Genomic DNA, 57,671 nt, shown 5'->3' with positions numbered 1-57,671 from the left:
AAGAATTGTTGAGCTGGAAAAATCTAGACTTCAATGACCTTCATTTTTCCTCTCAACCACAATCTATCAGGATAAAGGCGATCAGCCTCGAAAGTCTTTATGCCAAATTGATCATTGCAGAAGACGGTACTTTGAATCTTTCCACCCTGAAACGCGCCACTGATGCTGATGATAGTCAGCCTGAAACACCTGTAGCTAAGGAAGAAAAACAGACCGGTCAGATAGAAATAGACAATATCATGATCAAAGGCGGTAAGATCGACTTCCTGGACCAGAAGATAAAACCAACCTATGCCGCCTCCCTTGCAGAGATAAACGGCTCGGTGACTGGCCTTTCATCGCTGGAGCAGGCCCTGGCTGACGTGAAAATAACCGGTAAGCTCAATCAGCACGCACCTCTTAAAATCAGTGGTAAAATGAACCCAATAAAAGAAAAATTGTATGCTGATCTCAGTATAGATTTTCACGATATTGACCTGAGCCCCACCTCTCCTTATACCGGCAAATTCATCGGCTATAAGACGGATAAAGGGAAATTGACACTTAATCTGCACTATGTTGTTGATGATAAGAAGATTGAGGCCAAAAATCACGCTTTTCTTGATCAGTTTACTCTGGGGGAAACGGTCGACAGTCCGGACGCGATCAGTCTGCCGATCAATCTGGCCATTGCGCTGCTCAAAAATCGGAAAGGAGAAATAAACCTAGATATTCCGGTACAGGGCGATCTCAATGATCCGGAGTTCAGTATTGGCGGGATCGTTTTCAAGGTAATTTTTAATTTGATTGCCAAGGCGGCAACTTCACCCTTTGCCCTTCTTGGCGCCCTGATCCCTGATGGCGAGGACTTACAGTTCGTGGCCTTTCGTCCCGGCCTGGCAGAGCTGACGGAAGACGCCCGAGCAAATCTATCAAAAATGGCCGAGGTTATGTATGAACGGCCCAGCCTGCGGATGGACATTGTCGGCAAAGTCGATCCGCAGAAAGATAGGGAGGCATTGACACAAATGCGTTTCGATCAGCTTCTGGAGGTACAGAAAATGCAGGACCAGGACGTTAAAGAAGATGCCCTGCCTGAAAGCATCAAGATTAGTGATGAGGAATATCCGTATTATCTTACCAAAGCCTTTGAAGCTCTACAGCTTAAAAAGATTAAAGAGGACAAAGAAATAGGCTTTATTGGCACAATAAAGAAAAAGAGGCAGCTCAAAAAACAGGTCAAACTGGTACAGTCCGGAACTGACAAGTCCAATGAGGAACGACTGTCGCTTATTGGCATGATGAAACAGAGATTACGAGAGCAGATTCGGGTCAGCGACGATGATCTGCGGCTTCTTGCAATCGAAAGGACGAATCAGACTCTTGATTTTTTGGTTGAAAACGGGCCAGTCGAATCGGAGAGGCTGTTCGTCATCGAACCGCAAATACCGCCGGCAGACAGTACAAACGGTGATCAGGCAAAGATGCAGGTGGAGATGGTGATCAAGTAAGGGGGATAAACTACGACTTCGAAAAGTAAAAGGCATAGCCATTATAGAAACCTTAAGAATGTGATCCTCTCCCAAAATTTCGTTGAAATCGCAGATTCTCCTTGTATCCCACCGGGCATCAGGATTTTTCTGGGCATATCTTGAGGGTGTGAGCAGGGTTGCAAAGATCTGGTTTTCTTTTAAAAACTCAAGAAAGTCGCCATATCATACCTTTTCATGATAGTCTGATTTTAATCTTTTTTTCCCCCGGTTTTCAAAAAACTCAATGGTTTTTTAAAATCTGCATGGGCTTTCTGAAAGGCTTTTGCCAAAAGAAACACCATGCAATCCGGAATATTATTGGGTAATTTTGTTATCTTAAGCTCCTTCGTATACGAACTATATAGGATAGCAATTTAGTTTTGCCAATTCGATTCGCCTTTTCCTCCGGATACCCCCGCCAGAGCCTGAATTGTCTTGCACAAACCAAATTGTAGTGGTAATCTTACTAATTTTAGTGAAGACTTGTTTTTGAAAAAAAATTGAGGTCGGGGTAAAAGATTGAAGGATTTTTTAAAAAAGAGTTTCATTTGCTGGATTTTTATTGGCGCTCTTTGCCTTATGGGCTGTAGTGAGCCTGCAAAGGAAAAGGCTCCTCGGTTTTTGATCAAAACACCATTAATGACCATTACCAGTTCAGAATTTTTGGAAGAACTTGATCTGAAAAGAGCTGCATATCCATATAATATTCATGAAAATCCAGCAGAATATAATGAAATGGTGATTCATCTTGTTAGAATGCTTTCCGAAGAGATTATTCTTCTCAGTGCTGCTGCTGAGAAGAGTGTTATAGTTACGGATCAGGAAGTCGAGTTTGCCGAGGAAGAATTTAAAAAGGATTATCCCGATGACAGTTTTGATCAGATATTGTTAAAAAATGCCATATCATACTCTTTTTGGAAAAAACGGTTCAGGAAAAATATGATCATGGATAAACTCATTAATCAGGAACTTAAAAAAAAGATCGAAATTACATCCCTGGATATTGTGGAATTTTACAAAAAGTATCGTATTGCTGATGCTCAGGATCCTGATAATAAAGCGTTGGTTTTAAAAAAAATCGAGAATGAGCAAGAGCTGGTATCTCGTCTTCGCATGCAAAAGACCCAAGACAAATACGATGAATGGATACAACAGCTCGGGAAGGATTATCCCGTTGAAATCAATAAGGACAAACTAAAAACTTTTTTACTTGATATTGAAAAAAGCGAGGGAAGTGAGAATGCCACGAATAAGAGTAGGTAAAATTAATTGGATTGTTTTTTCTTTGATTATAATAAATTTTAGCTTTTGCCGGTCGATATCAGCAGATGTTATCGACAGGATTGTTGCCATTGTGGATAGTGATATTATCACTTTGGTTCAGCTGAGTAAAGAATCCGCTCCATATATGAAAAATATCGAGTCTTCCGGGTATCCGGATGAAAAGAAAAAAGAGATGATTCAGGCCATTAATAAAAAGATACTCACTGCATTGATTGACCAGTCATTAACCCGGCAGGAAGCAGAGAAGTATCAGATCAATGTATCTGATACTGAGATCAATAATGCAGTAGAAAATGTAAAGAAAGCCAAGTCACTGAGTCAGGAAGAACTTGAGAAAGCTCTGGGTCAAGAGGGGCTCGCATTAACGGAATATCGCGAAAATGTTAAAAGGCAGATATTACAAGCCAAGTTGATTAACTATTCGGTAAAGTCAAAAGTGATTATAACTGAATCTGATATAAAAAAACGATATGAATCCAATGCTGAAAAATATTCCGGCAAAAAGAAGTATCACTTAAGAAATATCCTTATGGATAATGAGGGCGAGATCAAGGAAATTAAAAAGAAACTGGATAAAAAGAAGGAATTTGTCGCTCTTGCAAGAGAGTATTCAATAGCATCCAATGCTCCAGATGGCGGTGATCTCGGAACATTTGACATTAATAATTTTTCTGAAAGTATTAAAAATAGTATATCAAAATTGAGCAAAGGGGATTATACAAATGTGATCTCGACGGCACAGGGATTTCAGATTTTTTACATAGAAGACATTGTTCTGGAAGGTGCCAAAACATTAGAGCAGGCCTATGACGAAATTCATGAAATTTTATACCGTGAGCAGGTTGATAAAAAATTTGAAACCTGGCTTGAATCATTAAAGAAAAAGGCGCATATAAAAATAATGCTTTGATTTGGCTTTAGCCTTATTAAACGGGGAAGATTATGCACAATGAACGGATAAAAATTTTAAATGCCAGTTTAAAAAGACTGTTACGGCGCGGGGCCACCAAACAGTTAGTGAATATTATTAACAAAACCCATATGGCAGATCTTTCCATTTCTTTTAAAGATCTGTCTGCTGATAACCGTCAAAAACTGTTCATACTCATGGATGATCCGGAACAGATCGGCCTTCTTTTTTCCCTTCTGGATGAGACTCTTTTCCTGGAGTTTGTAAAAAATGTAGAATTTAATAAGCTCGTGGATATATTTGATCACATGCCGTCTGATGATGCTGTCTCTCTGTTAACCCTTCTGGATGAAGAGCTTTCAGATCAAATCCTTTCAAAGATGCAGAAAGAGGAGTCAGATAATATCGAGCAGTTGATGAGCTACGGCGAAGATACTGCCGGCAGCCTCATGGTTACTGATTTTATCGCACTGGAAGAGGATGTGGGTGCCAAACAGGCTATTGAAACATTACAGAACAAGTATTTAGATGTTGAAATGCCGTTTTATATTTATGTGGTTGATGAATATGGAAAACTGGTCGGGGTCAGTTCGTTAAGGCAGTTGGTTGTTGTACATCCGGAAAAACCATTAAAAGAGTTTATGGCAAAAGATCTTGTCACGGTAAAACCCTATACGGACAGGGAAGAAGTGGCAAGGCTGGTTGCAAGGTATGATTACCTGGCTGTCCCTGTTGTGGATGATGACAACAAGATTGTAGGGATTGTAACCGTTGATGATGTTATTGACATTCTCCATGAAGCTGCCACGGAAGATATGTTGAAAATGGCAGGAGTGGGGGAAGAATACATTGAAACCCAGACAGTATTAAGAGGAACACGAATTCGTCTGCCCTGGTTGTTTGCCAGTTTTCTGGGGGGTGTAGCCGCTTTTTTCATTATAGGTGGATTTGAAGAAAGCCTTGCAAAATTTACAAGTCTGGCTGCGTTTATTCCCGTTATTATGGGGATGGGGGGAAATATCGGCACCCAGAGTTCCACCATCGTAGTCCGGGGTATTGCCACAGGGAGAATTAATCTTCAGGATTTTTACAAAGTTGTTTCAAAAGAACTTGCAATAGGGTTGATTCTGGGTGTCACATATGGTCTTTTCATTGGACTTATCGCGAGATTTATTTTTGCTGAAGAGCTGTTTGCTTTGCCGTTGGCAGTTGCCGTTGGTCTTGCTATCCTGTCTTCCATGTCCCTTGCAGCGCTTGTGGGCTCCATGGTTCCGCTTATTTTTGAGAGACTCAATATTGATCCTGCCGTTGCAACAGGACCTATTGTCACCACTTCCATCGATATTGTCAGTGTGTATTGCTATTTTATGATAGCCACTCTTCTTTTAGGTATTTAGAGCTGCTGCATATGCCTGGTTTTACTACAGATGCCATATTGTTGAGAAAGATTGAATATGGTGATCATGATTTTATCATCAGCTTTCTAACTGAATCCAAAGGGAAAATATCGGTAATTGCTAAAAATGCGAAAAAGAGCATTAAACGGTTTTCAGGGGCACTTGACCTTTTTTCTGTTAATTACATCCACTGCACTTTTCCTAAAAAAAAAAAAGACGGTCTGATCATTCTTTCCCAGGCTGATTTTGAAAACGGATTTGTAAACATCCGGTATGATGTATTTAAAACAGCCTATGCCAGTTTTTGGGTTGAGTTGATTCATTTTTGGCTGGAGGAAGATAAAGTTCAGTCCGGCTTGTATGACCTGCTGTTATTTTCTCTTGATGCGTTAAATGCAGGGATCCTATCCAAAGAAGTGTTAAGCCTTCTTTTTCAGATTAGATTTATGAGCCTGTCCGGATTTTCTCCTAATATTGAAAATTGTGATATATGTAAAACACCTGTTGATCTTATTGAACAAAAAAGTATCCGGTTTGATTTTAAAGAAGGTCGGATCATTTGCCAAAATTGTGTTAAAAGAAGATCGAAATATGGTATGACGGTTTCAAAGGGCACTTTAAAGCAGCTTGTTTGGATAAATAACAGTGATATCAGCAGGGCGGATAGAATGAAATTTTCAAATTTTGCCATAAAAGAGGGAGAAATGCTATTGGAAGCCTTTATCCCGTTTCATATGGGGAGGGATTTTAAAAGTCTGCAATTTCTTAAACGGTTAAGACAGGAAAAATGAATTTAGAAAAAAAGCTTGAGTATCATCAAATTTATACTTCAGTTCCCTGCAGGGTGGATTTCGGGGGCACGCTGGATATCAGTACATTGTTCCTGCCGTTAAATTTTCTGTCCCCATCAAGTTTTAATATAGCCCTGGATTTAAGAACGGTTGTTGGTCTTTCCCCCTGGCAAAAAGGATATATCAAGGTGTCGTCAAAGGGATTTGAAAGTGCTGTTTTTAAAAAAGATGATCCTCCATTTAATCATCCCATGGGACTGATGTTTGCTGTGGCAAAGTACTTTGATGCCCATGGCGTTCATATCCACATCGAATCCGCTTCACCACCCAGAAGTGCCCTGGGGGGATCTTCTTCTGCAGCAGTAGCGCTTGTGTCAGCATTCTGTAAAGTACTTGATAAACCAATAGATTCCGAACAGATTGCCTGGCTTGCCCATTATATGGAAGCCAGTGTGGCAGGGGTTCCCTGTGGTATGCAGGATCAGCTTGCAGCCGCTTTCGGAGGGGTAAATCAATGGTTTTGGAAAATGGGAAAAATTTCTCCTGAATTTGAACGGATGCCTGTCTTTGAACATGAAGACGACATTAAGGCCTTTAATTCAAATATACTCGTTGTGTACTGCGGAATTCCTCATGTATCAAAAGATATTAATAAACAATGGGTTGACTCTTTTGTTTGCGGTGAAACAAGGTCTGTTTTTGAAAAAATTGCAGATTTAACAAAAAAATTTTCAAAGGCTGTAAAAAACCAAAATTTCAGGCAGGCAGCCGATTTGATGAACCGGGAAACAAAATTAAGACTTGAAATGACACCTGATGTGCTTGACATTACCGGGAAAAAGTTGTTTGAAAAGGCTGTGGATTGTGATTGCGGTGCAAGATTTACTGGTGCAGGCGGCGGCGGCTGTCTTTGGGCAATCGGAGAGGCGCAAGATATTGAAATCTTAAAACCCTTCTGGCAAGACATCCTCGGGACTGTTAAGGATGCAAGAATTCTTGACACAAAGATTGAGAATAAAGGTATTATTATACGTTAACCATAACTTTTTATTGAAAAAGTGGAGCAAAATGAATTTTCAAGATGTAATTTTAAACCTAAACAATTTCTGGGCTCAGCGGGGTTGTGTTCTCATACAATCCTATGACATGGAAGTGGGGGCAGGAACCTTTCATCCCACCACTCTTTTAAAGGCTCTTGGACCTGAACCATGGAAGGTTGCCTATGTACAGCCCTCAAGGCGACCGACGGATGGCCGCTATGGTGAAAATCCCAACCGGCTTCAGCATTATTACCAATACCAGGTGATCTTAAAACCATCTCCGGCTGATGTTCAGCAATTATACCTGGACTCCATGAAAATCCTTGGTGTTGATCCCCTTGAACATGATATCCGTTTTGTTGAAGATGACTGGGAGTCTCCGACCCTAGGCGCTTCAGGACTTGGATGGGAGGTCTGGCTGGACGGCATGGAAGTCACCCAGTTTACTTATTTTCAGATGACAGGAAGTGTAGAAGTCAACCCTGTGCCTGTTGAATTGACCTATGGTCTGGAACGTATCTGCATGTATCTGCAGGGTGTGGATAATGTATTTGATCTCAAATGGAATGATGAGATCACTTACAGGGATGTCTACCACAGCCAGGAAGTGGAACAATCCACCTATAATTTTGAAATTGCCGATGTGGATCTTTTATTTGATCTGTTTAAAAAATACGAAGCGGAAGCCCACCGAATCATTAAAAAAGGACTGGTTATCCCTACCTATGAATACTGTTTAAAGTGTTCCCATACCTTTAATCTCCTGGATGCACGCGGTGCCATCAGTGTAACGGAAAGAACAGGGTATATTAAACGTATCAGGAATATTGCAAGGGAGTGTTCCAGGGCATATATCACACAAAGAGAAGAAATGGGTCATCCGTTATTGAAGAATGGAGGGATAAATTAAAATGAACACACTTTTAATTGAAATTGGCAGTGAAGAGATCCCGGCCGGTTATATTATTCCTGCTTTGGATGCCTTTAAAGAGAAGATCATTTCAGCATTGGATAAATCAAGAATTGACCACGGCAAGGCCCATACGCTGGGTACGCCCAGGCGTCTTGCATTAATGATTGAAAATGTAGCGGATATGCAGAATGCGAAAACATCAACCCTTACAGGCCCCCCTGAAAGGGTCGGGTTTGATGAAAATGGCAACCCAACCATTGCGGCAGAAAAATTTGCCTCCAAAGCAGGGGTAGCTGTCGATCAACTCAAAGTTGAAGAGACACCAAAGGGAAGATATCTGGCTGCGGTTATAGAAGAAAAATGCGAGTCCTCGGTGTCCATTCTTGAAAGTATTCTTGAAAAAGAAATTCTATCCATTCCGTTTCCCAAACGAATGCGGTGGGGAGGTCTGTCCATCAGTTTTGCCCGTCCCATTATTTCTCTGGTGGGACTTTTGGGGGAAAAAATTCTTGATTTCAAAGTGGGGAACATAAAATCTTCTTCTTATATTCTGGGACATCAGTTCATGCATCCCGGAAAACAGAAGATTGAATCAGCAGATAAATATGTAGAGATTGCTGAAGCAGCCGGAGTCATTCCGGATATTGAGAAAAGAAAGGCCATGCTGACAAAGGCCATTGAAAGCTGCGCTAAAGAGCATCACTCAAAGATCCTTAAAGATGATGAACTGATCAATATTGTGACAAACCTTGTGGAATCACCGTTCCCTGTTGTGGGTAAATTTGATGATGAGTTCCTTGAAGTGCCGGATGAGGTTTTGATCACAGCCATGAGAGAACACCAGAAATATTTTGCTCTGGTAGATGAAAAGGGTAATTTAAAACCGTTGTTCATAGCGGTTAACAATACCAGGGCAAAGAATATGGCGCTTGTGGCAAGAGGTCATGAAAAAGTGTTGAGGGCCCGTTTGTCTGATGCAAAATTTTTCTATGAAGTGGATCTTCAGTCTTCATTGGATGAGTTTGCCCAGAAGCTTAAAAATGTAACCTTTCAGGAAAAACTGGGGACGGTTTATGATAAAATTTTGCGGATTCGAAGTCTTGTTGAATATCTTGCAGAAGAATCCCCCTATGACGATAAAAAGACCTTGAAACTGAAAGTTACAAGGGCGGCTCAAATCTGCAAATCAGATCTTGTCAGCCAGGTGGTTATTGAATTCACAAAACTTCAGGGCATTATCGGCAGGGCCTATGCACTAAAATCAGAAGAGAAAGAAGATGTTGCCTTTGCCATTGAGCAGCACTACAGACCTGTCTATTCCGGTGGCAAACTGCCTGAAAACCCTACTGCCTGTCTTCTATCCATTGCAGATAAGATGGATACCATTTGCGGATGTTTTTCAGTCGGATTGATTCCAACCGGCGGTGCAGATCCCTATGCACTGCGACGGCAGGGAATTGGTATCATTCAGATAATGCTGGCAGAAAATCTGGTTTTTTCTTTAACATCCATGATTGATAAAGGGATTGAAATATTTGTTGATGATGCGGCTAAAAAAGAAGAGATATCTTTGAAAATCATAGAATTTTTTAAAAATAGAATGGTCAATATTTTAACCGATGCGGGCTTTTCAAAAGAAGCTGTTAATTCGGCTTTCTGGGCATCATTTGATAATATTCCGGATGTTGTTTTAAGGGTTAAAGCACTGGATTCTTTAAGAAAAGAACCGGATTTTGAACCACTTTCGATTACGTTTAAACGGGTTGAAAATATTATTAAAAAAGCAAAAGTAAAAGAAGGACTGTCTGTGGATGAAAGTCTTTTTGAAGACCGTTGTGAAAAAGAATTATTTAGTTCTGTCAATAAGGCCCGTCAAATTGTAGAAGGTTTGATTCAAGAAGGAAATTATGGTAAAGCACTCTCGCATATTGCCACTTTAAGATCCAAAGTGGACACTTTTTTTGAGGATGTTATGGTGATGGCTGAGGATACAAAATTAAGACAGAACAGGATCGCTTTGTTGTCATCTGTATCAGGATTGTTTAAGAATATTGCAGATTTTTCTATGATATAGAACATGCAATTTTACCGTGGAGGAAAGATGTATGGCAGGATATGATCCTGAAAAGGATAAAAAATTAAAAGAATGGAAAAATGAAGCGACAGGACTTCTCATTTCGATCCATCAGTATGGAGACGGAGAACCAAAAGTCCAGCTGGGACCCAGGATTCTTAAAAAGAAAGACGGGACTGACAGAGCACCTTCAAAAGCCGGTCGGCTTTCCATTGAAGACATTACATGGATGTATGATATCATTGATGAGGTAAAGGATGAATTATCCGACATGGTCGGACCTGGATAGTGAATCCATAGTACCTCCTCTGGGGGCACGGCGCGCACCTGATATCGGTTCTGTGGCTGTGATGGTGAGTTGCCAGCCTGATATTAATCTCATAAAATTAGATACCATAAATCCAAAGGTTTTGCCGTTTTTTACAAGTACCCTTATGATACCTGACGGGTGTGATAAGGGTACTTGCGTTGCCGGACCCTTTATCGGTGCTCCGTACGGTGCAATGCTGTTAGAGTCATTAATTGCCAGAGGGGCAAGTAAGATTATTGTCCTTGGCTGGTGCGGGGCTGTGACGGATCAGTTAGAGGTAGGAGATATTATTCTTCCCTGTGAGGCGATTGTGGATGAGGGAACATCCTGCAATTATAAAGTTCTGGACGCAGATATCCCTATCTCAATCCCCGATTTGAATTTAACGGATCAATTGGCAGATCATTTAACGGATAATGGAATTGGGTTTCAAAAAACGACTATCTGGACCACAGATGCCATTTACAGGGAGACGGAAAACAAAGTGGCGCATTTCAGGAAATTTGGAGCCCAGGCGGTTGAAATGGAATGTTCAGCCCTTTTTTCCGTTGCTGATTATCGAAATGTCCGGATTGCAGGACTCCTTGTCGTGTCTGACAGCGTCGCATCAAAAGACTGGGACCCCGGATTCAGGAAAGAATGCTTTAAACTGGCACGGCAGAATGCATGTGCCTCTGTGATGGCCTTTGCTAAAAAATTGTGTGAAAATGAATGACCAAAATACAGATCAGATAAAAAAAGAAGCCAGAAGACTTCAAAAGGAATTGACAGGGCACAGCTATCAATATCATGTTCTGGATGATCCTGTGATCTCAGATGTTGAGTATGACATGATGCTCAAACGGCTCATTGAAATAGAAGAAGAATTTCCCCAATTTTCAACTCCGGATTCGCCGACAAAAAGAGTGGGAGCACCGCCTTTAACTGGTTTTCATCAAGCCGTTCATTCAATTCCCATGCTAAGTCTTGATAATGCTTTCAGTGATCATGATGTTCTGGATTTTCACAAGAGAATCGTTAAAAATTTAAATAGTGAAGATATTTTATATACAGTTGAACCCAAGCTGGATGGCGTTGCCGTTGAATTAAAGTATGAAAACGGAACCCTTGTACAGGCAACTACGCGTGGAGATGGCATCACTGGCGAAGTGATCACCCAAAATGTCAGAACCATCAGGTCTGTTCCGTTAAAATTACATGAGGGTAAAACGAGAGCGATTTCCCTGCTTGAAGTCAGGGGAGAGATCATCATCAAACGGACTGATTTCGATCGCTTGAACAAAGTCCGTCTTGAAAACGGAGAAAATATTTTTGCCAACCCAAGAAATGCTGCAGCCGGCTCTTTACGCCAATTGGATTCTAAAATAACAGCATCCCGTCCTCTGGATATATTTGTCTATGGCACAGGCCTTGTACAGGGGATTTCTTTTCAAAGCCAGTCATTGACGCTCGATACACTCAAAGATTTTGGTTTCTCAGTGAATTCGCATATAAAGTCAGGGCTGACCATAGACGGGGTTTTAAAATCTTATAAAGAACTTGAAGCATTGAGGGATAGCCTTGCTTATGAAATTGACGGCATGGTGATCAAGGTTGATGATATTTCCTTTCAGCAGCAATTGGGTGAAAAAATTAAAAGCCCGAGATGGGCCATTGCCTATAAATTTCCGGCCATGCAGAAGACCACAACCATAAAGGATATTATTGTTCAGGTCGGGCGGACAGGAACGCTCACCCCTGTTGCCATACTGAAAGGTGTCAATATTGGCGGAGCCATGGTCTCAAGGGCAACCTTGCACAATGAAGATGAAATAAAAAGAAAAGATATCCGGATTGGTGATAAGGCGCTGGTGATGAGAGCAGGGGATGTCATACCAAAGGTGGTGAAAATCATTGAATCGGAAAGAAAGGGGGATGAAGTCCCTTTTGAAATGCCGGTTCATTGTCCGGTCTGCAAAAGTAAAATTGAAAAAATTAAACTGGATAAGTCCCATATCAATAAGTGTGTCAATGTGTCCTGCCAGGCCCAGTTAAAAGAGAGGATCAAACATTTTGTTTCAAAAAAAGCGTTTGACATAGACGGGTTCGGAAAGAAGATCGTTGTTCAATTGGTGGATGAAGGTATGCTGAAATCGTTTGCAGATGTTTTTTCCCTGGAAAAAGAGAAACTTGCCAGTCTTGATCGAATGGCTCAAAAATCTGCAGCCAACCTTACCCAGTCAATAGAAAAATCAAAAAAGATTTCTTTAAGACGCTTTATTTATGCACTGGGGATTGATCATACAGGAGAAAATGCAGCCAAACTGATTTCAGAAAGATTTCCCACGCTTAAGGATATCATGGAAACATCTGAAGAAGCGTTGCAAGAAATCAATGGCATCGGTCCGGAAACAGCATCAGCAGTTTGCCAATTCTTTTCTAACTTTGAAAACAAGGCGATTATCGAAGATATCACCCATTCAGGCGTCATCATCACCAATGATCAACCTGTCATTGCTGGATTCTACGATAACCCGTTCAACAATAAACGAATTGTGCTGACCGGCACATTGCAGACCATGCCTCGCAGCGAGGCCCAAAAACAGCTTGAAAGGCTTGGTGCCAGTGTTACGTCAAGCATCAGTTCGAAAACCGATGTTCTCATTGCTGGAGAAAAGGCAGGATCCAAGCTTGAAAAAGCTCAAATCCTTGGGGTGGAAATAATGAATGAAAATCGATTTGCAACCTTGCTTAAAAAACTTGTATAGGGAAAAATATTGCTGGAGAAAAAGATGAATACAAAAGAATGGGAGAAAATTCCCAATGTGGATATGAATTGTTTTGGATGTGGCTCTGAAAATCATCACGGACTTAAGATGACCTTTGAAACCAATGGGGAAAAACTTCGATCCATTGTCATAGTGCCGGACCATTTAAGAGGGTGGAGCAATATTGTACACGGCGGGGTGTTGTCTACCATATGTGATGAGATTATGGGGTGGGCTGCCATTTATCTTTCAAAACGGTTTATCCTGACAAAAACCATGAAAACTTCTTTTTTAATGCCGGTTACCATTGGCTCAAGGCTTGAAATTTATGGATATATTAAAGAGAAGATCGATGAAAGAAATGCCATCATGGCTGGAGAAATTTACAATGAAAAAGGCCGGCTGTGTACAACGAGTATCGGTGAATTTGCTCTTTTTACATCGGATGATTTTAAAAAGCTTAATATCATACCCGATGATTTTCTTGATAAAATGATAGGTGTGTTTGACAAGCGTTAAATGGAAAGCAATGAATATGATCGGGGTCGGACAATATCTATAAGTGCAAGGGAAGCCTCTTGTTATCAATTTCAATGGTTGTTTTCGTATACGTCAGCTTATTAATAATTTTTCCATCTTTAAAGTGAATCACATCCACGCCTTTCCTGATTTCAGGTTTGTCTTCAAAACCCGATTCAGTCGAAGGCCATTCAAGAACCCATCGATAGAGAACCTTTTGGTGCTGTTCATCAATAAAGGTTTCCTCTTCCAGAAATCTGAAGTCACCATGATTGTCAAACCAGGGCTCCCAGGCTTTTCTAAGCGCTTTTATGCCCTTAATATAAGCACCGGTCCAGTTTTCAAAAAAGATATCATCATGGAAAAGTGTCATTACCTTATCAAGGTCATGCTTTTCCCAGGCAAGATTCCATTCTTTTAACAACGTTTTTATCTCTTTTTGTGAAAGTTTCATTGTCCTCCCCCCCCATAATATCTTAACAGATTGACTTTTTGTCCATTCCAGGGTCATCATCATAGGGTTATTATCGTATGATTAATTTAAATAATCAATCATTATCAAAGCCGAGTTTTAATCCAAACCCAATAAAAATCATACCGGAAAGTTTCTGTAATAAGATTCCCGCTATTTTGTTGTTTCTTAATGTATTTGTCATTAATGCAGCAGTCAATGATAGAAAAAGACACCAAATCGTTCCGGTTACAAGGAAAGTCCCCCCCAGAATAAGAAAAGGTATTGGCCCGTTTACATGATCTGGATTAATAAACTGAGGTAAGAAAGAGAGAAAAAACAACCCTACCTTAGGGTTCAAAATATTCGTGAGTACCCCTTGCCTGTAAGTTTTGGCAAGATTCCTAACCGTATACTCAGAATGAGAGATTTCAAATGCTCTGTTTTTTTCCAAAAGTGTTTTTATGCCAAGATAAATCAGATAGAGTGCTCCGGCCCATTTAACCAGCATAAAAACAAAAGCAGAGCTTGATAAAATCAGGGACAGTCCAAATGCTGCGCAAAGGACATGGACAATACAACCGGACATAATCCCGGCAACTGATACCAGCCCTGCATTTTTCCCCTGGGAAACGCTTCTGGTCAGTATATACATGGTATCAGTACCCGGCGTCAGGTTGAGAATAATTGCGGCAATAATAAATCCCAAGTAATTTTCAATCCCAAACATTGTCAGCGTAATCCTTATGGTGATTTAGTCAAATAATGCATTAATAAAGAGTTTTGAATCAAAATCCTGAAGATCTTCAATTTTTTCTCCCACACCAATATATTTTATCGGCAATTTCATAGTGCTTGCAATAGCGGCAACAATACCACCTTTGGCAGTTCCGTCAAGTTTTGTCAAAGCAATCTGGGTAAGTCCAACGGCTTCATTAAACAGGTTTGCCTGGGAAATTGCATTTTGTCCGGTTGTTGCATCTAAAACCATTAATACCTCGTGGGGAGCACCAGGAAACTTTTTATTAATAGAGCGCTTTATTTTTTTAAGCTCTTCCATTAGATTCTTTTGTGTATGAAGCCTGCCGGCCGTATCAATTAATACAACATCAATATCCCTGGCCAGAGAGGCTTCAACAGAATCATAGGCAACGGCTGCCGGATCAGCGCCTTCTTTATGTTTGACAATAGATGCGTTGGATCGATTTGCCCAGATCTCGACTTGTTCAATTGCGGCCGCCCTGAATGTATCTGCTGCGGCAATGAGCACTTTTTCCCCCTGGGATGTGAACTTCATGGCAAGTTTCCCCAATGTGGTGGTTTTGCCGGTTCCATTGACGCCAACCACCATTATAACATGGGGTTTTGTTGTTTTTTTTTTTTTTGCGGTATCACTATTTTTCGGGAAGAGCCCGATCAATTCTTCTTTTAACACCTGTTTGAGTTCATCTGCATTGGAAAGCTTTTTGGCCGTTTTCTTTATTCTTTCCATCATTTCCATGGTTACATCAACTCCAAGATCTGATGTAACCAACAGCTCTTCCAACTCTTCAAAAAGCGCGTCATCAATCGCCTTGCCGGAAACAAAAAGGTCATTAATATCAGTGGTTAATACCTGCCTTGTCTTTGACAGCCCACTTTTCAGCTTTGAAAAGATTCCGGGTCCCTGTTCTTTTTTTTCAGGACTCTTTTTTTTAAATATATTAAACCCCAATTTTACTTGCTCCTTGAATTCTATTTTATTGTATGATCTTTACCATTTTTCTTGAATCAGAATCAAGGATTGTGAGTGAAAATCTGAACGAAATATTGACTCAAGCCATAATGTATCATAGATATCCCTATTGATTTTAATTGCTGAGGAATATGTATGATACAAAAAATTAAAAAACAATGGTTTTTACTCGGGCTAGTTCTCGTTTTTGTGGCGGTCATCTTGGACCCGTCAAACAGTCTGGTAAAAATCGGGATTGGTCTAAAGGATAACCACGGCCCGGAAATTATAATATTTTTGATCTTTATTATTTCAGGTCTTTTGATAGAAAGTGATCAGATAAGAGCGGGAATTAAAGATATTAAATCAACACTTTTATCATTGTCAGTTATTGTTGTTTTTTCGCCCATCGCAGCTGGCCTGCTTTGTCTTCTCCCCCTTGAAACCGGGGTGGTCATTGGACTTTTTATCGTGGCCGTAATGCCCACAACGTTGTCTTCCGGAATTGTGATGACAGGCGCCGCAGGCGGAAATATGGCCCATGCACTTTTTGTGACGATTTTATCGAATTTTATCGGTATCTTTTCCATTCCTGTAGTACTTTCGGCCCTTTTGTCGTTGCAAAACATGGAAAAAGAACTGGGGATCGATCAGGGTGCCATCATCACTAAATTGATCCTGCTTGTTCTTTTCCCTTTGCTGATCGGGATAGTGGTAAAGGCTAAGGTTTTTAAAGAAAATCATTTGGGAAAATTCAAGTTGCAGATCATTAATCAATGGATGATTATCGGTATTGTTTTTATTTCCCTTGCAGGGGCAAAGCAGGTGCTTTTGGGAGAAGGGACGGCTTTTTTTTATATAGTGGTTCTTGTCAGTGTTTTCCACTTAATGCTTTTGGGATTTTCTTTTTTATTGGTGAAACTTTTTGGTGTAGAAAAAGGTCGCAGGGAAAGTGTTATTTTTATGGGCTCGCAGAAGACCCTGGCCTTATCCGCCATGATCCAGGTGACTTATTTCAGTGAATTTGGGATTGCTTTACTTGTTTGTGTCATTCATCATATTGTTCATTTAATGATGGATGGATATTTGAGTACAAAAATGAACGCTGGCCTTTCAGCCGAAAATCAATAATGAGGCTTTACTTTCTATCCATCTGTGGTTAAAAATAGAAGAGTGTCGGTTACCAGGCCAAAGTAAAAGAAAACCCCCGGGTTTTAGTCAATTGATTTGAATGGATAACAGGAGCGGATATGGAGAATCAGAGGTGTAAATCACTTGAATTTTTATTAAATCATCCGAAAACAGGTCATGTGACCTCTGACGTAAATATTGAAACCATTGAAAGGCGATCATTTTCTCCAAAAAAAATTAAGATTTTTTCATCAAAATATACAAGCATCAAAGATTGTCCTGAATATAAACTTAGCAATAACAAGGAAGCGGAAAAATTGCTTCCTGATATTATTAATAATAATGTTCAAAAAATTATTCCCGGGGATGAAAAAACTGAAACTGCCAAACAGGCATTTAAGATACGTCGGAATATCGGCGTGTTTTTTTCAGGTGGTCCTGCACCCGGCGGGCATAATGTGATTGCAGGGCTTTATGATGAGGTGAAAAAGTATAATCCAGAATCTAAATTGTTTGGATTTCTTTTAGGGCCTGACGGTTTGATGGAATCAAAATATGTTGAAATTACCCAGAGCCTTGTGGATGCGCACAGGAATATGGGTGGATTTTCCATGATCAAGACTGGGAGAAGCAAAATCGATTCCAAAAACAAAATGGAATTATCGTTAAAAACCTGTATGGATCTGGAACTTGACGCTTTGGTGGTGATTGGAGGAGATGATTCAAATACAAATGCGGCCTTTCTTGCCCAGCGGTTTAAAAGTGCAGGTATTAAGGTTATTGGTGTTCCCAAAACCATTGACGGAGATATACAGATAAAAACCGATGACAAAGAAACACTTTGTGCCATATCATTTGGATTTCATACGGCAGCAAGGGCATTTTCACAAAATATCAGTAATCTCACCACCGATGCCAGCTCAGACATCAAATATTGGCATGTTTGTAAAGTAATGGGAAGGGTCGCAAGTCACCTGACGCTGGAATGTGCTTTTCAGACCCATGCCAACCTTTCTTTTGTTGGTGAAGAGCTGGCCGATTATACAGATCATAAGAGAATTGAAAAAGCCCAAAAAAAAGGGATAATTGATTATACTGCATATGGCATAACATTACGTCATTGGTCCAGATTAATATGTGATACCATTGTTCGAAGAGCCGCAACCGGGAAAAATTTCGGTGTAATGATCATTCCGGAAGGTATTCTTGAGTTTATAAATGAAATTCAAGTGTTTATTATCAAATTGAACACTATTATTGCGGATTATAACCATATTCATGACAATGATTTCCACACATCATTTCCAACGTTAAATGTCAAACTTGAATACTTAAGGCGGCTCACTCGGGGTATGGGAGATACAGATAAATTTTCCATCTGGAATTTAAGGGATGATGATTTGTTTAACCAGCTGCCGTTATTCTTTCGGGATGGTCTGTTGATGGAAAGAGATACCCATGGAAATTTTCAATTTTCCCAGGTAAAAACTGAAGATATTATCATGGATATGGTCAAAGAATATCTAAGCATTTTAAAGGAAAAGGGAAAATACAAAATCGGTATTGAAAAATCCTATTACAAGTCAATTATGGAAAACTCTAAATTTATTCCAGATAAAATTGCAAAAGTCATATTTAAAAACCCTGAAGATAAATACCTGTTAATCAAAGAATCCATCATTTCCCTGAAAACATTGAAACAGACATTAATTAATAGTGAGTTGATCAGCCCGGATGACAATGTGCCTGAACCTATTATCCGGATATTTAAAAAATCTGATCCCAAATTTAAAACCCAGACCCATTTTTACGGATATGACGGCCGAGGGTCTGATCCCACATATTTTGACTGTAATTATACCTACAATCTTGGTATTACAGCATTCCATCTGATTGCAAATGGTGCAACAGGACAAATGGCTGCTATCAAGAATCTTGAGAAAAAGTTTGATAAGTGGGAACCCATTGGTATCCCTATTGCAAAATTGATGCGTCTTGAGGAAAGAAAAGGAAGGCTGGAACTTGTGATTGAAAAAAGTCTGATTGATTTAGATTCAAATGCCTTTAGAATTTTTAAAGCCTTAAGGGATGGATGGCTGGCAGCAGAATCCAACCAGGATCGATACAGACGTCCGGGACCGGTGCGGTTTACAGGGAGTGCAGAAGAAGACAGACCCATTACTTTAATGCTCAATTCCATTTGACAGGATGTGACAAAAGAGGCTGGAAATTTTTTGAATCAAATGAGTTAAATTAAATTTATTTACTTCTTGCCGGCTGATAGGAGCACAATGGTTCTTCGGCAAGATAATTGCCCGTTGCTTCATAGGCGCGGGCGCGGCATCCGCCACAAACTTTTTTGTATTCGCAGATACCGCACTTGCCTTCAAGATTATTAAAATTTCTGAGCGTGTTAAAAACCTGAGAATTTTCCCAGACATCTTTAAAGGTTTGTTGGGTAATGTCACCACATTCCACATCAAGGAAGCCGCATGTTTGAACCCTTCCCACATGGGAAACAAAACAAAACCCTGTTCCAGCCAGACACCCTCTTGTGACGGCATCAAGTCCATGGGACTCAAAGCTTACTTTTTTGCCGTCTTTTTTGGCCCTCTGCCGTAATATTCTGTAATAGTGTGGTGCGCAGGTCGCTTTAAGCTGAAGGCTTGTTTTTTGACTTTGATCGTAGAACCAGTCCAAGGTTTCTTCGTATTCTTTTGCATTGATTTCGCTGTCCACAATATATTTTCCGCGGCCTGTGGGAACAAGAAGAAAAATATGATGGGCGACTGCTCCTAAATTTTCTGCAAGAGTTAGAATTTTAGGTATCTGGTCAAGATTTGTTTTGGTTATGGTTGTATTGATCTGAAATTCAATTCCGGCTTGTTTGGCAATTTTAATGCCCTGGATTGAATTTTTAAACGCATTTTCAAGTCCCCTGAAGGCATCATGGGTTTCAGGTGTTGAACCGTCAAGACTGACACTGATCCTTTTTATACCTGATGCTTTCATTTTTTTGGCGTTGTCTTTAGTAATCAAAGTCCCGTTGGGTGCCATGACCATGCGAAGCCCTAATTTTGTTCCAAAAGCCGCAATATCAAAAATATCTTCCCTTAAAAGCGGTTCTCCGCCGGTGAGGATAATAATGGGATTACCAACCTCTTTGATTTGTTCCAATAATCTAAAGGAAGCCCGGGTATCTAACTCATTATCATAAGGATGGTTTTCTGCTACAGCCCTGCAGTGTTTGCAGGAAAGGTTGCACCGGCGGGTAGTTTCCCAGGCAACCAGACGAAGGGTGTTGGCAGAAGGTTTCTGACCCTGCCCGTGGGGATGGTTCATTATTTGTTTAACTCCTTTGCAGCGTCAATAGCGGAATATGTCAGGATTAAATCTGCCCCGGCTCTTTTAATGGATAAGAGTGTTTCCATAATGAGGTCTTTGGCGTTGACCCAGCCCATCATTTCTCCGGCTTTCATAATGGAGTATTCGCCACTGACATTATATGCAGCAATGGGAAGATCAATCTCTTCTTTGAGACGATAGATAATATCCAGATAGGACAAAGCAGGTTTTACCATGATAATATCCGCACCTTCTTCAATATCCATGGTGGCTTCCCTGATGGCTTCAGTGGAATTGGCGGGATCCATCTGATAGGTTTTCCTGTCACCAAATTGCGGTGCTGATTCTGCTGCCTGCCTGAACGGGCCATAGAATGCCGAACTGTATTTCACTGCATAGGACATGATGGGAATGTGAGAAAAATTTTCTTCATCCAGGGTTTGTCTTATTTCTCCGACCCTGCCGTCCATCATATCTGACGGGGCTACCATATCTGCACCGGCTTCTGCATGGGACAATGCCGTTTTAGCCAGAAGATCAAGGGAGGCATCATTGTCAACAATGCCGTTTTCCACAACTCCGCAATGCCCGTGGTCTGTATACCCGCAAAGACAGACATCCGTGATAACAGAAATATCCGGAACGCTTTCTTTTACTTCTCCAACGGCTCGTTGAACAATGGAATCAGAGGCATAGGCCCTTGTTGCCAGAGGATCTTTTTTGTCGGGAATGCCAAACAAAATAATGGCAGGAACACCCGCATCACAGGCTTCCTTGGCTTTTTTGACGATATGATCACAGGAGAGTTGAAAATGACCTGGCATGGATTCAATGGGTTTTTTTACAGAATTACCCTCTATGGCAAATAAAGGGAGAATCAAATCATCACAGGAAAGCTTTGTTTCCCGTATCATTCTTCTAAAATTTTTACTTGCTCTTAATCTTCGTCCACGAAAATCCGGAAAAAGCATTATGAAACCTCCTTTTTAATTTCTTCATCTGTCAGGTAACATGCCGGATCACTGTCCCAGGGATCATTGGCAACAGATTCTGCTCTGGCCCTGAAGTTTCCGCCGCAAATATCAAGCCATCTGCACTCGGCACATCTGCCTTTAACATGTTTTTTCTTTTCTTTGAGTTTCATTAAAAACTCATTGTCAACATTTGTCCAGATTTCGGAGAAAGGCATGTCCTTGATGTTACCAAGACTTTTTTCCCGCCAGAATTGATCCGGGTGGACTTCGCCATCCCAGGAGATACATCCGATGCCACGGCCGGAATTATTCCCTTCATTCATTTCCAGAAGTTCAAGAACCTCGGCTGCTCTTTCCGGGTCTTCTTCGAGCAATCTTTGATAAATATAGGGGCCGTCGGCATGATTGTCCACGGTGAGAACCTCTTTGGGCAGGTTTCGGTCATGAAGATCTTTTGTCCGCGCCATGATCAGGTCAAGCACTTTGCGGGTCTCTTCATGGGAGAGGTCTTCTTTTGCAATTTCAGACCCCCTGCCTGAATATACCAGGTGATAAAAACAAGCCCTGGGGATATTTTTTTCTTCAAGAAGATCAAATATACCAGGCACGTCTTTTACATTTTTTTTGTTAAGGGTAAACCGTAATCCAACTTTGATACCGGCTTCCTGGCAGTTCTCAATGGCTTCCATGGCCTTTTTAAAGGTTCCTTTAACCCCTCTGAATTTATCATGGGTCTCTTCTAAGCCATCAAGACTGATCCCCACATAGGAAAGCCCGATTTCCTTAAAAATTTTGGCTTTTTCTTTGGTAATAAGGGTTCCATTGGTTGAAATAACGGCTCTCATACCTTTGCTGACAGCATATTTGGCATATTCAACAAGTCTTGGATGCACGGTGGGCTCCCCGCCTGAGAATAAAAGAACGGGTACACCAAATTGGGCCAGGTCATCAATCATGGCAAGGCTTTGTTCATGGTTAAGCTCATTGTCATAGGAAAGGTCTTCTGATCTGGCATAGCAATGGATACACTTAAGATTACATCGTTGTGTCATATTCCAGACCACCACGGGTTTTTTGTCTTTTGAAAATTGCAAAAGATGGGAGGGCATTTGTCCTGATTGTCTGGAGTATCTTAATGCATCTGATGGTTCAACTGTTGCGCAATAAAGTTTTGAAATTCCAATCATATTATTTCTTTCCTGATAAGATCGTTAAGATAGGTTTCATGGTCTATTAAAGCATTTTTAGACAGAAAAAATCTACTTTTTCCTGTTTTTTCGCGAATCAGATTAAAACCGTCATGGTAGCTGTCATAGATTTTTGATAAAATTTCTTCATTGGTCGCATTATGGTTGGTAAATTGTTCAATCAGAAAGTCAATGGCATCTTCTTCAAAAATAATATTTAAGTTATAGCTTTTTGATACTTCAACTTCAATTTCTTTGATTGAATCATGGAGTTGTTTTATTTTTTTCACTGCATCTTCAACTTCCATGACATAATTGCAAAAATGAAGCGCCACCATATCGCATCGAATTTGTGAAAGAGTCAGTCCATAGCGGTCGGAGAAGGTTTTCCAATTGTCTTTTATATAGTTTGAAATATATGCTTTATGATCAAGGAAAGCTTTTTCATAAAGATCATTCCATTTTAAAGAAGTTTGTTTTGATAAAAGATTTTCAAGATGGCCTTTGGGATCTTCCAGGACTTGTTTTGTTACGGTAAATTTTAAAAAATCATGTGACGGAAGTTTTTCTTCAAAATCAAGTAAGGCTTCTTCAATCACACTGACAAGCCCCCGGGCTCCGGTGTTTTCTTTATGCGCTCTTTTTGCAAGAACTTTTAATGCATCATCTGTAAAAATAATCTTTATACCATAGGCGTTAAAGTCCAGCCTCTTGCTCAATATGACCGGATTATTGGGCATCTTCAAAATTGCGTAGAGGTCTTCTTCATCAAGCGTCTCAAGAACACATCGGACAGGAAGCCTTCCGATGAATTCAGATTCAAACCCAAACTTCACCAGATCTTCAGCTTTGGTCTGCTTTAACACCTCATCTTCTTTTTGGGACTTTACAAGCTTTGAGCCAAACCCGATATTTTGTTTTGACAATCGTTTTCTGATGACATTTGACAGTTCTGAGAATGCACCACTGACAATGAAAAGGATATTGGCAGTATTTACACTCCGTTTGGACCTTTTCCCGGTTCTTTGATAGGATTCTAATTCCTGCATCATGGATACGGGGTCATGGGGAACTTTCAAGTCAACATCGGTTTCTTCCATGGGTTTTAAAAGAGCTCTCTGAACGCCTGTCCTTGATACCTGGGCGCCAACCACATTAGGGCTCGCTGCAATTTTATCAATTTCGTCAATGTAAACAATGCCACATTGGGCAAGTTCAATGTCATCATTTGCTTCTTTCACCAGATCCCGGATTAGATCTTCTACATCCCCGCCGACATAGCCGGTTTCGGAAAATTTTGTGGCATCGGCTTTTACAAACGGAACCCCGATTTTTTTTGCGATCAGTTTAATTAAATAGGTTTTACCAATTCCGGTAGGACCAAACATTAGAATGTTGGATTTAATATTACCGGTGATTTTTGACATGCCTTCGCCTGTGGTTTGAGAATGCCTGATTCGGTTAAAGTGGGTGCATATTTTTGTTGACAGAACTGATTTTGCTTTTGCCTGTCTTATGACATACTGATCAAGATAAGCAATAAGCTCCTGGGGTTTGATATTAAAATTGATAAGTCCTTTCTTGCCTTTTGAAGGAGACTTGCCTGAAATTGATTCCTGCTGGGGAAGAACGGAAGGGGTGATGATTTTAACGTTGCCGCCGAATTTTTTATTTAGAAATTCACCCAGGTCTTTTTCTATTTTTTTAGGATCTTGAGATGTTGTCTTTTTTATTTTTTTCATAATAGACTAAATATAAACAAGGTTAGAAATAATTCAAGATTGATCAGGCTTCTTAAATATTTTTTTTATAAAATTCGCATGATAAAATCAAAAAAGCCACGAACAATTATTGCCCATAGCCTTGATATTTTGTGGTGCCGAAGGGGAGATTTGAACTCCCACGGGTCGCCCCACACGCCCCTCAAGCGTGCGTGTCTACCTATTCCACCACTTCGGCACTATATTTTTTACCGATGTCTTATTCGGTCGTCTGCTCAACTGGTGTAGTGTTTTCCTTCATCACTGATGTGTCTGACTGGTGACCCGACATGTAAGCCAAAGTAAGAGATGTTACCATAAAAATAATGGCAACACCTGTTGTGATTTTAGTCAGTATGGTTGCAGGACCGGTAGCACCAAAAAGTGTCTGGCCTGCTCCGCCACCAAGAGAAACTCCCATCTCTGCGCCTTTTCCGCTTTGAAGTAATACAATCAGAATTAATAAGATGCAAACTGTAACATGTAATGCGACTACTAAATTTGTCATATCGATTATTTATTATATTTTATAATGTTAATAAATTCATTTGCATCAAGGCTTGCTCCACCAACAAGAGCTCCGTCAACATCCTCAATACCCATTAAGTCTTTTGCATTCTCCGGATTGACTGAACCACCATACAATATTCGCGTTTGGTTGGAAAAGTCTTTTGAAAACAACTTTTCAAGCGAAGAACGCAGATATTGATGAACTTGCCTTACCTGATCAACGCTGGCTGTTTTTCCTGTGCCGATCGCCCATACAGGTTCATAAGCAAGCACTAAATGTGCAAGTTCATCAAGACCAAAGCCTTTTAACCCATCTGACACCTGTTTGTCAAGTATCAAAAAGGTTTTTTCATCGGCTCTTTGGCTTTCGGTCTCTCCAATACATAAAATAGGTTTTAAGCCTGATTTTATTGCGGAATTAATTTTTTTACAGACCGAAGAATCGGTTTCATCAAAGTATTGCCTTCTTTCGGAATGACCAATGATAACATATTGTGCACCGGCAGCCTTAATCATATCTGCTGAGACTTCACCGGTGAACGCACCCTGTTTTTCAAAATAGAGATTCTGGGCTCCGATTTTTACACTGGTGTCTTCAATTGACGCTGCAACCAGAGGCAGAGAAAGAAATGTCGGTGCTATCATGACTTCGATATCTTGGATATCTGAACAAAGTTGTGCCAGATCTCTGGCTGTTTCTACTGCCTCAGGACCGGTTTTGTGCATTTTCCAGTTGCCGGCAATTAAAGGGATTCTGCTCATTTTATGCCTCCGGATAAATTATAAGGAGTTTCCAACCATTACTGCAAGATCAATCATTCTGTTGGAATAACCTGCTTCATTGTCATACCATGAATAGATTTTTACCATATTGCCGTTAATGACATCCGTACACCCTGCATCAACAATTGAGGAAAGCGGATTTGAGTTGAAATCAATGGACACCAGGGGGATATTGCAAAATCCTAATATATCCTTAAGGTTTTCATTAGATGCTTTTTCCAAAGCGTTGTTCACATCTTCTTTTCCAAGGTCGTCTTTCTCGGTCACCACCACAAAATCAACCAGGGAAACATTGGGGGTCGGCACACGGACAGATAACCCATTGAGTTTGCCTTGAAGCTCAGGAAGTACTAATGATACAGCTTTTGCGGCACCAGTCGTCGTCGGAATCATTGAAAGGCCGGCAGCTCTTGCCCTTCTCAAGTCTTTATGGGGAAAATCAAGAATGCGTTGATCACCCGTGTAAGCATGAATGGTGGTCATCATTCCTGAGACAATGCCAAAATTTTCAAGCAAAACCTTTGCAACAGGAGCAAGGCAGTTGGTTGTACAGGATGCGTTTGAAATGATGTTGTGAGATGCCGGATCATACATGTCATGGTTAACCCCCATCACAATGGTAATGTCCGGATTACCGGCAGGCGCAGAAATAAGCACTTTTTTTGCTCCCCCATCAAAATGTTTGGATGCACCATCACGATCTCTGAAAAAACCCGTACATTCGCAAACAATATCCACATTGGCATTTTTCCATGGAATTTGTCCGGGATCTTTAAAGGCCGTGACGTTGATGGTTTTATTGCCAACAATAATTGAGTCTTCGGTTGCAGATACCGGGAGCTTGAGGATACTATGGACAGAGTCATATTTAAGAAGATGGGCGCAGGTTTTTGTGTCCGTCAGGTCATTTATTGCCGTCACTTCTACATTTGGATTGTTTAATGCCGCACGAAAAATCATTCTGCCGATTCTGCCAAACCCGTTAATACCTAATTTGATAGTCATTGATAGCTTCCTTTAGTTTGCTGGAACAAATTTTTTTATACCCTTTTTGTTCCTTTTAAAATTCCGCTGGCAAGGGATATGCTTTTTTTCCCATGCTCGACAAGGGATAACGTTAATGTCTCCATATCCATTTTCGATCTTGAAGTCACCGCTTTTAAAAGAATAGGAAGGTTTACACCGGAAATGACTTCGATCTGTCCTTCTTCTAAGAAAGAATAACTTAAATTTGAAGGAGTTCCGCCAAACATATCCGTTAAGATAATAACACCATTATCGGTTTTGACTTTTGAGATTCCTTTTTTAATTTTTTTTCTCAAGCTGTCCGGGTCTTCCTGGATATTAATCGAAACGGGAAACAGGTTGTCCTGGCTTTTGCCTAAAATAAATTCAACCGTTTCAATTAAAGTGCTTCCTAAGTTTGCATGGGTGACCAATAGTATACCTATCATGTTTGTTTTACATCCCGGGCAATATCTCTGTGGATCAGACCGGGATTGAGTCCTTTTCTATTAAGATGTTCAAAAATACTTCTTGCAATGGCCACACTTCTATGTCTGCCTCCCGTACACCCGATGGCAAACGTCAAATACGCCTTATTTTCTTTTTTGTATAAAGGGATTAAATAATCAAGAAGGTTCAAATACTTTTCAAGGAAAAGCTTGGTTTCATTGTTTGATAATATAAATTGCTTAACAGCCTTAGATTCTCCATCCTGGTTTTTAAGTTCCGGTATAAAATACGGATTGATTAAGAATCTCATATCCATAACAAGATCGGCCTCATTTGGAATTCCATATTTAAATCCAAATGAGATAATATTTATTTTTGTTAAACTGATGGATTTATCTCCATCATGAATTAAATCAAGAATCTGGGATTTAAGCTGATGAACATTTAAGCCTGTTGTATCGATAATGTTATGTGCGGTTTGTTTTACGGGCAGCATCAATTTTTTTTCAAGTTTGATACTGTCCAAAAGGCTTTTTTCGTTTGAAACAGGATGGTGGCGCCTGGTTTGACTAAATCTTTTTAACAGGGTATCAACATCTGCCTCAAGAAATATGATTTGAACAGATATGCCTGAATCCTCAATTGCGCAAATACCTGGCGCATAATTTGATATGAAATTTTTGCTCCTCATGTCCATCACAACCGCAAGTCCCTTAACTTCCGGGTTCTCTTTCAGCGGCAGATTCAGAAATCTTGGCAAAAGTTCGATGGGCATATTATCGACACAGTAAAACAAAGCATCTTCAAATGCTTGAATGGTCGTTGTTTTTCCGGACCCGGAAAGACCGGTTATGATATAAACCTTTTGCATTAAAAGTCTTCATCCTGCTCCATGATGATATCGTAAATATCATCAACAGATTCGGCAGCTGCTAATTTTTTTTTAAATTGATTCATTTTTAAAAGTTTAGAAATTTGGGCTAAAACCTTAAGATGTCCACCGGTAGAGTTTTCTGAGGTCAGTAACAGGAAAAAAATATGGACCGGTTTGTTGTCAAGGGATTCATATTCAACACCTTTGCGGCTAAGTCCGAAACCGACAACAATAGATCTCACCAAGTCAAGTTTGCCATGGGGAATAGCAATTCCGCCACCAATACCCGTACTGCCTAACTGCTCTCTTTCCATGAGAACTGTGGCAATTTCTTTTGCGGATGCTTTTGTTGCTGTGGAAGCCACAGCGGCAAGTTCATCAATTACCCCTTTTTTGTCACTGGCTTTAAGATCTGCAATAATTGAATCTTTATTAAGAAGCTGGCTGATTCTCATTTAATAAATTATCCTCTGGGCTGGATTAATCCCAGCTTACCATTATTGTGTTTATATAGAACATTGAGTTGCTGGGTTCGGGCATTATTGAAAACAAAAAATGATTGTTTGCCTGAATTTAATTCAATAACCGCATCTTCAATATCCATGGGTTTATAGTCAATTGTTTCAATAATTATTTGGTCTGCCGCCGGATTGTCAGAAAATCCTTCCGGAAAATCTAATGGTCCTGATTCATTCTTAATACTCTGCTTATTCCCCGACATATGCCGCTTGATTTTTTCCTTGTTTTTTTTAATTTGGGATTTTACCTTATCCATCAGTGCATCAATGGATGAATACATACTTTCGGAATTTTCTTTGGCATGAATTTTTAATTTGTCACACGTCAGTGTGATTTCGGCTATATGTCTGATTTTTTCAACTGACAGAACGACATACGCCTCAGCAGGACTGTCCAAAATTTTATCAAATTTATCCAGTTTTTTTTGAACGTAAGATTTTAAGGCACTTGAGGGGTCAATCTTTTTAAAAGTAACTATTGTTTGCATAAAAACCTCCCTAAAGTTGTTTGCGTTTGTTAGAAGGAAGTATATTAAGTACTTTCCTGTATTTAGCAACAGTTCGCCTGGCTATTTGAATATTTGAATCCTGAAGGATACCTGCTAGTTTTTCATCGCTTAAAGGACTTTCCTGGTCTTCGTTTTCTATCAATAGTCTTATTTTTTCCTTTACGCTTGCAGAGGCCATGGACTCTCCTCCGGTTCGTTCGATGGATGAGTTAAAAAAGTATTTCAATTCAAAGAGTCCCTGGGGTGTGTAGGCATATTTATTGGTGGTCACACGGCTGATCGTGGATTCATGCATCTCAATATCTTCTGCAATATCCTTTAGAATTAATGGTCTCAGATACGCGATACCCTTTTCAAAAAATTTCCCCTGGAATTTAAGAATACTTTCCATGACAAGGTATATTGTTTTCTGGCGCTGGTGGATACTTTTAATAAGCCAGGATGCAGACTGCATTTTTTCATTAAGGTAATTTTTTGTATCTTTTGATATTTTGCGGCCATTGGCAATAGCATCCTTATAAAACCGATTGATTTTCAACTTCGGCAGCCCATCATCATTCATAACAATTTTAAAAGTATCCCCATGTTTGTAAACATATATATCAGGTGTGATATAGGCAGGCTCATCCGTTGAAAATTTCCGACCGGGTTTGGGTTCAAGATACTGGATGATTTTTACGGCCGCCCTGACATCATCTACTGATATCTTTAATGCCTTTGCAATTTTTTTACTGTTTCTGTTTTCAAGGTTTTTCAAATGGTTTTTTATAATTTCATTGATAATGGGATTGTCAATGCCGAGTTGCTGTACCTGAATAAGCAAGGCCTCACAAAGATCTCTGGCACAAACACCAGGCGGATCAAACGTCTGAAGAATTGAAAGGACATCTTCAACAAATTCTATGTCCGAGTCAAAAGCCTGTGCAATCTCTTCAACATCACTGCAAAGGTAACCGTCCCTGTTTAAATTGCCGATAAGTATGATACCGATTTTTTCTTCTTCTTCACTGAGTCCATAGAGCCTCAACTGCCACTGAAGATGGTCTTTCAAGGTCTTTTTTTCCGAAACAAACGCTTCAAAATTAGGCGCTTCGGTATTTTCTGATTCCGTGTAGATTCTTCCAGTAGAATTATATTCATTAATATAATTTTCCCAGTCTGTATCAGGTCTTACTTTTTCTTCAATGGTGACTTCTTTTACAGGGGTTTCTTTTTCAGGAGAAGCAGTTTCAGTTTCACTTTCTTGCGCTGTAATTTTATTATCAGATGCTTCTTCTGTTCCTGCTTCTTCCAGCGCAGGGTTTTGTTCCATTTCTTCTTGAATCATTTCAGCAAGCTCAATGCGAGACAACTGGAGCAATTTGATTGCCTGCTGAAGCTGAGGCGTCATGACAAGCTGCTGAGTTAATATTAGACTTTGTTGTAATCCAAGTTCCATGTTATAGTTTAAAATTCTCTCCCAAATAGATTTTTTTAGCTATTTTACTTGAAATAATTTTATCAGAGTTTCCTGATTCAATAACCTTTCCCTGGTTCATAATAAAAGCATTATCACAAACGCCAAGGGTTTCTCTCACATTATGATCTGATATTAAAACGCCGATTCCTTTTTGAGTCAACTGATAAATTATTTGCTGGATATCAATGACGGCTAAAGGATCTATGCCTGCAAAGGGTTCATCCAGAAGAATAAATAAGGGATCGGTCGCAAGTACTCTTGAAATCTCAAGACGACGTCTTTCTCCTCCGGAAAGAGAATTTGCTTTCTGGTTGGCAAGATCCCTGATGCCAAGTTCTTTCATCAGACCCATGGCTTTCTGGTCAATCGTATCATTATTTTTATGTGTGACCTTGAGGTTAGGCAAAACTTCAAGTATGGCGGTGATATTCTGTTTAACCGTCAGTTTTTTGAAAATGCTTGATTCCTGGGGAAGATAGCCAATCCCTTTTCGGGCCCTGATGTACATTGGGTATTGAGTGATATCTTCTTTGTCTATCAGAACTGTCCCGCCATCAGGTTTGATTAGGCCCACTGCCATATAAAATGTTGTTGTTTTGCCAGCCCCGTTTGGCCCTAAAAGGCCGGTTACTTCGCCTTGTTTCACTGTAAGGCTGACAGTGTTTACAACTTTTTTACCATCATATATTTTTATAAGATTTTTTAGGTCGAGTTGTGTCATTATTGTTTATCAGTGATATTATCTTCAGGATTAAAGAACGCCTCAACTTTTTTTGTACCGTCACTTTCCACTACTACCTTGTCTTGATTTCTAAAAAGAGTAATTTTTTTTCCAGTTACAAAACTTGAACCGGTTATTAATTTAGGAGATTTACCTGTAAGAACCAGCATCTCGTCGTGAGTTGTATAGACCGCTTTATCGGCAAATGCCTTTCGTTCCCCAGCTGTGTATCTGACATTTCCGATTGAAACAATTTTTTTTACATTGCTTTGAGCAGAACTATCTTTATCATTATCAACAAAATAAATTTTGATGGAATCTGCAAACACAATCGAATCAAGTCTTGTGGCTTTGACATTTCCGATAAATTCAACCATTGATGCGTCTTTTTGTGCAATCATTTTATCGGATATAACATGAAGGGGTTCTTTATTGGCCTCGGTTTGGGTTTGAGAATAGACAGTATTTGTTTTTAACAGAAGTACAAAACAAATAAGAATAAGAGAAAACAAAAATTTAGGTGTTGAGTTACATAATATTGAAGTCTTCACTGAAATTTCCCCTGACATGCCCCTTTAAAATTGTATAACTATCATTCAAATCTATTGTCATTGAATCAGCTTCAATGACAGAATTTTGTTTTTCAAGCTTCACGTGAGTGTTGGAATATATTATATGTGCTTTTTTATTATAATGCAACTTATCGGTTTTCAGAACAGAAGTTTCATACGTTACAATAACATTGTCTGAAAATATCATGTCATGGGTTTTTGTATTGAGAATGCCTTTTTCAGACGTTAAGCAAACTTTTTTATTGTCTTTTGTAAAAAAAATGATTGAGACACCAATGAGTACCGCCTTGTTTTCATCTTTTAAGAGAGTAGCAGAAGCGGCTTCCAACTCCCATTCTTTTACCCCGTTTTTTTTTGAAATCTGCTTTAAAACGTTTAATTTCAAGGCAGCTTCAGTGTCTATTTTAATATGATGAATCTGCACAGGTTTGGAGAGGAATTTGTTAAAATAAAAAAAACCGCTGATGATGATAAGTATCACTATCAGCAATCCGATCAAAGGGTAGGTCAGTTTTTGTTTTAAAGAGTGTGTCATGATAAGTAGTTATCAAGAATAGCGCCCCATAATCCTTTTGCTTTCAGAATGCTTTCACATATTTCTCTGACCGCGCCATGGCCTCCTGGCTGACACGTCGTAATGTCACAATGGTTTTTAATATCTTCAGGAGCGTCGGAAACACAAAAAGAAATCCCCACTTTTTTCATTACAGGCAGATCTATCAGATCATCTCCGACAAACGCCATTCTTTTTGGCATTATCCCTGTCTGGGAGATAATTTTGTCAAGGGCTTTTGATTTGTCCCTGATACCATCAAACAACAAAGTTATACCAAGATTTTCACATCTGTATCCCAAGGCCTTTGATTTGCGGCCGGTGATAATACCGACACCTATCCCTGCATCCATTAGAAGCCTCATGCCAAGACCGTCCCTTGAATGAAACCTTTTTATCTGTTCTCCTGAGTCTGAATAGGTGATACCTCCGTCAGTTAATACGCCATCCACATCCAGCAGTAAGAGTTCAATATTTGCAAGGTCGGGTTTCATATGATTTATCCAACCGCTTTTTTAATGGCCAGAAGAGTGGACAAAAAATTTTCCATATCGTTTAAGGCAAGAGAATTGGGTCCGTCACACAGGGCTTTTTCAGGTTCCGGATGGGTTTCAATAAATAATCCGTCGGCGCCTGCGGCAATGGCCGCTTTTGACAGGGTGGGAACAAACTGCCTTTCTCCGGCTGAAGAGTTTCCAGCTCCACCCGGAAGCTGAACACTGTGTGTCGCATCAAAGACGACGGGCGCACCTAAACTTTTAATGATGGGTATGGATCGAAAGTCCACCACAAGATTATTATACCCGAATGACGATCCTCTTTCAGTAATACAGATATTTGTATTACCGAATTCTTTTGCCTTGTTAAGAATATTATTGCATTCCAGAGGGGATAAAAACTGCCCTTTTTTGATGTTAACAGGTTTTCCTGTATCGCATGCCGCCAGAATCAAATCGGTTTGTCTGCAAAGAAAAGCCGGTATCTGGATAATATCCAGAACTTTTGCTGCCTGTTGAGCCTGGTCAGGTAAGTGGATGTCCGAAATAACCGGAATCTTCAAATCTTTTTTAATAGAGTTAAGAATATGAAGCCCTTTATCAAATCCTGGACCCCTGAAAGATTGAATGGATGTCCGGTTTGCTTTGTCAAAGGATGCTTTGAATATAAATGGGATATTTAGTCTGTCGGTTACTTTTTTAAGGTGCTTTGCGATCAGATAGGTTGTTTCATGGTTTTCGATAACACAAGGGCCTGCAATAAGGAAAAAAACGGGTTCGGGTTTATCGATTAAATTAAAGAAAAAATTATTCATAAATGAGTCCTAAATAGAAGTTTTTTGAGGCTAAATTATATTTTGAGGGCAGAAAAGTCAAGAATACAAAATTGCTTGATAAGTTCGACCATAGCTGCTATTTTACTGTAATTTTGCTTAAATATCTACTAACCACCTGAAAAAATAGGTATTATTGATGAAAAGAGTTGTTTCCCTGGTTTTATTTCTTGTTGTTTTCATTCCAATTATTTGGGTCCTTGTTTATAAATTTGAAGGCAAAAAACCTGTTGTTGATATTCAATTACCCTCTCTATATTTGAAAAAATCTTATGAGATGTCTCTTGATGTTACGGACCATAAAACAGGCCTTCGCAAAATTATAGTATCGATCATACAGGAGGGTAAAGAAAAGGTTTTACTCAAAAAACAATATAAAGCCTCAAATTTTTTAGAGTTGTTGCCGGAATCCAAGACTATAAGAGATCTTTTTATCATCCCGGTTGAGTCCTGGAAATATGGAATGACAGATGGGGATGCCGTCATTCGGATAATGGTGTCCGACTATTCATGGAGAGGGTGGAACAAGGGCAATATTTTTTATATTGAAAAAAAGGTAATTATTGATTCAAAACCCCCTAGAATAAGTGTTTTAACCAAACGCCACAATATTCAGCGAAGCGGTACCGCCCTCGTTATTTACAAGCTATTTGAGGAAAACCTAAAAAGTGGTGTCAAAGTGGGGGATAATTTTTTCCCGGGCCATTCCGGTCTTTTTGAAAACAAAAATATTTATACTGCTTTTTTTGCCTTAAACCATATGCAGGGTCCGGGCAGTCAGATATCTGTCGTTGCTGAGGATATGGCAGGAAATATTACAAAGAGAGGGTTTTATCACTATATAAGGGATAAAAATTTTAAAACAGATATTTTGAATATTTCTGATCGGTTTTTAGAGCTGAAAATGCCTGATTTTGATGTGGGTGCCAAGAATGGATTTTTCCAGGAATCTAAGAATCCCCTGCTTAAAAAGTTTTTATATATTAACAGGGATGTTAGAAAAAACAATGTTGAAACGATATTAAACGTTCCCCTGATTACGGAAAATAAAAAATACTGGGATGGCCGGTTTTTAAGACTCAAAGGTTCTGCCAGAAGGGCCGGGTTTGCTGATCGGCGGATTTATAAATATAAAGGCAAAGAGATTGACAGGGCGGTACACTTAGGGGTTGATCTTGCCTCAACAGCGAATGCTCCTGTGAAAGCCGGCAATTCAGGCAGAGTGGTTTTTGCACAATTTGCAGGTATATTTGGCAATACGATAATGATTGATCACGGGTTCGGGCTTTGCAGCCTTTATTCACATTTAAGCCAGATTTCAGTAACCAAAGGAGATATGGTTAAAAAGGGTGATGATATCGGCTTTACCGGTTTAACAGGTCTTGCCGTCGGTGACCATCTTCATTTTTCAATGATTGTTCACAATGTTTTTGTAAATCCGGTAGAATGGTGGGATGATTCATGGATTAGAAATAACATTACATCAAAAATAGATTTTGTGAAGCAGATGCCAAGTCAATGATAATAAAGGTTTGTTATGAGTGGATATAAAGTTAATAAAACGATTGAACAGATAAACAAAAAAATTGCTGCTGGTGACGCTGTGGTTGTTACGGCAGAAGAAATTATCGATATTGCAAAAAAAGAAGGTGTTGTTGAAGCGGCCAAAAAAATTGATGTAGTGACAACCGGAACATTTGCACCCATGTGTTCTTCAGGAGTTTTTATCAATATCGGTCAGTCCAAACCCCTGGTCAGGACAACGAAAACCTGGTTTAACAATGTAGAGGCGTATTCAGGTGTGGCAGCAGTGGATTGTTATCTGGGTGCAACCCAGACCTGTGAAGATGATCCATTAAATAAACGCCATCCCGGTGAATTCAATTATGGCGGCGGCCATGTGATTCAGGACCTGGTTGCCGGAAAACAAGTTCATATAAGAGCAGAAAGCTATGGTACGGACTGTTACCCCAATCGGAAAATAGAAAAGATTGTTACATTAAAAGATTTGCCCAATGCCATGTTGTGTAATCCTCGAAATGCCTATCAAAACTATAATTGCGCAATCAATAAATCCGATAAGATAAAATATACTTATATGGGAACATTAAAGTCAGACATGGGAAATGCTAATTATTCAACATCAGGTGAGCTCAGCCCCTTATTGAATGACCCCTATTTGAAAACCATCGGTGTTGGAACCCGGATTTTTTTAGGGGGAGCACAAGGGTATGTAACATGGACCGGTACCCAGCACAAAAAAGATGTTGAAAGAGGATTGAACGGCGTGCCGGTTACACCCGCAGGAACCCTTTCCGTAATTGGGGATTTAAAAGAAATGTCCCCTGAATGGCTTGTGGGGCAAAGTATTCGAGGATACGGATGCTCGCTGTCAATCGGTTTTGGTATTCCGATTCCGATTTTAAATGAAGAAATCCTTAAATTTACATCGGTTTCAGATGATCAGGTGTTCACTCAGGTCGTTGATTATGGATATGATTATCCGGAAGGTATTTCAAAATCCTATGGGCAAGTCAGCTACGCAGAGCTGAAAAGCGGTTCGATCATGATCAAAGGCAAAAAAATTCCAACGGTTCCTTTGTCCAGCATGGTCAAGGCACGAAAAATAGCGGATATTCTGAAACAATCAATACAGAAGGCAAAGTTCTTTTTAGGTCAACCTCAGCACCTGTTCTATTAGAAAAAGCTTTAAGGATATAAACAATGGCAGAAAAGAAAGCCAAGAGTTCTTTGCGGGAAAATATAGAGGCAATCATTATAGCAATTATTATTGCCATGTTTATCAGAACATTTTTAGTTCAGGCATTTAAGATTCCATCCGGCTCTATGCTGGAAACGCTTCAAATAGGAGACCAGATTCTGGTCAATAAATTTATATATGGTGTAAAGATCCCATTTACGGATGGTAGAACCCTCATCCCTGTGAAGAATCCTGAAAAGGGTGATATTGTGGTATTTAAGTATCCTGAAGATCCTTCCAAAGATTTTATTAAACGAGTGATTGCCAGAGAGGGGGATACTCTGGAAATTATTAACAAAAAGATCTATGTAAATGATCACCTGATTGAAGGCGAGACGTATGCCGTTTATAAAAGCAGCAAGATATACTCGGCAATGGTAAGCTCAAGGGATAATTTAAGAAAAATCAGAGTCCCTGAAAACAAATTGTTTGTGATGGGCGATAACAGGGACAACAGTCATGATAGTAGATTCTGGGGGTTTGTTGATCTGAAGGCGGTCAAAGGTGAAGCATTTATTATTTACTGGTCATGGAATAAGAATAAATTTGGAGTAAGATGGAATAGAATCGGTGATTTATTAATATAAGGGTGCAATAATGCGGTTTACAAAAAAAGATATTCTCGATATTGAATCTCTTGAACCCCGTGAAATTTCAATGATTCTCGACACTGCCCAGGGAATGAAAGAAATTTCAGAACGGCCTGTAAAAAAAGTACCTACGTTAAGGGGAAAAACCATAGTTCTTTTTTTCCAGGAACCCTCAACAAGAACAAAGCTTTCCTTTGATACTGCCGCCAAAAGGCTTTCTGCAGACAGCATTTCCATTTCAAAGAGTTCTTCCAGTATTGTGAAAGGTGAAACCCTGATCGATACGGCCAAAAATCTTGAAGCAATGAAGCCGGACGTTATTGTTTTACGGCATCCCTCTTCCGGAGCCCCCCATTTAATTGCTAAACGGGTAAATGCTTCGGTCATTAACGCCGGGGACGGGATTCATGCACACCCTTCCCAGGCACTGCTGGACATGATGAGTGTCAGGGAAAAAAAGGGAAAAATTGAAGGGTTGAACATTTCTATTATTGGGGATATTGCTCACTCAAGGGTTGCTCGATCTGATATTACAGGGTTTTCCAAAATGGGCGCCAATGTTTGTATTTGTGCGCCTGAAACCATGATTCCCATGGGAGTAGAAAATCTGGGATGCAGTGTATCACCCAATATGGAAACCTGTATTGAAGGGGCGGATGTCATCATGATGCTGAGGATTCAGAAAGAAAGGCAGGATAACATCCTTTTTCCGACAGAAAGGGAATATGCAACGCTTTTCGGGCTGAACAAGGCTCGGCTGAATCTGGCAAAAAAAGATGTCATTGTCATGCATCCCGGGCCCATGAACAGGGGAGTTGAAATATCAAGTGATGTTGCAGATTCTGATAGTTCTATGATTTTAGAACAGGTTACCAATGGCGTTGCGTTGCGGATGGCATTGTTTTATCTGGTAGCAGGAGGTAGCAGACATGCGGATTCGGATTAAAGGGGCACGGATTCTCGATCCGGGGAATATTGATGATAATAAGGATATCATCGTTAAGGATCATCTTATTGAAGCTATTGTTGACCCGATTTTTGATCGGAAAGAGAATGGAACCAGTTCCGATATTGAAACAATTGATGCCACAGGAATGATTGTCGTTCCCGGGCTGATTGATATTCATGTCCACTTGAGAGAACCCGGGCAGGAATATAAGGAAACTATTGAAACAGGGCTTATGGCTGCAGCCAGAGGCGGGTTTACAGCAGTCTGTTCCATGCCCAACACAAACCCGGTGAACGATAACAGCCAGGTGACAAAATTTATTATCAATCGTGCAAATGAACTTGGGCTTTCAAAAGTATATCCAACCGGGGCGATAACTCAGGGATCAATGGGAAACACGCTGGCTGAAATATATGACATGCAACAGGCCGGAATTGTCGCTGTAACCGATGATGGGAAACCACTTGAAAATTCAAACCTGATGCGGCGGGCATTGGAATATTGCAAGGGATTTAATATTCCGGTTTTTGTTCATGCAGAAGAGTTAAGTATAGCTGATGGCGGGTCCATGAATGAAGGCTTTTTTGCTACATTCTGGGGAATAAAAGGAATCCCGAATGCAGCCGAGAGCATAATGGTTGTAAGAGACATTGCACTTTCGGAGCTCACGGGTGCCTCTGTTCATTTCTGCCATATCAGTACGAAAGAATCAGTGGAGGCTATCCGGCAGGCAAAGAAAAGAGGCGTGAAAGTTACCTGTGAGACGGCACCGCATTATTTTACATTAACAGATGAGGACGTAAAAGACTATAATACCAACTTTAAAATGAACCCCCCATTACGTTCCGAAGAAGATCGGCAGGCCGTTATTCAAGGGCTTGTTGATGGTACAATCGATTTGATTGCATCAGACCACGCACCTCACAGCGTGGTAGAAAAAGATGTGGAATTTGACAGGGCAGCCTTTGGTATTGTCGGATTGGAAACATCCTTATCCCTATCCTTAAAACTGGTCCATGATGGTTTTTTAACCATGGCAGAACTTGTAAATAAAATGGCAAAACATCCGGCAAAAATTATTGGGATCCAAAACGATGTAAAACCCGGAAATATTGCAGATTTGACCATTATCGATCCTGAGGATACCTATGAAATTGATCCTGAAACATTTAAATCCAAAAGCAAAAATACGCCTTTCTCCGGCCTTAAGGTCAAGGGCAGACCATTTTTAACCATGGTAAATGGTAAGGTTGTTTATTCGAAATGACGAATGAAATGCATAGTATTCTTGTGGTCGATGATGAAACAAGCATGCGTGAGCTTCTTGAAGTCTTATTATCCAAACAAGGATATAAGGTGTCGAATGCCAAAAACGGCAAACAGGCACTAAAGATGATTCAAAAAAATGATTATGATCTTATTCTGTCTGATATTCGTCTGGGTGACATTACGGGCCTGGGAGTTTTAAAGGCGGCTAAAAAGAAGAATACAGACACGGTTGTTATCATGATATCCGCTTATTCCACAACGGAAATTGCTGTTGAGGCAATGAATGGAGGGGCTTATGATTTTGTCCCTAAACCCTTTGATAATAGTGAATTAAGGCAGACCATCCAAAAAGCCCTTGAATTAAAGACCCTTGAGCAGGAAAAAGAGCGCGCTTCAACAGAGCTTAAGGATAATATGCATTTTAACAGGATTATCGGGAGAAGTCCTGGAATGCAGGCGATTTACAAAAGAATTGAACAGGTCGCCCCGACAAAGACCAATGTTTTGATTACCGGAGAGAGTGGCACCGGAAAGGAGTTGATTGCAAGGGCTATCCATGAAAATTCCGACCGGAGGGATAGTGCTTTTGTTGTTGTCAATTGCGGTGGTATCCCGGATACGTTAATAGAGAGTGAGTTTTTCGGTCATGTTAAAGGCTCCTTTACAGGAGCTGTCAGTGACAAACAGGGACTTTTTGAGACAGCCGATCAAGGCACCATTTTTCTTGATGAAATCGGTGAACTGTCCCCCATTTTGCAGGTCAAGCTGTTGCGGGCTGTACAGGAGACCTCTTTCAAGCCTGTGGGGGGGACAAAAGAAATCAAAGTGGACGTCAGGATTATCTCTGCCACCAACAAAAAACTTGAACAGGAAGTCATTGAGGGAAATTTTAGAGAAGATCTTTTTTTCAGGCTCAATGTTGTTCCCCTTAAGGTCCCGCCGTTAAGGGATAGAAAAGGGGATGTGGCTCTTTTAGCCAGGCATTTTGCTGGAAAATATTCTAAAGAAATGGAGAAAGATATTGTAAAGCTGTCTTCCTATGCCATTGATTTTTTAAATAAGTACAGTTTCCCCGGCAATGTCAGAGAACTTGAAAACCTTATCGAGCGAAGTGTGGCACTCTCATCCACAAACATTATTTTACCGGAAAGTTTGACCATTTCCATGCATAAAAAACGCAGATGGATTGAAGGAATAAAGGGAAGACGCTTTGATCTTGATGAGGTTGAGCAGGGTATGGATCTGGATGAAATCCTGTCAACCATTGAGCAGGCTTATCTTAAAAAAGCTATGGAAATTTCAGGTGGCAACAAAAGCAAGGCCGCAGAATATCTGAATCTTAGTTTAAGATCTATGCGTTACCGCCTTGATAAATGTTCTTGATGTCTTACGAATTGATAAATTCCATTTTTTGGAATGTATTGACATAAAATGTCAATACATATAACCATGTGCTTATCTATCAACTGAGCTTATGAGAGACTATGTGCATTAAATCAAATAGCTAGAGAATTTTTTTCATAATGGCATACATTATGCTTCTGTATAAAAGCAAGAAATGATAACCATTTTTTTTAAACCAAAAACTAAGGAGACTATTATGAAAAAAAATCGTTCACAAAAAGGTTTTACACTTATTGAGTTGATGATTGTTATTGCAATCATCGGAATTCTGGCAGCAATAGCAATTCCTAATTTTATTGCATACAGGGATAAGGCCTATTGTTCTGCAGCAGAATCTGATGCGAATATGATTGCAGCAGCTCTTGCTGACTATTATGCTATCCCTTCACATACAGCTCTTGCAACTTTAGCTAATCTTGGTTTGACATTATCCGGGCCCACAGGTGCTGTAAACACTGCTACAATAAGCGGTAGTGTAGATGCTATAGTGATTACAGTGACAGATAGCAGTGGCAGGTGTCCTGCTGATTATGCAGCAGCTCAGCCCGATTGGACTGGTAGCGTAGTTACAAAGACATTGCAATAACACTTCATATGGTTCTGATTTAATTGAAAACATCAATAGGGAAGGCAAATAGCCTTCCCTATTGATGTTTTATGGACAGGAAAAAAGAATTGTATTATTTCAATTAAAAATTATGGAAACCATAAGGGATAAAAAATATTCAGGTGTTCTGCTTATTGGAGTTTTAATTTTTTTAGTTTACAATAATACCTTTCATGCTTCGTGGCACCTTGATGACTATCCTAATATAATTAACAATACAAGCCTTCACATCAAAGATTTAAGCTATAAGTCAATTACTAAGTCTTTTTATACGGAATTTGATGGACAAAAACGCTTTTACCGCCCTTTGGCCTGCATGACACTTGCGATAAACTGGTATTTTGGTCAAGACAGTACCAAAGGCTATCATGTTGTTAATGTTTTAATACATTTCATTACAGCTTCCATTTTATTCATAACTATCTTAAATTTATTTAAAACGCCAAAACTAAAAAAAGATTTTGCAGGAAATGAATACTTTGTTGCCTTATTTGCTGTAGTATTGTGGGCAATTAATCCAATCCAAGTTCAGGCCGTGACTTATATTGTTCAGAGAATGGCATCTCTTGCAGCAATGTTTTATATTATTAGTATTTATTTTTATATCAAAGCCAGAATTTCTATATCAAATAGGTTTTTTTTTTATTTTTGTTGTTTTACTGGTTTTCTATTTGCAATGGCTTCGAAAGAAAATGCTGCTACACTGCCTCTGGCTTTGCTGTTAATTGAAATCATTTTTTTTTCAAATTTAAAGCTTTTTAAAACAAGAAAACTGATCGTCCTGTATATATTGGTAACAATAGTAATCTTTTTTTCTATTTATTGTATGATTTTCAAGGGAAAAGACACTTTTTCTTTCTTTCTTAATGGGTATGAGCATCGCCCTTTTAATCTAATACAACGGTTGTTGACCTCACCAAGGCTTATTGTTTTTTATCTTACTCAGATTTTTTATCCTGCCCCATATCGATTTTCCATTAAACACGATATTGATATCTCAACTTCTTTGTTTGAACCATGGACAACCCTTCCTTCTATTTTATTAATTATAATTTTAATTTATGCCGGGGTCGTTCTTGTTAAAAGAAAACCCTTGATTTCCTTTGCAATTTTGTTCTTTTTTTTAAATCACATAATTGAGTCAACGATCCTGCCTCTTGAACTTATTTTCGAGCATCGCAATTATCTGCCTTCTTTTTTCCTGTTTTTACCTCTTGCTGTTTTTCTAAAAGTTAGTATCGATCATTATCAGCAGAGAAGATTTATGAAATCAATTCTTGTTTTGTTCACTATTTTTTTAATTATTGGATTTGGCATTGGCACTTATATAAGAAACATGGCATGGAGTACTGAAAAATCATTATGGGAGGATGTGCAAAAAAAACACCCAACTCTTGCAGCCCCTTATCAGATACTTGCTCAATATTATCAAAATCAAAATCAGGATGAAAAGGCTCTTGGGTTTTATTATAAGGCGATATCATTAAAATCCCAACAACCTAAACGGTCTTTAGTTGTATCTTTGAATAATATCGGTAATATTTATACTAAAAATCAGGATTACCAAAAAGCAATTAATTTTTATATGAAAGTATTGGAAATATATCCTGAAAATGAAAGAGGGCTATATAATCTGACTTTGGCACTTATTAAGCTTGGAAAATTGCAAGAAGCATCCGAAAAAGCCGATATTTTATTGTCTCAATATTATTATCACGCCCAATACCTGAATATTAAAGGTTTCATTTTATTAAAACAGGGGCGATACAAAGAGGCACTAACTTATTTGAAACATGCATTACATATTGCACCGACTTTTAATTATCCCAAAATTAATATAGGAGCTACATTAAGCTTAATGGGATACTACAATCGAGCGGAATGGTTCTTTAAATTGGCTTATCAAGCCAAACCTGATGAAATTATTATAAACCTATGTCTTATTGAAAACAGTATAAGGTCAGATGATGGCTTGAAGACAAATTTTTATTTGGAAAGATTATTTGATTTATTTTCTATCAAAAGGATCACATCAACTTTAGAGGAACTTTCCCAAGACGATACATCAACAACTGTGTCTTTTCAATTATTGGTTCCAGTAATTTCAGCAAAGTTATTCGAAAGTGCTCAAAACCTTTCAAAGGTTTCAAAAAAGGATATAAAATTAAATTTTTTAGTTTGTTAACAACAATGAAATCATATCATATCAAACCATGGCCTGTATTTGTTTATTTTGTTATGATTATTTCATTAGCAATAGCTGGATTGCTGGTGTCAACATATTTGTCAATATCCCATTTCAAAAATTATACGGACATTGGCTATAAAAGTTTTTGTGCCGTTTCAAAATCAATTAATTGTGATACGGTTTCCCAAAGTCCTTATTCAATTTTTCTTGGAGTACCTGTCCCAATTTGGGGTGTTTTGGGATATATCCTGATAATCATTATTTTATTCTTTTCATTGAATGTCAAAGAAAAAAAAATGGGGGCATTATCCACTCTCTTGTTAATAGGAGTTTTGTATAGTGCCATAGGCCTGTTTTTAGGAATTATTTCCGCTGCTAAAATTCATTCTTACTGCATCATGTGTATTGTGATCTATGGGATTAATTTTATGCTCTTCTATATGTTCTGGTTGATTAGAAGGCGCTTTGAAAAAGACTCTTTTATTAATTTACTGAAAAAAGATTTTTTATTCTGGAAGAAATGCAAAAAAATGGTCATTACTTTGGGTACAATATCTATCGCAGCCTTTTTGTCTTTGATGTTCTTTTTCCCCCACTACTGGGAACTGTCACCTCCTCTGAATGCAAAAGATATTAAAACAGGGTATACTGAGGGCGGGTATCCTTGGATTGGTGCAGAAAACCCGGAACTGACTATTACCGAATTTGCAGATTATCAATGCTTCCAGTGCAGAAAACTGCATTTCTTTTTAAGAACGTTAATTGCGACATATCCTGATAAATTAAGATTGATTCACAGGCACTTTCCAATGGATCATAAATTCAATCCCATTGTTAAAGAGCCATTAAGCCCTGGGTCGGGGATACTCGCATTAATAGCCATATACGCTTCTGAAAAGAATAGATTCTGGGAGATCAATGATCTGCTATACACATATGATATGAGCAGAGGTGCAATATATTTGGAGGAAATTGCTGAATCAGTCAATTTTGAACCTGATAAAATGGCAGCAGAGATAAATAGTCCAAGAATAACACAAAAACTATACAGAGATATAATAGCAGGTTTGAAAAATAATATTTATGGTACCCCTTCATATCTTATCAATGGTCAGATGTACACTGGTTATATTCCTAAATATGTTTTGGATTCTTTGAGAAAATGAACATGTTAGATAAAAAATGGCTTTACTTTCTTTTAATAATTGTACTGCTGTCAACTATTCTATTAATGTGTTTGGTTCCACCAGTTAGCAGGGATGCCTTAACTCACCATCTTGCCGTTCCCAAACTATATGTTCAGCAGGGTGGTGTCATTGAACTACCGGATATTATCCCTTCTTACTATCCTCAATTGCTTGATCTTATATATTGCATCCCACTTATGTTTAATAATGATATTGTTCCAAAGTACATTCATTTTTCTTTTGCTTTGTTAACTGCTTTTCTTGTTTTAAATTATACTCAAAAAAAAGTCGGATCTATTTACGCTTTTTTCAGTGTTCTTTTTTTTCTTTCCATGCCTGTCATTGTCAAGCTCTCGGTAACTGTATATGTTGATTTGGGATTAATTTTTTTTTCAACGGCATCTTTATTATGTTTGTTAAAATGGCATGAACAAAAAACTTTTTTTTGGGTCATACTGGCTGCCATTTTTTGTGGGCTCGCATTAAGTACAAAATATAACGGCCTTATCTCTTTATTCCTTTTAACTTTTTTCACCCCTGTTATTTATTTGAAAATGGAAAAAAAAAATTTATCCATACAATTTAAGGCCTTGGGGTTTGCCTTTATGTTCTTTTTTATTTCTATTTTTGTTTTTTCACCTTGGATGATTAAAAATTATATATGGACAAAAAATCCGGTTTATCCTCTTTATGATAATTTGTTTAATTCTAACGATGAATTAAACAATAATAAAACAACCTCTAAGCCAACAATGAATCATTTCCTGGTACGAAAGCATGTTTATAAGGAACCCTGGTGGAAAACTGCTCTCATACCTGTTAGGATTTTTTTTCAGGGAGAAGATGATAATCCAAAATTTTTCGATGGAAAATTAAATCCTCTTCTTTTAATCCTGCCTATATTCGCTTTTGTAAGTTTTCGAGCATATAAACCTGGACAAGATTTTTTTGAACAAAAGGTTTTATTGTCTTTTTCTTTTTTGTATATTATGTCTGTTTTTTTCCAACAAGACATGCGAATTAGATGGATAGGGCCGGCAATACCTCCCCTGGTTATTTTATCTGCTTACGGCGTTAAAAATATTTTTAGAAAAATATTACCTCAAATAAAAAAAAATGATAAGGGTATGTATATTTATCGTGGTTGCATTTTTATCAGTACTGCTTTTGTTTTTTCTATGATGAGTTTGAATGGTATCTATTTGTATAAGCTATTCAAGTATGTTGATCCTTTGTTGTATTTGTCAAAGCGAGTAACACGGGAAGAGTATATTGAAAAATACAGACCAGAATTTGCGGTTTTAAATTTTTCAAATTCAAATTTAAATGAGAATACAAAGTTATTGGGTTTGTTTCTTGGAAATCGTGGATACTACTCGGACCATGAAATCAATTTTAATACAGGTGATTTAAGAGAAATAATAAAAAAATCCAATACGTGCAACGATATTCTATCAGAACTTAAACTCCTTAAATTTACTGATATTGTTTTGAACTATGAGAAATTCAATAACTGGGTCAATGTAAACTTTTCAAAACAAGAAAAAATTATAATCAAAGATTTTTTCAATCTATCTGTTATTATATCGTTCACAAAAGGTGGATATGGTCTCTATCATCTTAAATAGGTGTCTGGCTCGTAGGATACTCAGGTGGTGGTATAGTATATCTTCACATATACTTTTGAGGTAGATGTGGTCAGCTTCGGCTATATCTCTGATAAAAAATGGGAAACTTCAGTTTTTATGATACAAGATATGGAAAAATTAAAAAATAGAGTTGAACGATTATCATTTATATTTTCTTGGGTCAGATTGTTTTATCCAAAAGCTAAAGGGATTCCTCTTTTGTTCATCCTTTATTTATTTGTTCCCCAAAAAATTTTTAGATTTAATGGCTCAGTACCTTGGCCGGTCCACTTTACCTCCAGAATACTTTTTCATAAAAATATTAAAGTTGGAAATAATAGTGCTCCCGGTATGACGGCAAACGGATATGTGCAAGCCAGAAACGGTATACAAATCGGCAGCAATCTCAGGATGGGACCAGGTGTCGGATTGATAAGCGCCAATCACAAAGAAGATGATTATGATATCCATTTGAAGGCACCCCCGATAATTATCGGAGATAATGTGTGGATAGGAATGAATTCAGTGGTTCTTTCAGGTGTAACCATAGGCAGTAACGTGGTGATTGGTGCAAATTCACTTGTAACAAAAAATATTCCTTCAAATGTTGTAGCTGTTGGGAATCCATGTCGAGTGATTAGGGAAAAGAAGTGTTATAAAGGTATCGACTATACAAGGTTATAGAAAGAAAAAAGTGCATCAGAAATATTTAAAAATTTTGTCGGTTCTTCTTTTATTTATTGTTGTGTGGTTCGTTTTTTATAACTGGAACGATATTTTAAATGTATATTTTGAACTCAATATTTACTGGGCCTTTATTGGTTTTGGATGTTATGTTATCAGCTATATTTTTAGGGGCGTTCGGTTGAAGCTATTGATTGGTTTAAAAATTGAATTTTTTAATGAAGCATTGCATTTTTCAGTCCTACACGGATTTTTTTCATATCTTCTGCCATTGCGGGCAGGTGATGTCTCTTTGCCGGTTCTGCTAAAAGCCACGGGTAAAATTGATCTAAAGGAGGGGATTGGAGCGCTGGTGCGACTAAGAATTTTGGATCTTTCCATGGTGGGGATCTTCACAGCCATGGGGGCCTTTTCCGGTGCAAGGGCAATCTCTTCAGCGGTTCAAATCATATGGTTTATATCTGGTATTGCATTGACATTTTCTTGGTTGATTCTTAAAAAAATTGGAAAAATTGGCGATTATTTAATAAAAAAAATTTTTCAATCGAAATTTGATATTACAACGATTTTAAAAATTAATTCTAAAGAAATTTTTATTACTTTTTTTATCTGGATGAGTGTGTATGCTTGTCAATATTGTATGATTAGATCCATTGGGCTTGATTTAAAATTATCCGAAGTAGTTTTTCTTTCTGCAATTCAATTTCCTTTGCAGATGCTTCCCGTTCAGGGGCTTGCCAACAGTGGAAATCATGAAGGGGGATGGGTTTCATCGTTGCTATTGATGGGATTTAGTGCGCAGGAATCAATGAAATATGCGATTGCCTCCCACGGAGTTTTGATCATTTATGTTGCATTGTTAGGTCTGCTTGCTATGATAACAGGAAATCGAAAGATTGTTTCTTTTTTTAAAAGTCAGAGTTAAAAATTTAAGTTGAATTTTTATTTGAAAGAGTGGTGATGATTTGAGCAAAAATTTTGCCTTGATAGGATCGGCCGGATATGTCGCACCAAAACATATGAAAGCAATCAAAGATACTGGCAATACGCTGGTCGCAGCATTGGATAAAAGTGATTCAGTGGGTATCCTTGACAGTTTTTCCTATGATATTTCTTTTTTTACCGAATTTGAGAGGTTTGACAGGCATGCTGAAAAGCTGAGAAGGTCTACTGAAATGGGGAAAATAGACTATGTCAGTATCTGCTCTCCCAATTATCTGCACGATGCCCATATACGATTTGCCCTTAGAATCGGGGCGGATGCAATCTGCGAGAAACCTCTGGTTTTAAATTCATGGAATCTTGATGCAATAAAACTTATGGAAGAAGAAACCGGTAAAAAAGTGTATAATGTCCTCCAATTGAGAGTTCATCCTTCCATCATTGAACTGAAAAATAAACTAGATGCTGCCGGTAAAGAAAAAAAATATGATATAGATCTGACTTATATTACCTCCCGGGGGAAATGGTATTTTAATTCATGGAAGGGTGATATTGCAAAATCAGGTGGTATAGCCACCAATATCGGCATACATTTTTTTGATATGCTGATCTGGCTGTTTGGTAATGTCCGGTATCAGGAAGTCCATATAGCGAAATCAAAGAAAATGGCAGGGTTTATTGAGCTTGACAAGGCAAATGTGCGCTGGTTTTTATCTGCAGACAATAATGATTTGCCAAAAGAAACCCGGCAGAATTCCATCCCGACATTCAGGTCCATAAAAATTGACGGGGATGAAATTGAATTTTCCGGAGGGTTTGCCGATCTTCATACTCTGGTATATAAAGATATTCTTGAGGGAAGGGGATATGGCATTGAAGATGCCAGGCCATCTCTTAATCTGGTTTCCTCTATACGAAATACAAAGCCCGGCATTGAAAATAAAGGCATCGTTCACCCGTTTGTTATGCAAAAAATAAATAAGGCTTAGGTATATGGGTATGGAAAAATATTTTGTTCACACCACTTCATATGTGGATGAAGGAGCAAAAATCGGTCAGGGAACAAAAATCTGGCATTTTTCACATATTCTTTCCGGGGCGCTAGTCGGCAGCAATTGTACCCTGGGTCAGAATGTGTGCATTTCCGGAGATGTCATCATCGGTAATAATGTAAAAATTCAAAACAATGTTTCTGTTTATGATGGAGTTTGCATTGAAGATGATGTTTTTCTTGGACCATCCTGTGTATTGACAAATGTTACAAATCCAAGAGCGGAAATATCCAGAAAAAATCTGTACGAAAAGACTTTAATTAAAAGAGGATCAACAATAGGTGCAAATGCGACAATCGTCTGCGGTGTAACAATAGGCCGGTATGCATTTGTTGCAGCAGGCGCTGTTGTGACAGGTGATGTCCCTGACTATACTATGGTCCAGGGTGTCCCTGCCAGGCAGACAGGTTGGATATCCAGGCATGGCCACAAACTTGAAAAAAAGGATAGCAATAAATTTTATATTTGCCCTGAAAGTGGATTAAAGTACAGGGAAATAGCAGAAAAAAGATTAATTTGTGTTGATATAGAAGAAAATCAGAGTTTGTCAAAAAATATGAAGACTGGCAAAATGGATTATAAATATTATAAAAAATTAAAAAAAGTTTGATCAGTTATGGAAACAATAGAGTTTGTTGATTTAAAGACCCAGGCATCAGTGATTGGTACTGATATCAAACGTTCAATTGATCGGGTTATCTCCCATGGAAGATTTATTATGGGATCTGAAGTCTATGAGCTTGAAGAAAAACTTTCGGATTTTACAGGTGCCAAACATGTTGTTTCGTGCTCCAGCGGCACGGATGCATTGCTAATGGCGTTAATGGCCATTGGTATCGGACCTGGCGATGCTGTTTTTACATCTCCTTTTACCTTTATTGCCACTGCTGAAGTCATCGGTCTTCTGGGTGCTGTCCCGGTTTTTGTTGATATCGATAAAGATACCTTTAATCTTGATCCTGTTAAGCTGGAACAAGCTGTTAAGAATTTTAATAAAGGCGATAATACGGGATTAACACCAAAATGTGTCATTCCAGTTGATATATTCGGGCTGCCGGCTGACTATCAAACAATTAATAAGATTGCCCATAAATATAATCTCAGGGTTATTGAAGATGCGGCTCAAAGCCTTGGTGCAAAAGTAGGTAATAATATGGCCTGTAATCTAACACATGCGGCAACCACAAGTTTTTTTCCGACAAAGCCCCTGGGTTGCTATGGGGACGGTGGTGCTATATTTACTAATGATAGCGATTTGAATGAAAAATTGATTTCCATTCGAGTTCATGGGAAGGGTCAGCATAAATATGATAATGTCCGAATGGGAATTAATGGCAGGATGGATACACTACAGGCAGCTGTTCTTATCCAAAAATTGAAAATTTTTAAGGGTGAGCTTAGAAAACGGGATAGGATTGCCCGAAAATATAGGGAAAGGTTAAACGGATGGATTCAATTCCAGAAGATTCAGGACAAGTATACAAGTGCATGGGCCCAGTTTTCTTTTCTTTCCAAAGATCGTAGGAAAATTATAACAAAGCTTAAAATAAACAAGATTCCCTATGCGATTTACTATCCAAAACCGCTTCATCTACAGAAGGCTTTTTCTATGTTGAAATACAAGAAGGGTGATTTCCCGGTTGCAGAAAAGGTTGCTGACACTATTTTAAGTATTCCAATGCACCCCTATCTTTCAGATGAACATATAGATTTTATAACCCAAACTATTGTGAGTGCTGTTAATTAATTTCAATACAGATCGTGATGAACAACGTGCTTTTTAAACGGAGAAGTTATGTATAAAAATAAAACAGTCTGTGTGGTCATCCCCTGCTATAATGAAGAGACCCAGATAGAAAAAGTTATCACAACCATGCCTGAACATGTGGATCATATGGTTGTTGTTGATGATCTCAGCAAAGATAGAACCGTTGAAAAAATAAAAAAAATGCAGGAGAATAACAAAAAGGTTGTCCTGATTGAGCATAAAACAAATCAAGGGGTTGGCGGTGCCATAGCAAGCGGTTATAAGTGGGCCAGGGATAATGAAATGGATATGGCGGTTGTCATGGCAGGTGACGGGCAGATGAACCCGGATGATCTTCCCGCACTTCTTGATCCGGTTGCAGATGGAATAGCAGATTACTCTAAAGGGAACCGATTGTTTACAGGAGAGGCTTTCAGTAAAATTCCAACCATCAGATATTTTGGGAATGGTTTCCTGTCTCTTTTGACCAAAATAGCATCAGGGTACTGGAATATTGCAGATTCACAGTCCGGGTATACGGTTATAAACAAAAAGGCTTTAAAAGCCATTGACTGGGATTTGATGTATAAGCGATATGGACAGCCCAACGATGTCCTGGTAAAGCTGAATGTGGAAAATTTTAAAGTCGCTGACGTGCCTGTTGAACCGGTTTATAATGTTGGTGAAAAATCAGGAATTAAGATCCATAAAGTTATTTTTACGATTGGGTGGCTTCTTACAAAATTATTTTTCTGGAGAATGAAAGAAAAATATATTATCAGGGATTTTCATCCGCTTGTTTTTTTCTATTTTCTGGGCTTTGGTTTCGGAATATGCACTGTTTTATTGTTTTTAAGAGTTTTTGTCATGTGGTATCTTACAGGACATATCCCGGCTGTGAATGCTCTGGCCGCAATGTTTTCCTTTATGAGTTCAAGCCAGTTTTCTTTATTTGCCATGTGGTTTGATATGGAAGCCAATAAAGATCTTAAAGTCTGATTTGATTAATTGAACAATTCTTTCCACCACAGATAAAAGAAGTTTTTAGGCGGTGCGAGTGGATCTACGGCAACAATACCCGCTTCAATGGATTCACTGTCATCATCAACCTCAGTACTTGCTACTGAAATAAAAAGTTTTTGGTCCTCTTCGTTAATTACCATTACAGGTTTTGAAGGGATACCACCACCAAGTGACGTATATCGTTCAAGATCAGCAACACCGTCTTCATCGGAATCAGCGCCGGAAAACGATAAAACAGGTTCCCCGGTTTTGTAATTTAAGGCATATAACCGGCTTTCACCGCCTGGCAAACAAGGATCATCATTTGGAATATATGATGTAATATAAAAGGTTTTATAAAAAACAGTACCCAGTGAAAGTATTTTTTCTCCAGCCGGGTCAAGATTAATATACCACCCTTTATCCACGGACAAGTTTGTATCAACATCACCATCCTCATCATCAAGATTTGGAGGGTTCGAACTGGCAAGGGTAACATCAACCAGGTCGTCTTTTATAAGAGTAGAGGCTGAATGTGAATCCATAAAGCTGTATATGGTATCTGTATCAGGATCAGCAGTAGCATCCACGCAGGGATCTTCCCTGTCCCCGCTGCCGATCAAAATGAGATCATACCCTTTTTCCAGGGTTACACTCGGAGGATAAAAGAATTTTTGCTGGTAAGTAGAATTGTCTGTTTCAAATATGACCTGGGCAGTCCAGTTATTTATATCCTCGGTGCATTCTGGAAAATCGGGAGAGCAATTTCCTATTCTCCATATCTGACCTCCCATGTCCCCCACGTAGATTTTTTCCACGAATCCGTTATCATTTTCATCAACTGGTTTTACTGTGCTTGGTATGCTGTAGACCATGGAAGAATTGTCTGCTTCAGCCCACTTTTTAACCACTGATCCATCAGAGATATCAATGGCAATAACAGCGTCCCCGGAGGAATTATCAGAGCTGTATCCGCCGCCGACAAACATGACATTTGTTCCGGTTGTATCCGAGTCAGAAGTTTTAACAACCCCAAACTGGGGTTCAGACCAGGTGTTACCCAGTTCAGATATGGTTGTTTCATCAACAATCCACATGAATTCAGGGTTATCAGGATCAGTAATATCAAGGGCAAAATAACTTGTGCCGCCACTTCGCAGGCCGCAGACAAGAACCACCTGATCATCTGTCGGATTTACCTTTCCATCATTATTAGCATCTATAAAATATATTTGAGGGCTGGAATCCACATAAAACTGATGACTATACCCTTCAATCATTTCTTTTAAACGGCTAAGCAGAACAGGGGGTATAAAACCCCATGCCTCGGTGCCATAATTAATTTCATCATCTATCGTGTTCAGGTCAGGGTCTTCCTGGTCATATACCGCATGGAGCATGCCGTCATTTGAACCGAAAAACACATATGTTTTTGAACTGGAGTCGGCAGCAGACTGATATTCAAAAACAGCAGGCTCGCTGTGCAGGACATCGCCGGTAAACAGGTCTCTATTTTCATCAATATGAGTGTCCCCATCTTCATCAAGCGCATCAGCACCCCTTATGTAATTGATGATAGTAGGCACTCCATTTATAATAGAGTTGCCAAGAACAGACAGAGTCAGACCAGCATTGGAGTCTTTGAAACTATTTGAAGAGTGGGTCAAGTCAGTGCTGGTACCCATATAAGTATAAATTTTTCTATCAGAATTTTCTATATAATTACAACCTTCACCCGTGCAATCAGGCCATGTATAATTAGCATTTGACCAGTTTTTAGTGGACCAATAGGGGACGGCATCTTCTTTTAGAGCACCGTTGGGGTAGGTTGCCGGAACACCGTTTTTATCTACTATCTGAAGCATTGAATCAATGCCGAATTTTAAGACATCTCCTTCCCAGAAGTTTGTTTCACCCGGTTTGAACAAAGCCAGATAAATACGGTTTCCACTAAGCGTTCGAGTAACCGGGACTACCGGTGCAGTAAATGTGCTGGTATTGTCTAATATGGAATTTACGGCTGTAAGGATTGCGCTGCTCAGGCCGGCAGATGAATCAGCTGTGAAATGATATTTACCATAATCCTCATCTGTGGTGTCATAAAGGTTGGTAAGCCCGTTCCCATTGTTACTGGTGTTGATCAGAAAAAGATTGCTTTCCCTGGTGGCCATGACACCCACCGTATACGTATAGACCCTTTGAAAACCATCAACGTAACCAATCATATCAGTTGAGTACATAAAGTGCGAAACATCATCCAGCCAGGTTGAACCCTCAAAATTGAAAGGGATGGCAAAAATTGTATTATCCGCCTGGACATTTCCTTCACCAATTCCTGCATTATCATTATCCAAATCACTAAAGTCACTGGGCAGGGTACAACCATCACATAGATTAGCAGCATCCCAGGTCTGGTCTTTTGAAGAAAGACCGGGAGATACAACAATCGTATACTGGTCCTGGCACCAGTACTCCCCACTAATTCCTGAAGACGAGGAATTGTAAAATTCCCCAATGGAGACAAGTCCCTCAGCAAGGGGGGAATAATCCACGGTTCCCATATTGTTGATATTATTTACATAGGCCGGATCAAGAACATTGTTATCAGAATTTGCTTCATCCACTAAAGATACGACCTCTCCCAGAGGCTGGACACTGGAAGCACCTTCTGTGGTTGATACAAAATTAAAAATACCAAATTTTGCCTTGTTTGCCGTGGTTTTAGCCACAGACATCAGGGCTTGTTTGGCGTAATAAAATCGGCTTTTTCCAGAAAGATCACTGCCGGTTCCATTATAAAGAGGGGCTCCCTCCCCATCTTCTGAAAAAAAGAGCCAGTTCATATAATTTTTTGAGTACCTGAGTCTTGTTGCCTTGTCTATTATGTTTAAACCGGTATCCGGATCTATCACACCTGCAGCATCGGGTTGAACCGGCAGGGTCACTGTTTTTCCGTTTATTGTCCAGGTATTTTCATATCCAATGTCAGCCTGTAGGCCGGTTGAATAAAGATCAGGCAATAAAGTGGTCAAAATTTTGACAAGATACCAGATTCCGCCATGTTCTACGGCAGCATACCCATTATCATTAAAAAAACCATTGGGTTCAGTAGCCGGGTCAACACTTGGGACAACCACTGGTTCAATGATCTGAGAAATTTCTCCCGTGGCAATATTGTTTTTGTTCTGATATCTTTGGACAGTCTCTCCCACCGCAAAAGCACCTGATATGGAATCAATTTCCAGTTCAAGGGAACTCCCGATATAAGTTTTATATACAACATTGGCGCTTGCACCCGAGGTCAGGCCTTCTATGTCTGACCCTTCGGCAAATAGAAAATTAGTTTCATCAACATCTGTTAATATAAGGGTCCAGTTGTTTGAAGCTGCAGGAGGTATGCCTGAATCTGATGAATCCAGGACATCCCAGGCACTTGCGACATCCGGTGTGTAATTGGTTTCAGCTTGATAATCAGCATGCCACGTGACCTGCTCCATTTCAGCACCATTGTCAAGCAGGAACACTATATTGGGTCCTATTTCATTGGTAGTTATGCTGAACATGCATGTATCGTCAGCAAAGACAGCGTCGGAACAAACAAAAGAAAACAAGAAGAAAATAATATAAATATTTTTATAAGTTGTTAGGATTTTCATGATTTTTCTCCTTATTTGTCCATAAAATTGCATACCTGATAAAAATACTAAGTCAGAACCCAATCCTGTAGAAACCTGCTTCAATTGAACGGTCAGTGCTACGGGGTCCGTATCCATTAGCTGTTATAGTATATTTATGAGATTTGTAACTGCCGACGTCATACCCTGATCCTCTCGGGGGTTGTGCTGATCCGTCATAAACAACCCTTCCGTCAAAGGACTGTATTGAATTAATCATCACCTTTTCTTCGTCGGGCTCATCTATACTGCTGTCACTATCATTGTCCAATCCATCAGCACTAGGAAAATCAATTCCTGATCCCACGGTTACATTGTTCGCATGGTATAATTGAGTGTTAGGCGGAACAAATTCTTTTGCAGCTTCTGCCGCATAGAAAGAAATTTTATAATACATATCGTTTTGAGCTATTGCCTGTTCGGTTGTAGTGGTCGTCACGGAAGAGATGCCTATAATTGTGAGAAGTAAAAGCACAATGATTGCGTAAATAATTGTTGAACCCTCTTCATTCGTTAACGGAGTAAAAAGCCAGGTTGAATATTTTTTATTCATGCTAATTTATCTCCGATTTAATTTGTTCAATGGTAAAACTCTTATTAGAATTGATGCCGGTATGAGTAGCCGTAATCGTTATTGTTTTATTACCTTGGACAGGGGTATCATCTGATACTTCCCACACAAGGGTATACCCGGCCGGAGCAACGCCAGTGTGTGATCCTTCGGTCAAATCATCATGATCATATGACCGGAGCAGGAGCAATTCTATTTGATCAGTCGCCTGTACCACAGTATCAGTGAGCATCCTTGCGGTTGCATTTCCTTTGATCGCCATTATCTGCATTTGCGCAACACCAAGGATTCCAATTGAGAAGATGGCCATTGCAATAAGAACTTCAATAAGCGTGAAGCCTTTGGAAGATAATTTTTGAGTATAACCGAGCAATGAATATCCCGGGCTATTTTTTTTTATATTCATTATTACCTTTCCTGTCTATAGTCCAAGGTTACGAAATTTAACGATTGTTGTCAGTGTACGATCAGTGTTTAACGATCTTTCATTGGCATCGGTTGTGACTTGAATTTCGATTTGAACCGCCCTGATATCATCAATAACAGCTGTAGAATTACCATCTATATCCAGGTAGACAAATTGCAAATTTGAAATATTTTCGGCTATAGGACCGCCAGAGCCCTGAATTTTAGAATCATTCAAATAATAATATACTGTTTTTTTAACCGGCGTGTCGGCCTCATCATCGCGTGGTTCAACATATTCAAACTCTAATCGATTAGCAATGCCGGTGCTCCCGGTGCCTGCTTCTGTAATCCCGATATCCTCAAAATCATTGTATTGATCAAATCCTGCCATTCTTATCTCGGTCATCATCATATAAAGCGCAACCCTAATAGTTTGCTGCATTTCCACTGCCTGGTTCTGGGCAGTGTGAATTTTTTGCTGGTTGGTATAAAATGTAACAATTCCAGCTAAGATAATTCCTGAAATTGCCATGGTTATTAAAAGTTCTATCAGCGTGAACCCCTTATCCTTTATATTTAATTTCAATCCACTCATTTTTGTAAAATAGTTCACCATTAGTATTAGATCCAGCCACTCCCTTTCCAGATTTTTGTGGTAATAATTCCGGTAGAATTCGTTCCAATTGCATAAACTAGCTTTCCTTTGCTGTTGGTAAGATAAACATACCCTGATTTACCAGTTCCCCTTGAATTAAATGTGACATTTTCGGAAACATAACTGACATTATGTGCGCCAAAGCCTGATCCAACAGGCGTGGCCAAAGTTCCATGTCCGTAAGTCACGCCACTTTTATAATCGGTAAAACTAATTATTTTATAGATTGTATTGTCTCCACTACCAGTTAAATCATTTGTCCCGGACCAGTTATCATCTGCCCCCTTGTCTGAGCAGACAAAGTAACGGTTGTTGGTTGTATCAAATACAATAGCCCAGTCACTATTGGACTTAACAGCTCTCAGTTTTGCAAATTGCATATCACCAAACAGCCCTCTCTCGGCATTTCGCAATCTGTAATCAGGCAGCCAACCAATAATGTTGGGAATAGCAATACCTGACATGATGCCTATAATTGCAATAGCAACCATCAGTTCTATCAATGTAAAACCTGTTTTGAAGTTTTTAGAACAATTTTTTCTTAGCATATTATTAATCTTTAGTTTTGGTTAATATACGATGCAAGATTCATGCAAGGCTATAATTATAGTAAAAATTTATAAAAGAGTCTATATTAAGTAAAAATTCAGTTTTGAAGGTAGCCAAAATTGACTAAATTTGTCAAATTATAGCAAATTTTGACACATAAATATAATCCCAGCATCTCTGTCTCACATGGCACTTGTTTAAATACTAAATTTGAAAATTAAAAAAATGGCAGAAAAATCGATAAAATCAAAAGTTTGACATTTAGGACAAATCGTTTTAGAAGATATTAGTTTTAAAGAAATTTTAACCCCTTGACTTTTAGGAGGAAAAATGAAAGCAAACTCTAATATCAGGTCTGTTGTAAATGTTGTTGTCATTGTGTTGCTGGCATTTTTTATTTCCGGGTGTTTCGGCCTTGGCTCGTCATCAAAATCGGAAGAAGATCCATCTGTTGATCAGCCC

At 39.1% G+C, this 57,671-nt stretch carries 55 protein-coding genes and 1 tRNA gene (1 of these 56 running past the window's edge); 30 read left to right on the top strand and 26 right to left on the bottom strand.

Translation table 11 applies throughout. The features are described 5' to 3' along the window. The 12 genes from HGJ91_RS02025 to HGJ91_RS01970 form a co-directional block, all read left to right on the top strand. Positions 1 to 1,490 carry the end of a DUF748 domain-containing protein gene (locus tag HGJ91_RS02025; RefSeq protein ID WP_291346018.1) on the top strand. 2,059 nt of this gene lie to the left of the window's left edge, so the window shows 1,490 of its 3,549 coding nt (coding positions 2,060-3,549); the start codon falls outside the window, past its left edge; it ends in the stop codon at positions 1,488 to 1,490. Between the two features lie 540 nt (positions 1,491 to 2,030). After that, positions 2,031 to 2,774 carry a hypothetical protein gene (locus tag HGJ91_RS02020; RefSeq protein WP_291346017.1) on the top strand — a complete coding sequence of 248 codons (744 nt, stop codon included), beginning with the start codon at positions 2,031 to 2,033 and terminating at the stop codon, positions 2,772 to 2,774. Further along, positions 2,752 to 3,705 (top strand): SurA N-terminal domain-containing protein, encoded by a 954-nt coding sequence (locus HGJ91_RS02015; protein WP_291346016.1) that lies wholly within the window; start codon positions 2,752 to 2,754, stop codon positions 3,703 to 3,705. The genes HGJ91_RS02020 and HGJ91_RS02015 overlap by 23 nt, the downstream gene beginning before the upstream one ends. A 32-nt stretch (positions 3,706 to 3,737) precedes the next feature. After that, positions 3,738 to 5,102: a magnesium transporter gene (gene mgtE / locus HGJ91_RS02010; protein WP_291346015.1), complete on the top strand. Its 1,365-nt coding sequence runs from the start codon at positions 3,738 to 3,740 to the stop codon at positions 5,100 to 5,102. Between the two features lie 11 nt (positions 5,103 to 5,113). After that, positions 5,114 to 5,893, top strand: coding sequence for a DNA repair protein RecO (gene recO, locus HGJ91_RS02005; protein WP_291346014.1), 780 nt, complete (start codon positions 5,114 to 5,116; stop codon positions 5,891 to 5,893). Continuing rightward, complete coding sequence (locus HGJ91_RS02000) at positions 5,890 to 6,930, top strand: galactokinase (RefSeq protein WP_291346013.1); 1,041 nt, start codon at positions 5,890 to 5,892, stop codon at positions 6,928 to 6,930. Before recO ends, HGJ91_RS02000 begins: the two co-directional genes overlap by 4 nt. Before the next feature lie 31 nt (positions 6,931 to 6,961). Beyond that, entirely contained in the window at positions 6,962 to 7,843 is an 882-nt protein-coding gene (gene glyQ / locus HGJ91_RS01995; protein ID WP_291346012.1) for a glycine--tRNA ligase subunit alpha, read from the top strand. A 1-nt stretch (position 7,844) separates the two neighbouring features. Beyond that, positions 7,845 to 9,920: a glycine--tRNA ligase subunit beta gene (gene glyS / locus HGJ91_RS01990; RefSeq protein ID WP_291346011.1), complete on the top strand. Its 2,076-nt coding sequence runs from the start codon at positions 7,845 to 7,847 to the stop codon at positions 9,918 to 9,920. A gap of 31 nt (positions 9,921 to 9,951) precedes the next feature. Then, positions 9,952 to 10,209 (top strand): hypothetical protein, encoded by a 258-nt coding sequence (locus tag HGJ91_RS01985; RefSeq protein WP_291346010.1) that lies wholly within the window; start codon positions 9,952 to 9,954, stop codon positions 10,207 to 10,209. After that, complete coding sequence (locus HGJ91_RS01980; RefSeq protein WP_291346009.1) at positions 10,178 to 10,945, top strand: nucleoside phosphorylase; 768 nt, start codon at positions 10,178 to 10,180, stop codon at positions 10,943 to 10,945. The genes HGJ91_RS01985 and HGJ91_RS01980 overlap by 32 nt, the downstream gene beginning before the upstream one ends. Then, positions 10,938 to 12,977, top strand: coding sequence for an NAD-dependent DNA ligase LigA (ligA, locus tag HGJ91_RS01975; protein ID WP_291346008.1), 2,040 nt, complete (start codon positions 10,938 to 10,940; stop codon positions 12,975 to 12,977). Before HGJ91_RS01980 ends, ligA begins: the two co-directional genes overlap by 8 nt. 24 nt (positions 12,978 to 13,001) lie before the next feature. Continuing rightward, positions 13,002 to 13,496 (top strand): PaaI family thioesterase, encoded by a 495-nt coding sequence (locus tag HGJ91_RS01970; protein ID WP_291346007.1) that lies wholly within the window; start codon positions 13,002 to 13,004, stop codon positions 13,494 to 13,496. Between the two features lie 37 nt (positions 13,497 to 13,533). On the opposite strand, the gene HGJ91_RS01965 is transcribed toward HGJ91_RS01970, so the two are convergent. The 3 genes from HGJ91_RS01965 to ftsY all read right to left on the bottom strand — a co-directional run bounded on the left by HGJ91_RS01965 (position 13,534) and on the right by ftsY (position 15,661). Further along, positions 13,534 to 13,950 (bottom strand): nuclear transport factor 2 family protein, encoded by a 417-nt coding sequence (locus tag HGJ91_RS01965; protein WP_291346006.1) that lies wholly within the window; start codon positions 13,948 to 13,950, stop codon positions 13,534 to 13,536. A gap of 94 nt (positions 13,951 to 14,044) precedes the next feature. Then, on the bottom strand, positions 14,045 to 14,677 hold the full coding sequence (locus HGJ91_RS01960; RefSeq protein ID WP_291346005.1) for a LysE family translocator: 633 nt from the start codon (positions 14,675 to 14,677) through the stop codon (positions 14,045 to 14,047). Between the two features lie 24 nt (positions 14,678 to 14,701). After that, positions 14,702 to 15,661, bottom strand: coding sequence for a signal recognition particle-docking protein FtsY (ftsY, locus tag HGJ91_RS01955; RefSeq protein ID WP_291346004.1), 960 nt, complete (start codon positions 15,659 to 15,661; stop codon positions 14,702 to 14,704). Between the two features lie 156 nt (positions 15,662 to 15,817). On the opposite strand from ftsY, the gene HGJ91_RS01950 reads away from it, so the two are divergent. Beyond that, positions 15,818 to 16,792: a bile acid:sodium symporter gene (locus HGJ91_RS01950; RefSeq protein ID WP_291346003.1), complete on the top strand. Its 975-nt coding sequence runs from the start codon at positions 15,818 to 15,820 to the stop codon at positions 16,790 to 16,792. Positions 16,793 to 16,911: 119 nt separating this feature from the next. After that, positions 16,912 to 18,996, top strand: coding sequence for a 6-phosphofructokinase (locus tag HGJ91_RS01945; protein WP_291346002.1), 2,085 nt, complete (start codon positions 16,912 to 16,914; stop codon positions 18,994 to 18,996). Positions 18,997 to 19,051: 55 nt separating this feature from the next. On the opposite strand, the gene ahbD is transcribed toward HGJ91_RS01945, so the two are convergent. The 18 genes from ahbD to kdsA form a co-directional block, all read right to left on the bottom strand. After that, the gene (gene ahbD, locus HGJ91_RS01940) at positions 19,052 to 20,134 is read right to left on the bottom strand and encodes a heme b synthase (RefSeq protein WP_291346001.1); all 1,083 of its coding nucleotides are present in this window, start codon (positions 20,132 to 20,134) and stop codon (positions 19,052 to 19,054) included. Beyond that, positions 20,134 to 21,108 (bottom strand): porphobilinogen synthase, encoded by a 975-nt coding sequence (hemB, locus tag HGJ91_RS01935; protein WP_291346000.1) that lies wholly within the window; start codon positions 21,106 to 21,108, stop codon positions 20,134 to 20,136. Before hemB ends, ahbD begins: the two co-directional genes overlap by 1 nt. Next, the gene (ahbC, locus tag HGJ91_RS01930) at positions 21,108 to 22,298 is read right to left on the bottom strand and encodes a 12,18-didecarboxysiroheme deacetylase (RefSeq protein ID WP_291345999.1); all 1,191 of its coding nucleotides are present in this window, start codon (positions 22,296 to 22,298) and stop codon (positions 21,108 to 21,110) included. The genes hemB and ahbC overlap by 1 nt, the downstream gene beginning before the upstream one ends. Next, positions 22,295 to 24,040 (bottom strand): AAA family ATPase, encoded by a 1,746-nt coding sequence (locus HGJ91_RS01925; RefSeq protein WP_291345998.1) that lies wholly within the window; start codon positions 24,038 to 24,040, stop codon positions 22,295 to 22,297. Before HGJ91_RS01925 ends, ahbC begins: the two co-directional genes overlap by 4 nt. 132 nt (positions 24,041 to 24,172) lie before the next feature. Beyond that, positions 24,173 to 24,257, bottom strand: a tRNA-Leu gene (locus HGJ91_RS01920). Between the two features lie 21 nt (positions 24,258 to 24,278). Beyond that, the gene (secG, locus tag HGJ91_RS01915) at positions 24,279 to 24,566 is read right to left on the bottom strand and encodes a preprotein translocase subunit SecG (protein ID WP_291345997.1); all 288 of its coding nucleotides are present in this window, start codon (positions 24,564 to 24,566) and stop codon (positions 24,279 to 24,281) included. A gap of 5 nt (positions 24,567 to 24,571) precedes the next feature. Next, positions 24,572 to 25,330, bottom strand: coding sequence for a triose-phosphate isomerase (tpiA, locus tag HGJ91_RS01910; protein WP_291345996.1), 759 nt, complete (start codon positions 25,328 to 25,330; stop codon positions 24,572 to 24,574). Between the two features lie 18 nt (positions 25,331 to 25,348). Then, positions 25,349 to 26,356, bottom strand: a complete 1,008-nt coding sequence (gap, locus tag HGJ91_RS01905) for a type I glyceraldehyde-3-phosphate dehydrogenase (RefSeq protein WP_291345995.1) — start codon at positions 26,354 to 26,356, stop codon at positions 25,349 to 25,351. A gap of 35 nt (positions 26,357 to 26,391) precedes the next feature. Then, positions 26,392 to 26,805, bottom strand: a complete 414-nt coding sequence (locus HGJ91_RS01900) for a PTS fructose transporter subunit IIA (protein ID WP_291345994.1) — start codon at positions 26,803 to 26,805, stop codon at positions 26,392 to 26,394. Then, entirely contained in the window at positions 26,802 to 27,677 is an 876-nt protein-coding gene (gene rapZ, locus HGJ91_RS01895) for an RNase adapter RapZ (protein ID WP_291345993.1), read from the bottom strand. Before rapZ ends, HGJ91_RS01900 begins: the two co-directional genes overlap by 4 nt. After that, complete coding sequence (locus tag HGJ91_RS01890; RefSeq protein WP_291345992.1) at positions 27,677 to 28,135, bottom strand: PTS sugar transporter subunit IIA; 459 nt, start codon at positions 28,133 to 28,135, stop codon at positions 27,677 to 27,679. Before HGJ91_RS01890 ends, rapZ begins: the two co-directional genes overlap by 1 nt. 8 nt (positions 28,136 to 28,143) lie before the next feature. Continuing rightward, the gene (gene raiA, locus HGJ91_RS01885) at positions 28,144 to 28,686 is read right to left on the bottom strand and encodes a ribosome-associated translation inhibitor RaiA (RefSeq protein WP_291345991.1); all 543 of its coding nucleotides are present in this window, start codon (positions 28,684 to 28,686) and stop codon (positions 28,144 to 28,146) included. Between the two features lie 10 nt (positions 28,687 to 28,696). Then, the gene (rpoN, locus tag HGJ91_RS01880; RefSeq protein WP_291345990.1) at positions 28,697 to 30,145 is read right to left on the bottom strand and encodes an RNA polymerase factor sigma-54; all 1,449 of its coding nucleotides are present in this window, start codon (positions 30,143 to 30,145) and stop codon (positions 28,697 to 28,699) included. A 1-nt stretch (position 30,146) separates the two neighbouring features. After that, positions 30,147 to 30,887, bottom strand: a complete 741-nt coding sequence (gene lptB, locus HGJ91_RS01875; protein WP_291345989.1) for an LPS export ABC transporter ATP-binding protein — start codon at positions 30,885 to 30,887, stop codon at positions 30,147 to 30,149. After that, positions 30,887 to 31,438, bottom strand: coding sequence for an LptA/OstA family protein (locus tag HGJ91_RS01870; protein WP_291345988.1), 552 nt, complete (start codon positions 31,436 to 31,438; stop codon positions 30,887 to 30,889). The genes lptB and HGJ91_RS01870 overlap by 1 nt, the downstream gene beginning before the upstream one ends. Then, the gene (gene lptC, locus HGJ91_RS01865; RefSeq protein WP_291345987.1) at positions 31,416 to 31,994 is read right to left on the bottom strand and encodes an LPS export ABC transporter periplasmic protein LptC; all 579 of its coding nucleotides are present in this window, start codon (positions 31,992 to 31,994) and stop codon (positions 31,416 to 31,418) included. The genes HGJ91_RS01870 and lptC overlap by 23 nt, the downstream gene beginning before the upstream one ends. Then, a complete protein-coding gene (locus HGJ91_RS01860; protein WP_291345985.1) occupies positions 31,991 to 32,506 on the bottom strand; it encodes an HAD family hydrolase in 516 nt (171 codons plus the stop codon). The genes lptC and HGJ91_RS01860 overlap by 4 nt, the downstream gene beginning before the upstream one ends. Positions 32,507 to 32,511: 5 nt before the next feature. Beyond that, a complete protein-coding gene (gene kdsA / locus HGJ91_RS01855) occupies positions 32,512 to 33,324 on the bottom strand; it encodes a 3-deoxy-8-phosphooctulonate synthase (RefSeq protein ID WP_291345984.1) in 813 nt (270 codons plus the stop codon). 157 nt (positions 33,325 to 33,481) lie between these two features. On the opposite strand from kdsA, the gene HGJ91_RS01850 reads away from it, so the two are divergent. The 16 genes from HGJ91_RS01850 to HGJ91_RS01775 all read left to right on the top strand — a co-directional run bounded on the left by HGJ91_RS01850 (position 33,482) and on the right by HGJ91_RS01775 (position 51,349). Beyond that, positions 33,482 to 34,864 carry a M23 family metallopeptidase gene (locus tag HGJ91_RS01850; protein WP_291345983.1) on the top strand — a complete coding sequence of 461 codons (1,383 nt, stop codon included), beginning with the start codon at positions 33,482 to 33,484 and terminating at the stop codon, positions 34,862 to 34,864. Positions 34,865 to 34,879: 15 nt separating this feature from the next. After that, positions 34,880 to 36,043 carry a homocysteine biosynthesis protein gene (locus tag HGJ91_RS01845; protein ID WP_291345982.1) on the top strand — a complete coding sequence of 388 codons (1,164 nt, stop codon included), beginning with the start codon at positions 34,880 to 34,882 and terminating at the stop codon, positions 36,041 to 36,043. 23 nt (positions 36,044 to 36,066) lie between these two features. Then, on the top strand, positions 36,067 to 36,690 hold the full coding sequence (gene lepB / locus HGJ91_RS01840; RefSeq protein WP_291345981.1) for a signal peptidase I: 624 nt from the start codon (positions 36,067 to 36,069) through the stop codon (positions 36,688 to 36,690). A gap of 10 nt (positions 36,691 to 36,700) precedes the next feature. Beyond that, complete coding sequence (locus HGJ91_RS01835; protein WP_291345980.1) at positions 36,701 to 37,639, top strand: aspartate carbamoyltransferase catalytic subunit; 939 nt, start codon at positions 36,701 to 36,703, stop codon at positions 37,637 to 37,639. Further along, on the top strand, positions 37,623 to 38,909 hold the full coding sequence (locus HGJ91_RS01830; protein WP_291345979.1) for a dihydroorotase: 1,287 nt from the start codon (positions 37,623 to 37,625) through the stop codon (positions 38,907 to 38,909). The genes HGJ91_RS01835 and HGJ91_RS01830 overlap by 17 nt, the downstream gene beginning before the upstream one ends. Further along, positions 38,906 to 40,294, top strand: a complete 1,389-nt coding sequence (locus HGJ91_RS01825) for a sigma-54 dependent transcriptional regulator (protein WP_291345978.1) — start codon at positions 38,906 to 38,908, stop codon at positions 40,292 to 40,294. The genes HGJ91_RS01830 and HGJ91_RS01825 overlap by 4 nt, the downstream gene beginning before the upstream one ends. Positions 40,295 to 40,511: 217 nt before the next feature. Further along, positions 40,512 to 40,901, top strand: coding sequence for a prepilin-type N-terminal cleavage/methylation domain-containing protein (locus tag HGJ91_RS01820; protein ID WP_291345977.1), 390 nt, complete (start codon positions 40,512 to 40,514; stop codon positions 40,899 to 40,901). 64 nt (positions 40,902 to 40,965) lie between these two features. Next, the gene (locus HGJ91_RS01815; RefSeq protein WP_291346020.1) at positions 40,966 to 43,107 is read left to right on the top strand and encodes a tetratricopeptide repeat protein; all 2,142 of its coding nucleotides are present in this window, start codon (positions 40,966 to 40,968) and stop codon (positions 43,105 to 43,107) included. A 5-nt stretch (positions 43,108 to 43,112) separates the two neighbouring features. After that, positions 43,113 to 44,276, top strand: a complete 1,164-nt coding sequence (locus HGJ91_RS01810; protein WP_367142566.1) for a vitamin K epoxide reductase family protein — start codon at positions 43,113 to 43,115, stop codon at positions 44,274 to 44,276. Between the two features lie 2 nt (positions 44,277 to 44,278). Beyond that, entirely contained in the window at positions 44,279 to 45,925 is a 1,647-nt protein-coding gene (locus HGJ91_RS01805) for a phospholipid carrier-dependent glycosyltransferase (protein ID WP_291345976.1), read from the top strand. Between the two features lie 129 nt (positions 45,926 to 46,054). Further along, complete coding sequence (locus tag HGJ91_RS01800; protein ID WP_291345975.1) at positions 46,055 to 46,609, top strand: DapH/DapD/GlmU-related protein; 555 nt, start codon at positions 46,055 to 46,057, stop codon at positions 46,607 to 46,609. Positions 46,610 to 46,619: 10 nt separating this feature from the next. Beyond that, positions 46,620 to 47,534 carry a lysylphosphatidylglycerol synthase transmembrane domain-containing protein gene (locus tag HGJ91_RS01795; RefSeq protein ID WP_291345974.1) on the top strand — a complete coding sequence of 305 codons (915 nt, stop codon included), beginning with the start codon at positions 46,620 to 46,622 and terminating at the stop codon, positions 47,532 to 47,534. A gap of 40 nt (positions 47,535 to 47,574) precedes the next feature. Continuing rightward, complete coding sequence (locus tag HGJ91_RS01790; protein ID WP_291345973.1) at positions 47,575 to 48,540, top strand: Gfo/Idh/MocA family oxidoreductase; 966 nt, start codon at positions 47,575 to 47,577, stop codon at positions 48,538 to 48,540. 10 nt (positions 48,541 to 48,550) lie between these two features. Further along, on the top strand, positions 48,551 to 49,213 hold the full coding sequence (locus HGJ91_RS01785) for an acyltransferase (protein ID WP_291345972.1): 663 nt from the start codon (positions 48,551 to 48,553) through the stop codon (positions 49,211 to 49,213). A 6-nt stretch (positions 49,214 to 49,219) separates the two neighbouring features. After that, complete coding sequence (locus HGJ91_RS01780) at positions 49,220 to 50,350, top strand: DegT/DnrJ/EryC1/StrS aminotransferase family protein (protein WP_291345971.1); 1,131 nt, start codon at positions 49,220 to 49,222, stop codon at positions 50,348 to 50,350. A 48-nt stretch (positions 50,351 to 50,398) separates the two neighbouring features. Next, positions 50,399 to 51,349, top strand: coding sequence for a glycosyltransferase family 2 protein (locus HGJ91_RS01775; RefSeq protein ID WP_291345970.1), 951 nt, complete (start codon positions 50,399 to 50,401; stop codon positions 51,347 to 51,349). Positions 51,350 to 51,354: 5 nt separating this feature from the next. Here the strand turns inward: HGJ91_RS01775 and HGJ91_RS01770 are convergent, their stop codons facing one another. From HGJ91_RS01770 to HGJ91_RS01750, 5 genes are read right to left on the bottom strand one after another with little or no spacing between them, the layout of a single operon-like run. After that, entirely contained in the window at positions 51,355 to 55,008 is a 3,654-nt protein-coding gene (locus HGJ91_RS01770) for a PilC/PilY family type IV pilus protein (RefSeq protein ID WP_291345969.1), read from the bottom strand. 52 nt (positions 55,009 to 55,060) lie between these two features. Continuing rightward, the gene (locus tag HGJ91_RS01765) at positions 55,061 to 55,579 is read right to left on the bottom strand and encodes a PilX N-terminal domain-containing pilus assembly protein (protein ID WP_291345968.1); all 519 of its coding nucleotides are present in this window, start codon (positions 55,577 to 55,579) and stop codon (positions 55,061 to 55,063) included. 1 nt (position 55,580) lies between these two features. After that, entirely contained in the window at positions 55,581 to 56,003 is a 423-nt protein-coding gene (locus HGJ91_RS01760; RefSeq protein WP_291345967.1) for a prepilin-type N-terminal cleavage/methylation domain-containing protein, read from the bottom strand. 15 nt (positions 56,004 to 56,018) lie between these two features. Continuing rightward, positions 56,019 to 56,621, bottom strand: coding sequence for a PilW family protein (locus HGJ91_RS01755; protein WP_291345966.1), 603 nt, complete (start codon positions 56,619 to 56,621; stop codon positions 56,019 to 56,021). 5 nt (positions 56,622 to 56,626) lie between these two features. Beyond that, complete coding sequence (locus HGJ91_RS01750) at positions 56,627 to 57,208, bottom strand: GspH/FimT family pseudopilin (protein WP_291345965.1); 582 nt, start codon at positions 57,206 to 57,208, stop codon at positions 56,627 to 56,629. Positions 57,209 to 57,671 lie beyond the last annotated feature (463 nt).

Source organism: Desulfobacula sp. (genome assembly GCF_014237455.1).
Lineage (GTDB): Bacteria > Desulfobacterota > Desulfobacteria > Desulfobacterales > Desulfobacteraceae > Desulfobacula.
Note: the sequence above shows the minus strand (reverse complement) of the source record. Positions and strands in the feature narration are given on the sequence as shown.

Bases quoted from the DNA above. Each gene is read 5' to 3' on its own strand.
- HGJ91_RS01845 (WP_291345982.1), top strand. From the start codon at position 34,880: ATGAGTGGATATAAAGTTAATAAAACGATTGAACAGATAAACAAAAAA.
- HGJ91_RS01945 (WP_291346002.1), top strand. From the start codon at position 16,912: ATGGAGAATCAGAGGTGTAAATCACTTGAATTTTTATTAAATCATCCG.
- ahbD (WP_291346001.1), bottom strand. From the start codon at position 20,134: ATGAACCATCCCCACGGGCAGGGTCAGAAACCTTCTGCCAACACCCTT.
- HGJ91_RS01980 (WP_291346009.1), top strand. From the start codon at position 10,178: ATGAATTATCCGACATGGTCGGACCTGGATAGTGAATCCATAGTACCT.
- ligA (WP_291346008.1), top strand. From the start codon at position 10,938: ATGAATGACCAAAATACAGATCAGATAAAAAAAGAAGCCAGAAGACTT.
- HGJ91_RS01780 (WP_291345971.1), top strand. From the start codon at position 49,220: ATGGAAACAATAGAGTTTGTTGATTTAAAGACCCAGGCATCAGTGATT.
- HGJ91_RS01815 (WP_291346020.1), top strand. From the start codon at position 40,966: ATGTTTTATGGACAGGAAAAAAGAATTGTATTATTTCAATTAAAAATT.
- HGJ91_RS01850 (WP_291345983.1), top strand. From the start codon at position 33,482: ATGAAAAGAGTTGTTTCCCTGGTTTTATTTCTTGTTGTTTTCATTCCA.
- lptC (WP_291345987.1), bottom strand. From the start codon at position 31,994: ATGACACACTCTTTAAAACAAAAACTGACCTACCCTTTGATCGGATTG.
- HGJ91_RS01970 (WP_291346007.1), top strand. From the start codon at position 13,002: ATGAATACAAAAGAATGGGAGAAAATTCCCAATGTGGATATGAATTGT.
- HGJ91_RS01820 (WP_291345977.1), top strand. From the start codon at position 40,512: ATGAAAAAAAATCGTTCACAAAAAGGTTTTACACTTATTGAGTTGATG.
- HGJ91_RS01860 (WP_291345985.1), bottom strand. From the start codon at position 32,506: ATGAAACCCGACCTTGCAAATATTGAACTCTTACTGCTGGATGTGGAT.
- HGJ91_RS01900 (WP_291345994.1), bottom strand. From the start codon at position 26,805: ATGATAGGTATACTATTGGTCACCCATGCAAACTTAGGAAGCACTTTA.
- tpiA (WP_291345996.1), bottom strand. From the start codon at position 25,330: ATGAGCAGAATCCCTTTAATTGCCGGCAACTGGAAAATGCACAAAACC.
- HGJ91_RS01950 (WP_291346003.1), top strand. From the start codon at position 15,818: ATGATACAAAAAATTAAAAAACAATGGTTTTTACTCGGGCTAGTTCTC.
- HGJ91_RS01765 (WP_291345968.1), bottom strand. From the start codon at position 55,579: ATGAATAAAAAATATTCAACCTGGCTTTTTACTCCGTTAACGAATGAA.
- secG (WP_291345997.1), bottom strand. From the start codon at position 24,566: ATGACAAATTTAGTAGTCGCATTACATGTTACAGTTTGCATCTTATTA.
- ahbC (WP_291345999.1), bottom strand. From the start codon at position 22,298: ATGATTGGAATTTCAAAACTTTATTGCGCAACAGTTGAACCATCAGAT.
- HGJ91_RS01805 (WP_291345976.1), top strand. From the start codon at position 44,279: ATGTTAGATAAAAAATGGCTTTACTTTCTTTTAATAATTGTACTGCTG.
- mgtE (WP_291346015.1), top strand. From the start codon at position 3,738: ATGCACAATGAACGGATAAAAATTTTAAATGCCAGTTTAAAAAGACTG.
- HGJ91_RS01965 (WP_291346006.1), bottom strand. From the start codon at position 13,950: ATGAAACTTTCACAAAAAGAGATAAAAACGTTGTTAAAAGAATGGAAT.
- raiA (WP_291345991.1), bottom strand. From the start codon at position 28,686: ATGCAAACAATAGTTACTTTTAAAAAGATTGACCCCTCAAGTGCCTTA.
- HGJ91_RS01830 (WP_291345979.1), top strand. From the start codon at position 37,623: ATGCGGATTCGGATTAAAGGGGCACGGATTCTCGATCCGGGGAATATT.
- glyS (WP_291346011.1), top strand. From the start codon at position 7,845: ATGAACACACTTTTAATTGAAATTGGCAGTGAAGAGATCCCGGCCGGT.
- HGJ91_RS01775 (WP_291345970.1), top strand. From the start codon at position 50,399: ATGTATAAAAATAAAACAGTCTGTGTGGTCATCCCCTGCTATAATGAA.
- HGJ91_RS01985 (WP_291346010.1), top strand. From the start codon at position 9,952: ATGGCAGGATATGATCCTGAAAAGGATAAAAAATTAAAAGAATGGAAA.
- gap (WP_291345995.1), bottom strand. From the start codon at position 26,356: ATGACTATCAAATTAGGTATTAACGGGTTTGGCAGAATCGGCAGAATG.
- rpoN (WP_291345990.1), bottom strand. From the start codon at position 30,145: ATGGAACTTGGATTACAACAAAGTCTAATATTAACTCAGCAGCTTGTC.
- recO (WP_291346014.1), top strand. From the start codon at position 5,114: ATGCCTGGTTTTACTACAGATGCCATATTGTTGAGAAAGATTGAATAT.
- HGJ91_RS01785 (WP_291345972.1), top strand. From the start codon at position 48,551: ATGGAAAAATATTTTGTTCACACCACTTCATATGTGGATGAAGGAGCA.
- HGJ91_RS01835 (WP_291345980.1), top strand. From the start codon at position 36,701: ATGCGGTTTACAAAAAAAGATATTCTCGATATTGAATCTCTTGAACCC.
- HGJ91_RS01810 (WP_367142566.1), top strand. From the start codon at position 43,113: ATGAAATCATATCATATCAAACCATGGCCTGTATTTGTTTATTTTGTT.
- glyQ (WP_291346012.1), top strand. From the start codon at position 6,962: ATGAATTTTCAAGATGTAATTTTAAACCTAAACAATTTCTGGGCTCAG.
- rapZ (WP_291345993.1), bottom strand. From the start codon at position 27,677: ATGCAAAAGGTTTATATCATAACCGGTCTTTCCGGGTCCGGAAAAACA.
- lepB (WP_291345981.1), top strand. From the start codon at position 36,067: ATGGCAGAAAAGAAAGCCAAGAGTTCTTTGCGGGAAAATATAGAGGCA.
- HGJ91_RS01800 (WP_291345975.1), top strand. From the start codon at position 46,055: ATGGAAAAATTAAAAAATAGAGTTGAACGATTATCATTTATATTTTCT.
- HGJ91_RS01890 (WP_291345992.1), bottom strand. From the start codon at position 28,135: ATGAGAATCAGCCAGCTTCTTAATAAAGATTCAATTATTGCAGATCTT.
- HGJ91_RS01825 (WP_291345978.1), top strand. From the start codon at position 38,906: ATGACGAATGAAATGCATAGTATTCTTGTGGTCGATGATGAAACAAGC.
- HGJ91_RS01755 (WP_291345966.1), bottom strand. From the start codon at position 56,621: ATGGTGAACTATTTTACAAAAATGAGTGGATTGAAATTAAATATAAAG.
- HGJ91_RS01770 (WP_291345969.1), bottom strand. From the start codon at position 55,008: ATGAAAATCCTAACAACTTATAAAAATATTTATATTATTTTCTTCTTG.
- lptB (WP_291345989.1), bottom strand. From the start codon at position 30,887: ATGACACAACTCGACCTAAAAAATCTTATAAAAATATATGATGGTAAA.
- kdsA (WP_291345984.1), bottom strand. From the start codon at position 33,324: ATGAATAATTTTTTCTTTAATTTAATCGATAAACCCGAACCCGTTTTT.
- HGJ91_RS01925 (WP_291345998.1), bottom strand. From the start codon at position 24,040: ATGAAAAAAATAAAAAAGACAACATCTCAAGATCCTAAAAAAATAGAA.
- HGJ91_RS02000 (WP_291346013.1), top strand. From the start codon at position 5,890: ATGAATTTAGAAAAAAAGCTTGAGTATCATCAAATTTATACTTCAGTT.
- HGJ91_RS02015 (WP_291346016.1), top strand. From the start codon at position 2,752: ATGCCACGAATAAGAGTAGGTAAAATTAATTGGATTGTTTTTTCTTTG.
- HGJ91_RS01750 (WP_291345965.1), bottom strand. From the start codon at position 57,208: ATGCTAAGAAAAAATTGTTCTAAAAACTTCAAAACAGGTTTTACATTG.
- HGJ91_RS01760 (WP_291345967.1), bottom strand. From the start codon at position 56,003: ATGAATATAAAAAAAAATAGCCCGGGATATTCATTGCTCGGTTATACT.
- hemB (WP_291346000.1), bottom strand. From the start codon at position 21,108: ATGCTTTTTCCGGATTTTCGTGGACGAAGATTAAGAGCAAGTAAAAAT.
- HGJ91_RS01960 (WP_291346005.1), bottom strand. From the start codon at position 14,677: ATGTTTGGGATTGAAAATTACTTGGGATTTATTATTGCCGCAATTATT.